We start from the raw sequence: 57105 nt of genomic DNA, 5'->3' as shown, positions 1-57105 counted from the left end.
GAAGATCGTACTGGAAGGAACCCGCCAGGCCCGCCACGGCCGACAGTACACCGATCCCCATCGCCGCCAGCATCGTGCTCCAGAATCCCCGCGTGAGCTGCTGCGCCGCCGCCACCGGTACGACCATCAGCGCGCTGACGAGCAGCAGCCCGATCGCGCGCATCGAGATCACCACCGTGACCGCGGCGGTCGCGGCGATCAGCACGCTGAGGAACCGGACGGGCAGCCCTGCCGCCCGCGCGACCTCCTCGTCCTGGCAGAGCAGGAACAGCTCGCGGCCGAACAGCGCGATGATCGCCAGCACGACGGCGGCGAGCCCCGCGACGACGTACAGGTCGTTCACGGTCACGCTGCTGATCGAGCCGAACAGGTAGGACTGCAGGCCCGCCGAGCCGCCGCCGTCGACGCTCGTCAGGATGACCCCGCCCGCCAGCCCGCCGTAGAACAGCAGGGCGAGCACGACGTCCGCGCCGCTGCGGCTGCGCGCCCGCAGGACCTCGATCGCGACGGCGCCGAGCACCGACACCACCAGCGCGCCGAGGACGGGGGAGGTGCTGGTGAGCAGCCCCAGCCCGATGCCGGTCAGCGCGATGTGGCCGATGCCGTCGCCGAGCAGGGACAGCCTGCGCTGGACGACGAACGTCCCCACCGCGGGGGCGGTCAGCCCGATGAGCACCGCCATCACCAGGGCGACGCGCATGAAGTCGTACTGCAGCATCTCGCTCACGCCGGCCTTTCGAGGGACTGCCGGGTCGCGCGGACGACGCGGCCGTGCCCGAGTTCGACCGTGCGGGTGACGAGCGGCTCCATCGGCCCGAGCTCGTGCGCGACGAGGACGACCGTGCGCCCGGCGCGGGCCAGCCCGTGCAGCGCCGACGCGAGCGCCGCCTGGCTGCCCGCGTCCACGCCGGCGGTCGGCTCGTCCATCACGAACGCGTCGGGCTCGCCGGCGAGGGCGCGGGCGATGAGCACCCGCTGCTGCTGGCCGCCCGACAGCAGGTGCGCCGAGTCGCGGGCCCGCCCGGTGAGCCCGACCGTGTCCAGGGCGCGTTCGACGGCGGCGCGGTCGGCCGCCCGGTCGGCGAGCGGCGCGGGCCGCCAGCGCGACCGCCGGGCCACCCGGCCGGACGCCACGACCTCGCGGACCGTCGCCGGCACGCCGCCGCCCATCGGCAGCCGCTGCGGCACGTACCCGATCCGCCTCCAGTCGCGGAACCGCGCGGGCGGCTCGCCGAAGATCTCCGTCCGGCCGGCGGCCAGCGGGACGAGCCCGAGCAGCGCCTTGACGAGCGTGGACTTGCCCGCCCCGTTCGGGCCGAGGACGGCGAGCACGTCGCCGGCCTCCACCCGCAGGTCGACGTCCGCGAGCACCGCGCGGCCGTCCCGCCGGACGAGGCCGCCGGTCATCGCGAACGGCGGGGCAGTCTTCCCGGTCATGGGAGGTCCCCGTTCATGAGCACTCCAGCGCGGGCCGCAGGGTCCGCAGGTTCTGTCGCATGATCGTCAAGTAGTCGCCGGACGCCCCGTCCGCGACGCCCTCGGCCGGATCGAGGACGGCCGTGCGCACGCCCGCCTCCCGCGCCAGGCTGCCCGCCACCCTGGAACTGGCGAGGGTCTCGGTGAAGACCGTCGTCGCGCCGGTGGAGGAGACGAGCCGCGCCAGCCCCGCCAGCCGTTTGGGGGACGGCTCGCCGGACGGGTCCACGCCGGCGACCGGGATCTGCCGGAGCCGGTAGCGGTCCGCGAGGTAGCCGAACGCGGCGTGCGCGGTCACGATCTCCCGGCGCGCGCAGGAGCGCAGGCCGTCCTGGAACTCGCGGTCGAGGCCGGTCAGCGCCTGTGCGGTGGCCCGGGCGCGCTCCCGGTAGCCGGACGCGCGGCCGGGGTCGGCGGCGGCCAGCCGCTCGCCCAGCGCGGTGGCCACGGTCGCCATCCGGCTCGGGTCGAGCCAGATGTGCGGGTCGTAGGACGCCTCGCGGTGCCGTATCCCGTCGTGGGCCTCTTCCTCGTCGGTCTCGCCGGGCGGGGGAAGCCTCGGCACGATGCTCGCGGCGTCGAGCGACCCGCCCTTCGCGTGCCTGCGGACCGCGTCGTCCACGGCGGGCTGGACGCCCTTGACGTAGACGGCGTAGTCGGCGTCCTGGACGTTCGCGACCTGCCGCGCCGTCAGCTCCAGGTCGTGCGGCTCGGTCCCGGGCCTGGTGAGCGTCCGGACGAACACGTCGCCGCCGCCGACCTTCCCGGCGAGCCAGGCCATCGGGTAGAAGGACGCGACCACCGAGGTCCTGCCGGGCGGGACGTCCGCGCCCGCGTCGGCGCAGGCCGTCAGGCCGGCCGCGAGCCCGGCCAGGGCGAGCGCCGCCGGCGCGGTTCGCAGGGCTGCGCGGAGAGGGGGCACGTCGCGATTATGGACGAAGATGAAAACGGTTGTCAAAACCGACCGATGCCGCGTCCCAGGGCGAATCCCACCAGGACCGCCAGCGCGGCGAGGCGCAGGATCCTTCCCGAGCCGTCCAGCGAGGGCCAGTTCAGGTAGGCGAACCAGCCGAGCGCGGCGGCGAGCACCAGCAGCCCGGCCGCGGCCGCCCAGCCGGTCCCGGCCATGCCGATCACCAGCAGCACGAACACGGCGACCAGCAGGACCCACCGCGGCATCCGGTGCAGGAACACCACCGGCGCCGCGCTGCGCCGCTCGACGGCCGCCCGCAGCCCCCTCGCGCGCTCACCTCTCGTCTCCACACGCCCAACGTACTGCCAGGATGGACGGATGATCGCGATAACCCGGTACCGGGTGCCGGACGAGGAGTCCGGCGGCTTCGCCGAGGGCATGACCGCGGTGCTGGCGGCGCTGGCCGCGAGCACCGGCTTCCGCTCCGGCCGCCTCGCCCGGACCGTCGACGACCCCGGCCTGTGGGCCCTGGTCACCGAGTGGGACGGCGCCGGGCACTACCGCCGCGCGCTCGGCGCCTACGAGGTGCGGCTCCGGTTCATGCCGCTCGCCGCCCTCGCCGTGGACGAGCCCGGCGCCTACGAGGTGGTCGCCTCCGCCTGAGCGGCCGCCCGGGCCGCGGGCCTGGTCAGAATGTGGGCAATCGGCGGTCAAGAAGCGGCCCATCCCGGTTTCGGCGCCTCCGTCAAGGTCATCCTTGCCGCACATGATCATGCCGTGGCCTGCGGGGGAGCTGTGATGCGCCATGCCGTCCTGTTCAGCGTGTCGTCCGGCGCGGCGGCCGTCGCCGCCGCCATCACCGTCGCCGGGACGGCCCCCGCGCGGCCCGCGGCCCATCAGGCCGCCTCGCTCTCCCTGACGGGGCCTGCCGGGAGCGCGGGGAGCCCGCACGGCCGCGTGGTCGAGTACCGAGGGCTGCGCGTCCCCGTCCCGGCCGGCTGGGAGGTGTACCGGCTCGACCGGCATCCGTCCCGGTGCGTCCGCTACGACCGGCACGCGGTCTACCTCGGCCGTCCCGGCCCGCAGCCGGACTGCCCGGCCCGCGCCGTCGGCCGCACCGAGGCCCTCCACATCCAGCCCGCGGGGGGCGGGCGGACCGCGCGGACCGTCGTGCACGCCGACAAGCTCGCCTCGCTGACCGTGCCGCGGACCGCCGACCACGAGACGCGGCTCACCCTTCCCGAGGCCGGGGTCACGATCACCGGCGTGTACGGCAGGGATCCGGGGCTGCTCCAGCGGATCCTGCGGGGCATCCGGCTGTCCGGCCGGCGGTCCGCCGCTCCGTCCGAGCCGGACGTCCGCCGGGTGGCGACCGCCGTTCCCTCCGCGGCGGTCGGGGCGACGGCGCCGGCCGCGGGACCGGCGCCCAGCGGGGGCCCGGTGCCGACCGGCGGCCCGGCGCCCGCCGAGAGCCCGCCGGCCGCCCAGAGCCCGGCGGCCGCCCAGGGGACGGCGCTGGAGCGCTCCTGGGCGCGCGGAAAAGGGTTCGACACCTGCACGGCCCCGTCCCTGGCGACCATGAGGGCCTGGCGGCCTTCGTTCAAGGTCACCAACATCTACATCGGCGGAGCGTCGCGCGGATGCGCCCAGCCGAACCTCACCGCGTCGTGGGTGAGGCAGGTACGCGCCATGGGCTACCGCCTCACCGCCACCTACGTGGGCCTCCAGGCCCCGTGCGGCAGCCGTCCGCAGCGCTTCACCGCCAAGAGCGCCTCCTGGCAGGGCACCCGGGCCGCCGTGGACGCGGCCCGCAGGGCCAGGGCGCTCGGCATCCCGGCCGGCAAGCCGCTCTACTACGACATGGAGGCCTACGACCACAGGAAGAGCGCATGCAGGGCCGCCGTCCTCCGGTTCGTCGACAAATGGGTCAACCGGCTGAAGACCGAGGGCTACGAGCCGTGCCTCTACAGCAGTGTCAAGTCCGGCATCCGCGACGTGGGACGGTCCTCGATCAGCAAGCCCTCCTGCGTCTGGTTCGCCAACTGGGACCGCCGGGCCAAGGTGTACGGCGACCCGTTCCTGCCGGACGCCTGGTGGTCGCCGCACCGCCGCGTCAAGCAGTACCGCGGCGGGCACCGGGAGACCCACGGCGGGGTGACCCTGAACATCGACTGCGACATCGCCGACGGGCGCGTTTACTAGTTCCGGCCCAGGGGCCCCGGTGCCCTAAGCTGGGGGCACTCTCCGGCGGCGGCGGTGACCGCGCCGGAGCACATCACCGGGGATCACACTCGCCCGCCGCCCGCCGTCGCCGCGGGACCGGGGCACTCACTGTTCCCGCCGACCGCCAGCCGGATGGAGAATCTCTCATGGCACGCCGTTCCGATGTGCTGGACACGATCGTCAACCTCGCCAAGCGGCGGGGCCTGGTCTACCCGTCGAGCGAGATCTACGGCGGTCTCCGCGCCTCCTGGGACTACGGCCCCCTCGGCGTCGAGCTGAAGAACAACGTCAAGCGCCAGTGGTGGAAGTCGATGGTGCAGGGCCGCGACGACGTCGTCGGCCTCGACTCGTGCGTCATCCTGGCGCGCGAGGTCTGGGAGGCCAGCGGCCACGTCCAGGCGTTCGTCGACCCGCTCACCGAGTGCCAGTCCTGCCACAAGCGCTTCCGGGTCGACCACCTGGAGGAGGCCTACGAGGAGAAGCACGGCCGCCCGCCCGCGAACGGCCTCGCCGACATCTCGTGCCCGAACTGCGGCGTGAAGGGCTCGTTCACCGAGCCGAAGATGTTCAACGGCCTCCTCAAGACCTACCTCGGCCCCGTCGAGGACGAGTCGGGCCTGGCCTACCTGCGTCCCGAGACCGCGCAGGGCATCTTCATCAACTACCTGAACGTCCAGCAGTCCGCGCGCCGCAAGGTGCCGTTCGGCATCGGCCAGGTCGGCAAGTCGTTCCGCAACGAGATCACGCCCGGCAACTTCATCTTCCGGACCCGCGAGTTCGAGCAGATGGAGATGGAGTTCTTCGTCAAGCCGGGCAGCGACGAGGACTGGCACCAGTACTGGATCGACGAGCGCATGCAGTGGTACGTCGACCTCGGCATCAGCAAGGAGAACCTGCGGCTGTTCGAGCACCCGCAGGAGAAGCTGTCGCACTACTCCAAGCGCACCGTCGACGTGGAGTACCGCTTCGACTTCGTCGGCAGCGAGTGGGGCGAGCTGGAGGGCATCGCCAACCGCACCGACTACGACCTGACGACGCACTCCAAGGCGTCCGGCGCCGACCTGTCGTTCTTCGACCAGGAGTCCGGCGAGCGGTTCACCCCGTACGTGATCGAGCCCGCGGCGGGCGTCGACCGCTGCACGCTCACCTTCATGATGGACGCCTACACCGAGGACGAGGCGCCGAACGCCAAGGGCAAGATGGAGAAGCGCGCCGTCATGCGGCTCGACCGGCGGCTCGCCCCGGTCAAGGTCGCGGTGCTGCCGCTCTCGCGCAACGCCGACCTGTCCCCGAAGGCCCGCGACCTCGCCGCGCAGCTGCGCCGAAACTGGAACGTCGACTTCGACGACGCCGGGGCCATCGGCCGCCGCTACCGCCGCCAGGACGAGATCGGCACCCCGTTCTGCGTCACCGTCGACTTCGACACCCTGGAGGACGACGCGGTGACCGTCCGGGAGCGCGACTCGATGAGCCAGGAGCGCATCGCGCTCAGCCAGGTCGAGTCGTTCCTCGCCGCGCAGCTCGTCGGCTGCTGACCCGGCTCCGGGCGACGCCCCGGTGACGGCGTGACGGGCCGCCCCCGCATCGGGGGCGGCCCGTCCCTTTCCGGGAGCACGTCGTGGGAGGCCTTGGCGCCTCCTTGGGAGCTCCGTGCCGGCCTCCGGTCAGCTGGTGACGTAGAGGGACTGGTTGAAGGTGCCGGATCCGGCGACGGTCTCGCCGCGCAGCGCGTACGTGGCGGTGACGCCGGCGGTGGACGGGCAGAGGAAGCTGCTGCCCGACTGCTTGCTGACCGTGGCGTTCTGCACGCCGACCTGCGCTTCGCCGCTGCTGGTGACCGGCCGCGAGGCGTTGTTGCCGTTGTAGCCGTTGGCGGTGAGGTTGCCGCCGAACACGCAGGTGATGCCGCCGAGGAGGTTGATCACGGCCTTCACCCTGAAGTTGGCGATCGTGACGGTGGCGTCCCGGCCGCCGGTGTGGCCGGCGTCGAAGGTGACGTTGCCGCCCGTCCACGGCAGGTTCTGCGAGGTGATCGTCGCGCTGGTGCTGCCGCTGCAGGCGCCGCCGCCGGCGCCGGTGAAGGTGGCGGCGCTGACGTTCAGCGCGCTGCCGTCGGAGTTGATGGAGCCGGTCATCGTCGACTGGCTGCAGGAGCCGCTGCCGAGCGAGCTGCTGACCGTGGCGGTGCCGAGCAGTGAGGCCTGCACTCTGCCGGAGTAGGCGGCGGCCGTGGCCGAGCCCTTGCGGATGGTCGTGCCCGCGGCGTACGCGGGGGCGACCCCCGCGGCGAGGACGGCCAGTGCGGCGGTCCCGACGATCGCGGTCTGTCTGATTCGTGCCACCGGAGACTCCTCTGTCCGGTTCGGGGTGGGCATACGCGAAAGTAATTCGCATAATGGGCGCGGGCAATGGCGGGCGGCCGACTGCGGCCTGGCCGGATCGGGACACCCGCCGGTGTCCGCTGGTAAGCCCGTACGGCCGGGGGCGGGCAAGGTCTTTGTCACGCACGCCCGCCTTGACGGGCACGCATTCGCGGGAATCCCCTGCTGAGCCCGGACGGCGGCGCCGGCCCCGCGAACGTGGGCTAGGTTGGCGGGAACGGGCGGGGCGAGCGACCCGCGGGCGATCCCGGGGGAGGAGGTCGGAATGGGCGACGCGCACCATCCGGCCCTCCGGCGGCCCGTCGCGCGGCTGCTCGTCGTCGTGCTCGGCCTCCTCGGCTTCGTCGCCGGACCGGTCGGCGCGGGCATGCCCGCCGGCGGTGGCGTGCAGGGCAGCGCGCCCGCCACCGGCACGATCTCCGGCGTCCGGATCGGGGCGGCGCTCCAGGGGCCCGCCCGCACCCGGGCCGCCACCAAGACGCGCACCGCCGGACGCACGCAGACCGCCATCGCGGCCACCGCGCTCCACGCGGCGGGCGCGGCGGCGCCGTACGCCCAGCCCGAGCACGCGACGCCCCCCGCGTCCGGCGCCGAGGTCCGGCCGCCGTCCGGACGCCACGTCCGGGCCGCCTCCGCGCACGTCGCGCCCGACGTCGCTCCGCGGGGCGCCCCGCGCGGGCGCGCCCCGCCCGCCTCCACAGGGATCTGAGCTCTCTGTCCCCGGTGCCGCACGCCGACGTGCCGCGCCGAAGCCCCCGCGTGGAGGTTTCCCTTGACTCGCGCCAACGTGGTGCGGGCGGTACTGGCGTTCGCCGTGCTCGCCACATCGTTCTACTTCGCCTGGTCCAAACCCGCCCGCCTCGGCCTCGACCTCCGCGGCGGCACCCAGATCGTCCTTCAGACGCAGGACTCCCCGGCCGTGAAGGCCGACCGGGAGTCCACCGACCGCGCCCGCGAGGTGCTGCAGCGGCGCGTCGACGCGCTCGGGGTCGCCGAGTCGTCCATCACCCGGTCCGGGGACCGGCGGCTGATCGTCGAGCTGCCGGACGTCCAGGACCCGACCCGCGCCGCCGCGGCCATCGGCAAGACCGCGCAGCTCACCGCCCACCCGGTGCTGGCCGCCGGCGGCACGCCGGCGCAGGGGCGGCAACTGATCCCCGACGAGAGCGGGCAGCAGATCCTGATCGGCCCCGCGGCGCTCACCGGCGCCGGGATCGGCTCGGCGGGCGCCTCCTACGACCCGCAGAACCTCGGCGGCTGGGCGGTCGACGTCCGGTTCAAGGGCGGCGGCGGCGACACCTGGGAGCGGCTGACCGCCAAGGCCGCCTGCGCGGCCGGCGACGAGCGCCGCGTCGCCATCGTGCTGGACGGCAAGGTGATCTCCTCGCCGCAGGTCACCGAGAGCGTCGCCTGCGGCGTCGGCATCACCGGCGGCTCCACCCAGATCACCGGGGACTTCAGCCCCACCGAGGCCAAGGACCTCGCGGCGCTCATCCAGGGCGGCTCGCTGCCCGTCCCCGTCAAGATCATCGAGCAGCGGGTGGTCGGTCCGACGCTCGGCGACGAGGCGATCGACGCCAGCGCCCGCGCCGCCGTCATCGGCATCGTCCTCACCGGTCTGTTCATCGTGGCCGTCTACCGGCTGGCGGGCCTGCTCGCCACGGTCGCGCTCGCCGGGTACGCGCTGATCTCCTACGGCGCCCTCGTCGCGATCGGCGCCACCCTGACGCTGCCGGGGCTCGCCGGGTTCGTCCTGGCCATCGGCATGGCGATCGACGCCAACGTGCTGGCCTTCGAACGCGCGAGAGAGGAGCGCGCCGCGGCGCCGGGCCGCAGCGCGCGGACGGCGCTGGCCGTCGGATACGGCAAGGCGTGGTCGGCGATCGCAGACTCGGCCGCCACCACCGTGCTGGCCGCCGGCCTGCTGTTCTTCCTGGCCTCCGGGCCGGTGCGGGGCTTCGGCGTCACGCTGATCATCGGCGTGCTGGGCTCCCTCGTCTCGGCGATGCTGCTGAGCCGGGTCCTCACCGACGCGGCCGCCGCGCGCATGCCCCGGCTCAGCAAGGGCAGGGCGGGCGGCATCGGCGGCTCCGGCCGCATCCGGCGGTGGCTGGAGGAGAGCGGCCCCGACCTGATGGGGCGCAGCCGCCTGTGGCTGGGCGTCTCCGCGCTCGCCGTCGTCCTCGCCGTCACGGGGATCTTCGCCCGCGGCCTGAACTTCGGCGTGGAGTTCACCGGCGGCCGCCTGGTCGAGTACTCCACCTCCCGGCACGTCGACATCGACACCGCCCGCGCCGCCGTCGCCGATGCCGGGTTCCCGCGCGCCGTCGTCCAGACCTCGGGAGAGGACGACATCTCGGTCCGGACGGCCGACCTGAGCAACGCGGAGGAGAAGCGCATCGAGGACGCCCTCGCGAAGGAGGGCGGCGGCGCCGCCAAGCAGCGCGACGAGCTGATCGGCCCCAGCCTCGGCGACGAGCTGCGGACCAAGGCCCTCATCGCCCTCGGCGTGGCCCTGCTGGCCCAGCTCGCCTACCTGACGATCCGGTTCCGCTGGACGTTCGCGGCGGGTTCGGTGATCGCCATGTTCCACGACATCGCGATCGTCACCGGGATCTTCGCCTGGCTGGGCAAGCCGATCGACGGCGTCTTCCTCGCCGCGCTGCTCACGATCATCGGCTACTCGGTGAACGACTCGGTCGTGGTGTTCGACCGCGTCCGCGAGATGTGGGCGGCGAACCCCGGGGGCCGCTTCGCCGACATCGCGAACCGGGGCACCCTGCAGACCGTCCCGCGGACGATCAACACCGGCGTGGGCGCCCTGTTCATCCTGGCGGCGCTGGCCGTCCTCGGCGGCGACTCCCTGACGGACTTCGCCATCGCGCTCCTCATCGGGATCGTCGTCGGCACCTACTCCAGCGTCTTCACCGCGACGCCGCTGGCCGTCGTCCTGGAGCGCCGCACCAAGACACCGCCACCCCAGCACAGGCAGAAATCCAGACCCGCCCGCCGCACCCCCGGCTACTCAGGCGCAGTCGTCTGACCCCCGGCCGCCGTCGCGCACCGAGCGGCGGCGGCAGGGGCGTCGCTTCTCCGGCATGGAGGATCGCTTGGGCGTCCATCCCTCCCCGTGATCAGGCAGTGGACGTCTGGATCGCTGGGTCGGGGGTCGGGGGTCGGGGGTCGGGGGCGTCGCCGGGATGCGATCAAGGAATCCCGTGGCCGGGGCAGGTCCGGCCACGGGTCCGGGGGTCAGGCGAGGGGCGGCTGGTCCGTGGGGTTCTCCGCCCTGATCACCTGCATGACGGCGTTGATCAGCGCCAGGTGGGTGAACGCCTGGGGGAAGTTGCCGAGGTGCCGGCCGGTGTGGGGGTCGATCTCCTCGGCGTACAGCTGCAGCGGGCTCGCGTAGGACAGCAGCTTCTCGCACAGGGCGCGGGCCCGCTCCAGCTCGCCGACCATCACCAGGGTGCTGACCAGCCAGAAGGAGCAGATGGTGAAGGTGCCCTCGTCCGACTCGAACCCGTCGTCGGTCTCCGCCGCCCGGTAGCGCAGGACGAGGTCGTCCTCCGAGAGCTCGTCGGCGATGGCGAGGACGGTCTCCCGGACGCGCTTGTCGTCGGCGGGCAGGAAGCCGAGCAGCGGGATCAGCAGCGCCGAGGCGTCCAGGGCCGTCGCGCCGTAGTGGGCGGTGAAGACGCCGCGCTCGTCCAGCGCGTTGGCGAGCACGTCGGCGTGGATCTCGTCCGCCGCGGCCTGCCAGCGGCGCGCCCGCTCCTGGTCGCCGCGGATGCGGGCGAGCCGCGCCCCGCGGTCGGCCGCGACCCAGCAGAACACCTTGGAGGAGGTGAAGTGCTGCGGCTCGCCGCGCACCTCCCACATGCCGCAGTCGGGCGTCCGCCAGTTGGCGAGGGCGTCCTCGACCTGCTTGACGACGATCTTCCACAGCCGGTCGTCGAGCCGGTCCCGCTTGCGCACGAACAGGTAGATGGAGCCGATGATCGCGCCCCACACGTCGTGCTGCGCCTGCATGTACGCCTCGTTGCCGATGCGCACCGGGCGGGCGTTGTCGTAGCCCGTGAGGTGGTCGAGCGTGGACTCGGGCAGCTCCTCGCGCCCGTCCAGCCCGTACATGATCTGCAGCTTGCCCTCGGCGGCCTCGGCGACGTCGGTGATGAAGTAGAAGAAGTCGTTGGCCTCCCAGTCGTAGCCGAGCGTGTAGAACGCCCAGAGGGCCATCGTGGAGTCGCGGATCCAGGTGTAGCGGTAGTCCCAGTTCCGGTCGCCGCCCGGCGCCTCCGGCAGCGACGTCGTCGCCGCGGCCGCGACCGCGCCCGACGGGGCGAACGTCAGGCCCTTCAGGGTCAGCGCGCTGCGCTGCAGGTGGCTGCGCCACGGGTGGTCGGGGAAGCGGCCCCGGTCCAGCCAGTGCTGCCAGTGGTGGACGGTCCAGACGAGCCGGTCCTGCGCCTCCTCCCACGACGAGGGCGCCGCGTGCTCGCTCCAGGACAGCGCCACGAACCGGGACTCGCCCTGCTTCAGCAGCGTCCGGGACGTGGCGAGCGACCCCTCGAACCCGACGTTCATGTCGGTGGTGAGCCGCAGGCCGACGCCGTTTCCGCGGGCGGCGGCCTCGTGGTACCCGGAGCCGGTGTGCTCCCAGCGCGCCGGCGTCTGCCCGTAGTCGAACACGGGCATGCAGTCGAGCCGGACCTGCACCTGCCCGTTCACGCACCGGACCATCCGCAGCAGGACGTGGTCGGCGTCGTAGTCGGTGGGCGCCCTGCGGTGCGTGTAGGAACGTTCCGTCTCGTGGTGCCAGGGGCCCATGAGCAGCGCGTCCGTCACCACGAGCCAGCCGCCGTGCACCCACCAGGTGGTCTCCATCACCATGGTCCCCGGGATGTAGCGCTGCGCGGCGGGCACCTCCACGCCCGCCGGGCCGACCCGGAAGTATCCGGCGTCGCGGTCCAGGATGGAGCCGAAAACGCTGGGCGAGTCCATCCTGGGCAGGCACATCCACTCGATGTTGCCGCTGGGCGCCACCAGGGCCGTCGTCTCGCAGTCGGACAGGAACCCGAAATCGGCGATGGGGGCGAACGGATCTCCCGCCCGGCCGCCGGCGACCTTCGGCCTCACAACGTCACCTCCTTGATTCATCATTCCCTCTCCCGCGCGATGGGCATGTCTTGGGTACGGGCCGCCTCCCCGGGGATGGGACGCCCGGGGAGTGCGGTTTATTGCGGTGTGTCGCTGGTCTCCCTATTGGAATAGACCACTATCCGCAGTCTGAGCTGGGATAACTCCCCTCGGCGCACCGGGCGCCGAGCAAGTCCCGAGTTCGCGGGTACAGTCCCGGCAAACAGGGCAGCGGACCCGCCGCCGCCTGGGGTGATGCGATGCCGCGCGCCCCGCGGAGGCGGATCCGGAACTGCCACTGGGTGGAACCGGAGCGAGAAGGAGCTCCCCGTGCGGAAGTTCGTGTACGACTTCACTGAGGGAAACAAGGACCTCAAGGATCTCCTGGGGGGCAAGGGCGCCAACCTGGCCGAGATGACCAATCTCGGGCTGCCCGTGCCGCCGGGGTTCACGATCACCGCGGAGGCATGCCGGCACTACCTCGAGCACGGGAGCCTGCCCGACGGCCTGGCGGACGAGGTGAACCGGCACCTGGCCGACCTGGAGTCCACGATGGGCAAGAAGCTCGGCCAGAGCGACGACCCTCTCCTGGTCAGCGTGCGGTCCGGCGCCAAGTTCAGCATGCCGGGCATGATGGAGACCGTCCTCAACGTCGGGTTGAACGACGAGTCCGTGCACGGCCTCGCCACGCAGGCGGGCGACGAGCGGTTCGCGTGGGACTCCTACCGCCGGTTGATCCAGATGTTCGGCAGGACCGTCATGGACATCGACGGCGACCTGTTCGAGGACGCCGTCGAGGACGTCAAACGGGCCCGGGGCAGCGACGACGACGGGGACCTGACCGCCGGGGACCTCAGGGAGCTCGTCGACCGGTTCAAGGTCATCGTACGGGAGAAGGCGGGCCGCGAGTTCCCGACCGACCCGCGCGAGCAGATGGACCTGGCCGTCGAGGCGGTGTTCAGCTCCTGGAACGCGCCCCGCGCCATCCTCTACCGGCGGCAGGAGCGCATCCCCGTCGACCTCGGCACGGCCGTCAACATCTGCTCGATGGTCTTCGGCAACATGGGCCTGGACTCGGGGACGGGCGTGGCCTTCACCCGCGACCCCGCGACCGGGCAGCAGGGCGTCTACGGCGACTACCTGCAGAACGCCCAGGGCGAGGACGTCGTCGCCGGCATCCGCAACACCGTCGCGCTGACGGAGCTGGAGCGCATCGACAAGGCGTCCTACGACCGGCTTCTCGAAATCATGGAGACGCTGGAGAACCACTACCGCGACATGTGCGACATCGAGTTCACGATCGAGCGCGGGAAGCTCTGGATGCTGCAGACCCGGGTCGGCAAGCGGACCGCCGGCGCGGCGTTCCGGATCGCCTGCCAGCTGCTCGACCAGGGGCTCATCGACCTGGACGAGGCCGCCCGCCGCGTCACCGGCGACCAGCTGGCCCAGCTCATGTTCCCCCGCTTCACCGACCGGGTGGACGGCGTCCGGAAGATCACCAAGGGCATGAACGCCTCGCCGGGCGCGGCCGTCGGCAAGGCCGTGTTCACCTCCGAGCGCGCCGTGGAGCTGGCCGGGCGGGGCGAGCAGGTGATCCTGGTCCGCCGCGAGACCAACCCCGACGACCTCGCCGGCATGGTCGCGGCCAGGGGCGTCCTGACCTCCCGCGGCGGCAAGACCTCGCACGCCGCGGTCGTCGCCCGCGGCATGGGCAGGACGTGCGTCTGCGGCGCCGAAGAGCTCGACGTCGACGTCAAGGGCGGCAGCTTCACCGCGCCCGGCGGGATCACGGTCAGGGAGGGCGACGTCATCTCGATCGACGGGTCCTCCGGCGAGGTCTACCTCGGCGAGGTGCCCGTCGAGGACTCGCCCGTCGTCCGCTACTTCGAGGGGCAGCTCTCGACCGAGGAGGGTGGCGACCTGGTCAAGGCCGTGCACCGCGTCATGGAGCACGCCGACGCGCGGGCCGCGCTGAAGGTCCGCGCGAACTCCGACAACCCGCAGGACTCCGCCCGGGCCCGCCGGTTCGGCGCCGCCGGGATCGGACTGTGCCGCACCGAGCACATGTTCCTCGGCGACCGGCGGCAGCTCGTCGAGAAGCTCATCCTCGCCGAGGACGACGACGGGCGGCAGGCCGCGCTGGACGCCCTGGAGCCGCTCCAGAAGAGCGACTTCGAGGGCATCTTCGAGGCGATGGACGGGCTGCCCGTCACCATCCGGCTCATCGACCCGCCGCTGCACGAGTTCCTCCCCGACATCACCGAGCTGTCGGTCAGGGTCGCGCTCGCGGGCGACGAAGCGGACGCCAAGGACCGGAGACTGCTCGAAGCAGTCAACCGACTGCACGAGCAGAACCCTATGCTGGGCCTGCGCGGCGTGCGGCTCGGTTTGGTGATTCCCGGTCTTTTCGGCATGCAGGTGCGCGCGATCGCCGAGGCCGCGGCGGCGCGCAGGAGGGCGGGCGGCGACCCGCGCCCGGAGATCATGATCCCGCTGGTCGGCGCGGTCCAGGAGCTGGAGGCCGTCCGGGACGAGGCGCGCGGCATCCTCGCCGCGGTCCGGGAGTCGAGCGGGGTGGACGTGCCGGCGCTGATCGGCACGATGATCGAGCTGCCCCGGGCGGCGCTGACGGCCGGGCAGATCGCCGAGGCCGCCGAGTTCTTCTCCTTCGGCACCAACGACCTCACCCAGACGACCTGGGGCTTCTCCCGCGACGACGTCGAGGCGGCGTTCTTCTCCCGCTACCTGGATCTCGGAATCTTCGGGGTGTCGCCGTTCGAGACCCTCGACCGCGAGGGCGTCGGCAGGCTCGTGCGCATCGCCGCCGAGGAGGGCCGCCGGGCGCGCCCCGGCCTCAAGCTCGGCATCTGCGGCGAGCACGGCGGCGACCCCGACTCGGTGCACTTCTGCCACGAGGTGGGCCTCGACTACGTGTCCTGCTCGCCGTTCCGCATCCCCGTGGCGCGGCTGGAGGCGGGCCGCGCGGCCATCGAGGCCGCGGACGCCTCGGGCGGCAGCGACAGCCGCTGACGCCCCGCCCGGCGGCCGGCCCCCGCACGCCCCGGGCCGGCCGGCGGGACCGATGTGGGACGGATGACACGCCGACCTGGCGAACCTGGCGCGCATGCCGGAACATCTCACTAACGTGTCCGATGCGATGACGTTGGAAGCGGAGTTGCCGGAGTTCACGCCGGAAGACGATGAGGCGGACGGGCCCGAGGACCGGGCGGACCGGCCGCGGCGGCGCCGTGGGCGCGGCCGGTGGCGCCGGTCGCCCTGGTTCACGATCCCGGCCGCGGTGGTGATCGGGCTGCTGGCGATCACGGTGCTGACGCCGCTCGCCGTCGGGGCGCGGATCTGGCACCAGGCCCGCCAGGACGAGCGGCCCCGCTCCGACGCGATCATCGTGCTGGGCGCCGCGCAGTACAACGGGGTGCCGTCCCCGACGCTGAAATGGCGGCTCCAGCACGCCCTGGAGCTGTACCGCGGCGGGGTCGCGCCGGCCATCGTGACGGTGGGCGGCAAGGCGCCCGGCGACAACTACACCGAGGCCGGGGCCGGCCGCGGCTGGCTGATCACCAAGGGCGGCGTGCCCGCCTCCCGGGTCTTCGAGGTGCCCGTCGGGCGCGACACGCTGGAGAGCATGAAGGCCGTCGGCAAGGAGTTCGACCGGCACCACTGGTCGTCGGGCGTGATCGTCACCGACCCGTGGCACGGGCTGCGCTCCAAGAAGATGGCCGAGGACAGCGGCATCAGGGCCGCCGCGTCGCCGACCCGCAGCGGCCCGAGCGTGCAGACCCGCGACACCCAGTTCCACTACATCGTCCGCGAGACCGGCGGGTACCTGTCGTACGTGCTGCTGGGCAAGAGCGTCCAGGTGCCGGACGAGACCATCAAGCGGATCCACATCGACCCGTCCGAGACGCCCTCGTCGTCTCAGCCCCCGTCCTCGTCTCAGCCCCCGTCGTCGCCGTCGCCGGGGCGCTGAGGCCCTCCGCGGCCCTCTACCCTGGATAGGGACATGACGATCAACGTGACCACGGGCTACGACGGCCGTGACAAGGAACGCTGGGCGCCCGAGCCCCCCAAGCGGCGCGACCGCACGGCGTTCGAACGCGACCGGGCCCGGGTCCTGCACAGCGCCGCGCTCCGCAGGCTGGCCGCCAAGACGCAGGTGGCCTCGCCCGGCGCCGACGCCGCGGCCGACACCGTGCAGAGCCTGCGCACGCGCCTCACCCACTCGCTGGAGTGCGCGCAGGTCGGCCGCGAGCTGGGCAAGTCGCTCGGCTGCGACCCCGACCTCGTGGAGACGGCCTGCCTGTCGCACGACATCGGGCATCCGCCGTTCGGGCACAACGGCGAGTACGCGCTCGACATCGTCGCGCGCGACTGCGGCGGGTTCGAGGGCAACGCGCAGAGCCTGCGCGTCCTGACCAGGCTGGAGCCCAAGTCCTTCGGCGCGGACGGGTCGCCCCTGCACGGCCGCAGCGTCGGCCTCAACCTGACCCGCGCCGCGCTGGACGCCGCGATGAAGTACCCGTGGTCGCAGGCCGAGGCCGTGAACGGCAAGTTCGGCGTCTACGACGACGACGCGGACGTGGCGCGCTGGGTGCGCGACGGCGCCGAGCCGGGCCGCACCTGCTTCGAGGCCCAGGTCATGGACTGGAGCGACGACGTCGCCTACTCCGTCCACGACCTGGAGGACGCGCTGGTCGCCGGGCACGTCGACTTCGGCCGTCTCGCCGACCCCGCCGAGCGCCGCCTCGTCGCCGCCACGGCGGCCAAGCTGTACTGCCCCGACGCAGGCCAGGCGGAGCTGGAGGAGCGCTTCTCCGCGCTGCTCGCCGAGCCCTACTGGCCCGACCGCTACGACGGGACCCCGCGCAGCCTCGCCGCCCTCAAGAACCTGACCAGCACGCTGATCGGGCGGTTCTGCCTGGCCGCCGAGGCCGCCACGCGGGAGGCCTACGGCGACCGCCCGCTCACCCGCTACGCGGCGGAGCTGATCGTCCCGCGGCCGCAGTGGCTGGAGAACGCCCTGCTCAAGGGCATCACGGCGCACTACGTGTGGATCAGCCACGAGGAGGTCAGGGCCCGCCAGCGGACGCTGATCACCGAACTCGCGGAGATGATGCTCGCGGGCGCGCCGGACACGCTCGACCCGGGCTTCCGCGACGCGTTCGTGGACGCCTCCGACGACGCGGCCCGGCTGCGCGCCGTGATCGACCAGATCGCGTCCCTGACCGACCTGTCGGCGATGGCCCGCCACCGCATGCTGGGCGGACGCGGGCACTGACCCTCCGGTGGGGGAGGCGCGGGGCGGGACACGCCTCGACGCGCCAGACGATGGACCCTTGTCTCGTGGCATAGGCCGCTGTAGGGATAGCTACAGGTCCACTACAGGAGGTCACCATGCCCGAGGAGACGTTCGTCATCGCCGGCGCCGGCCTGGCCGGGGCCAAGGCCGCCGAGACGCTCCGGGAGGAGGGCTTCGCGGGCAGAGTGCTGCTGGTCGGGGAGGAGATCGAGCGGCCGTACGAGCGGCCTCCGCTGTCCAAGGGGTTCCTGCTGGACAAGGAGCCCCGGGAGAAGGCGCACGTCCACGAGGCCGACTGGTACGACAAGCACGACGTGGAGTTGCGGGCCGGCACGTCCGTCGCGTCCATCGACCGGGGCGCGCACCAGGTCCGGCTGTCCACCGAGGAGCCGGTCTCCTACGACAGGCTGCTGCTGGCGACGGGCGCCTCCCCGCGCCGGCTGGACGTGCCGGGCTCCAAGCTCCAGGGCATCCACTACCTGCGGACGATGGCCGACTCGGCCGCGTTGAAGCAGGCGCTGGCGCCCGGCGGCCGCCGGGTCGTGGTGGCCGGGGCGGGGTGGATCGGGCTGGAGGCGGCGGCCGCCGCCCGCGGGCACGGCAACGAGGTGACGGTCATCGAACCGGAGCCGGTGCCGCTGCACGCCGCGATGGGGCCCGAGCTCGGCGGGATGTTCGCCGACCTGCACCGCGAGCACGGGGTCGTCCTGCGGATGGACGAGGGCGTGGCCGGGTTCTGGGGCGCCGGGCAGGTGTCGGCGGTCGTGACCTCCGGCGGCGCCGAGGTGCCCGCGGACGTCGTGATCGTCGGCATCGGGGTGCGGCCCAGGAGCGGGCTCGCCGAGGAGGCCGGGCTGGAGGTGTCCGACGGGATCCTCGTCGACCAGTCGCTGCGCACGTCCGACCCCGACATCTTCGCGGCCGGGGACGTGGCCAACGCCTACAATCCGCTGCTCGGCCGCCGGATCCGCGTCGAGCACTGGGCGAACGCCCTGGACGGAGGGCCCGCCGCGGCCCGCGCGATGCTCGGCCAGGACGTCGTCTACGACCGGATCCCCTACTTCTTCAGCGACCAGTACGACCTCGGGATGGAGATGTCGGGCGTCGCGGCGCCGGGGGAGTACGACGAGGTCGTGTACCGCGGGGACGTCCCCGGGCGGGAGTTCGTCGCGTTCTGGCTGTCGGGCGGCCGGGTCGTCGCCGGCATGAACGTCAACGTGTGGGACGTCACCGGGGACGTCCAGGCGCTGATCCGCTCCGGGCGCCCGGTGGACGCCGCCCGCCTCGCCGATCCGGGGGTGCCGCTCGCCGACCTGGTGTGAGGCGGCCGGGACGGGCCCTGTCGCGTAAGCCACGTACAGTCTGCTGAGTGGTGACCGAGAAGATCGCGACGCCGGCCCGGGCGCGCACCGCGGTGACGCTGGCGTTCGCCGCCCACGGCCTGCTCGGCGCCGCCTGGGTCGCCCGCATCCCGCAGATCAAGGAGCATCTCGGGCTGAGCGAGGGCGCGATGGGCGTGGCGCTGCTCGGCGCGCCCGTCGGCGTCGTCGCGGCCGTCCGGTTCGCGGGGCGGATCATCGACCGGTGGGGCAGCCGCGTGACGACGATCGCCGCCGGGTCCACCGGCGCGGTGGCGCTGGTCCCCCTCGGCCTCGCCTGGAACCTCGGCGGGCTGATCTTCTCGCTGCTGCTGATGGGCGCCTCGCTCGGCCTGATGGACGTGGCGATGAACGCGCAGGGCGTCGCCGTGGAGCGCGGCTACGGCCGCCCGCTGATGTCCGGGCTGCACGGCTCCTACAGCATCGGGACGCTGCTGGCGGCGCTGGCCGGCGCGGCGGCCGCGCACGCGGGCGTTGCCGTCCCGCTGCATCTGGCGGTCGCGGCGGCGGTGCTGATCGCCCTGCTGGCCCTCGGCTGCCGCGGCCTGCTGGACCGTTCCGCCGACGAGTTCCCCGAGCCGGACGAGGACGCCCCCGCCCCCGCGCGCTCCCCGCGCCGGCCGCTGATCATGCTCGGCGTCATCGGGCTGTGCTCGTTCGTCGGGGAGGGCGCCATGGCCGACTGGAGCGCGATCTACCTGCGGGAGAACCTCGGCACCGGGCCCGGGGTGGCGGGGCTCGGTTACGCCGGGTGCGCGGTGGCGATGACCGTGGGGCGGCTCACCGGCGACCAGGTCGTCGCGCGCTTCGGGCCCGTCCCGGTGCTGCGGGGCGGCTCGCTTGTGGCCGCCCTCGGGCTCGGCCTCGGGCTCGCGGCGGGCGACCCCATGGCGGCGGTGGCAGGGTTCACGCTGTTCGGCCTCGGCGTCGCGGTCGTGGCGCCCGTCACCTTCAGCGCGGCGGGCAACGTGCCCGGCGTCCCGCCCGCGGCCGGGATCTCCCGGGTCACCGGCGTCGGCTACCTCGGTCTGCTCGGCGGCCCGCCCGTCATCGGGTTCATCGCGCAGGGCGTGGGCCTGACGTGGGCGCTGGCCGTCCCGGTCGCGCTGGTCGGGCTGATCGTCCTGCTCGCCCCGGCGGCGGTGACGGCCGAGCGGTGAGGGAGGGCGGTCGCGGCCGTGCCCGTTGATCTTTGCGGGGTAACGACCTTCGTATATGTCCTACTCAGGTAAGGTCTGGGCGAGTGAGCACCATGCAGCGGTCGAGACCGGCCGAAACGGTCACGTCCGCCACGGCGCTGTGGACATTCCTTCGGGAGCTGCTCAGTTTCGGTTTCGTAGGGTGCGTCGGCACGCTGATCATGTTCTTCGGCGCCAACCTGATGCGCGCGTGGCTCGGCGGCAGCCCGGTCACGAGCGTCGTCGTTCCGACCGTGGTGTCCACCCTGTCCTCCTACCTGCTCAACCGGTTCTGGACGTTCCGGCACCGCGACAGCGACGGCTCCGGCCGGGAGGTCGCGATCTTCTTCGCGCTGAACGGCGTCGGGCTGCTGATCCAGGTGCTGTGCACCGGCTTCACCTACTACACCCTTGGCCTGCACGGCGGGATCGCCTACAACCTGGGGCTCCTCGCGGGCGTCGGCCTCGGATCGGTGTTCCGCTACTGGTCGTACAAGAAGTGGGTGTTCACCCCCGCGACGGCATGAGACGGGGCCGCGTCCGGCGCCGTGTACCGGCGGGTCGCGTTCCGCGCGCCGCGGCGCGGCGCGCGGAACCCGGCTCTCACCTGCCCGCCGGGACGATCTTTTCGGTCTGGACCAGGGCCTCGGCGAGGATGCCGGCGAGGTCCTGGCCGGTGCCCTGCGAGAAGATCACGTGGTCGATGCCCCGCTCGGCGAGCCGCCCGACGGTGTCGACGGCGGCGCCGACCGAGGGCGTCCCGGTGAAGAAGGTCAGCGACGTCTTCTCGATCTCGGTGTGGTCGCGGCCCTCGCGCTCGCAGTGCTCCCGCAGGACCTCCAGCTTGCGGGGCAGCTCGTCGCCGTCGAAGAGGTTGCAGGCGTCGGCGTACTTCGCCACGAACCGCAGCGTCTTCTTCTCGCCGCCCCCGCCGACGAGGATCGGCGGGTGGGGGCGCCGCAGCGCGGGCGGTGAGTTGAGCGGGCGCTCCAGCGTGTAGTGCTCCCCCTCGAACGGCGACTCGTCGCCCTCCCACATCCGGCGGGCGATCCGCAGCGTCTCCTCCAGCCGCTCGAACCGCTCCGCGGTCGGCGGGAACCGGATGCCGAGGCCGCGCGACTCCTCGTCGTTCCAGGCCGCGCCGATGCCGAGCCACGCGCGCCCGCCCGACAGGACGTCCAGCGTGGTCACCGTCTTGACCAGGACGCCGGGGTGCCGGTAGGTGACCCCGGTGACCATCGTCCCGAGGGTGATCCGCTCGGTCAGCGCCGCCGCGTACGCGAGCGCCGAGTAGCCCTCCAGCATGGGTTCCTCCGGCGGGCCCACGGCGCCGATCTGGAAGAAGTGGTCCATCACCCAAAGCGAGTGCAGCCCGCCCTGGTCGGCCTCGCGGGCGACGCGTCCGAAGGACGGGCCGATCTGCTCAGGCCCTCCGGGGAAGGTGAAGCTCGGAACCTGGAGTCCAATGCGCATGGCATTCCCTTCGCGTGGTTCGTGTCGTGCGTCTCCTTCCACTCTGTGCCCTGGAGTGCGCTCCAGGTCAAGCGGGCGTACCGGCCGGACGTTGACCTGGAGTGCACTCCAGGTGCGATCCTGGGGTGCGTGAGCTCCTACTCTCCCGCCGAGACCGCCGAGAAGAGCGGTTTCAGCATCGACACGCTGCGCTACTACGAGAAGATCGGGCTGCTGTCCGAGATCGCGCGGAACGCGTCGGGACGGCGCGTGTTCTCCGACGACGACCTGCAATGGCTCGGGATGCTGCGCTGCCTGCGCGGCACCGGGATGCCGATAGCCGAGATGCTGCGCTACTCCGAGCTGGCCCGCGGCGGCGGCGAGACCGTCCAGGAGCGGCTCGACCTGCTGCAGGAGCACGACCGCCGCGTCGAGGAGCAGATCGCCACGCTGCGCGCGCAGCAGAGGCAGATCAAGGTGAAGATCGGTTTTTACCGGGAGGCGTCGATGATCTGCGAGGCCGCCCCCGCCCCGGCCTGAGCGAGGACCCGCTCCGCGCGCGCCCACGTCCCGGCAGGCTCGAAGGCGTCCGACCACCAGGTGTCGGCACGGATCGTCCCGCGCCGCCGGAACCTCCGCATGATGGCGACGTGCGGCGGCCAGGCGACGAATCCGCGCAGCGCGTCCTCGCCGGTCCAGACCGAGACGGAGCCGCACCTGCGCCGGCGGAGGTCCGTCCACAGCCACAGGCCGACGGCGCCCTCCAGGTCCGGCCACGACCGGCGCAGCACCATGCCCGCGTGGAAGGCCCTCGGCAGGTCGGGCGGGTGCGCGCAGGTGAAGTGGGTGACGCTGACGAGGACCGGGCCCGTCGCCCGGACCGGCCCCGCGCTCCACCGGGTCCTCAGGAGCGCCATGAGGGGGCCCGGCCGAGGAGGGTGAGCAGGCGGTCCCGCGGCTCCGCGCCGTCCGAGGAGGGGACGGACGGGGCGAACGAGTCGCCGGGGCCCCGGCCCTCCGCGGGAACGATGGCGGCGATCTTGAGGGACGCCTCCACGAGTTCCCCGGCGGGCTCCCAGGCCGCGCCGATCGAGGCGGCGACGTCCCAGGCGTGCACGACCAGGTCGACGAAGTGGAAGCTGATCGCCAGCGCGGCGGGGAAGGCGCCGCCGTCGCGGATTTCGGGAAGGGCCAGTTCGGCGTCCAGGGCCACCTCCGTGAAGGCCTTCGTCACGAGGTCGGCGGAGGCCCGCGCCGCGCCGAGGGGGTCGCCGCCGAGGTCGCCGCCGCGCCAGGCGGACAGCCGCGCGCCCTCGCCCCGGGCGGCGGCCGCGAAGCCCTCGTCCTGGCTCACCTGGTGGCGCAGCAGGCCGTGCAGCGTCCAGTCGGGGCACGGCGTCGGCAGGTGCAGCGCGTCCGGCTTCACCTGCGCGACGACGGACAGGTAGAGATCGGCCGCCTTCCGGTCGAGTGGGCGGAAATCGGTTGTGAGCAATTCGTTCAGCAGGTCCATACGGCCACGGTAGGGACTCGCAGAGGCCCAGGTACAGGTCCAAAATTGCGCAGAATGACTGAGCCGATCTAGGGTCGGCACCGTGGACCTCCATGTGAGCCTGGTCGGGCGCCGCGACCTGGCCGGGCAGATCTACGGCCAGTTGCGCGCCGCGGTCCTGGACGGCCGGCTGCGTGCGGGGGAGGCGCTGCCACCGACGCGTGAGCTGGCGCGACGCCTGGCGATCTCCCGCAACACGGTCGGCGTCGCCTACGACCGGCTCGCCGCCGAGGGGTTCCTGACGAGCCGGGTGGGCGCGGGGACGTTCGTCCGGGAGACGGGGTCCGCCGCGCGCGGCGCGTCCGCGGCCTCGCCGCTGCGGCCGCGCGGCGTGTGGGAGGGGGTGTCGGTGTGGCCGGCGCCGATGCCGGGAATCCGGTGGGACTTCCGCGCCGGGCTGCCCGACGTGCGGCTGTTCCCCTATGAGGCATGGCGGCGGATCATGTCGGGAGTGCTGCGGCCCTCGGGGCTGGCCGATCCCGCCTCGGCGGCCGACCCGGCCGGGCTGCCCGCGCTGCGCGAGGCCGTCGCCCGGCATGTGGGCGTCTCGCGGTCGGTGCGGGCGAGCGGGGCCGACGTCGTCGTCACCTCCGGCGTCCAGCAGGCCCTCGACCTGATCGTCCGGGTCCTCCTCGAACCGGGCGACGTGGTGGCCGTGGAGGACCCCGGGTACCCGCCCGTGCGGATGCTCCTCGCCGCGGCCGGGATGCGGGTGCGCGGCGTGCCGGTCGACGCCGAGGGGCTCCGCGTGGACGCGCTGCCCGGCGAGGCGCGGGCCGTCTACGTCACCCCCTCGCACCAGTTCCCGCTGGGCATGCCGATGTCGCTGCCGCGCCGCAGGGCGCTGCTCGACTGGGCGCGGCGGCGCGACGTGGTGATCGTCGAGGACGACTACGACACCGAGTACCGGTACGGCGGGCGGCCCGTCGAGCCGCTGCAGAGCCTCGACGAGGACGGCCGCGTCCTGTACACGGGCACCTTCTCAAAGATCATGCGGCCGGTGCTGCGGCTGGGGTTCCTGGTGGCGCCGCCGTCGCTGCACCACGCCTTCCGGATGGCGCGCTACGTCTCGTCCTGGCACGCCGAGCTGCCCGCGCAGGCGGCGCTCGCCCGGTTCATCGACGAGGGCCTGCTCGCCCGGCACATCCGCAGGTCGCGCCGCGAGTACCGGGCGCGGCACGAGCGCGTCGCCGAACGGGTCGCCGGGCTGCCGGGGGACCGGCTCGACCTCGTCCCGTCCGAGGCGGGGCTGCATCTGAGCGCGCTGTTGCGGGACGGCGCCGACGACGCCGCCGTCGCCGCGCGGGCGCTCGGCGCGGGCGTCGGGCTGTTCGCGCTGTCGGAGTTCGCCGTGACCGGGCGGCCCGTCGCGGGCCTGGTCTTCGGGTACGGCGCCGTGACGCCGCCCGAGATCGACGAGGGGATGCGCCGGCTCGCGGGAGTCCTGCGCGGCCGGCGCGGTCGATCGTGACTAGCGGTGGACGGGGGTGATGCGCCGGCCGTCCGCGCCGAAGAACAGGACCCGGTCCAGGTCGACCGCCAGCGCGACGCGGTCGCCCCGGTCGGGCCGCCCGCCGGGCGCGATGCGGAAGACGAGGTCGGACCGCCGGTGGTGGCCCGCGTGCTCCTCGATCGGCGCCTCCTCGGCCGGCCTCCCGAACAGTGCCCGCACCCGGTCGCGCAGCCCGGGCCGCTCCGCCGCGGGGACCCGCGGCCGCTCGGGACGCCCGACCTCGGTCGCGTCCACCGTGGGGATGCCAGCCTCGGCGTAGGCGAGCCACTCGTGCCCGTGGAACTCCAGCGCGCGGACCTGGCCGGACAGGACGGTCCCGGACGGGGCGGGCGAGCCCGGGGCGATCGGCATCATCGTGTCGGGCCGGATCCCGACGATCACGGGCCGGCCCTGATGGCTGATCAGCGCGGCCGCCCGCGGGTCGTTCCAGGGCAGGGTGAGCCGCTGCGGCCCGAGGTCGAGCATCAGCCCCTGGCCCTCGACGGCCCACAGGGTGGCCTGCAGCAGGTTGATCGGAGGTGAGCTGAGGAACGCGGCCACGAACACCGTCGCCGGGTCCTCGTAGATCTGCTCGGGGGTGCCGACGTCCTCCAGGACGCCGTCGCGCAGCACGCCCATCCGGTCGGCCATGGTCATGGCCTCGACCTGGTCGTGCGTGACGTAGACGGTGGTGGTGCGGCTGGAGCGGACCAGCGCGGCGATCTCGACGCGCAGCTCCGTGCGCAGTCCCGCGTCCAGGCTCGACAGCGGTTCGTCCATCAGGAACAGCGACGGCTCGCGGATCAGCGCCCGCCCGATCGCGGCCCGCTGCCGCTGGCCCCCCGAAAGCGTGCGCGGCAGCCGGTCGATCATCGTGTTGATGCCGAGCGCGCGCGCCAGTTCGACGACCTTCGCGGACGCCTCGGCGCGGTCGTCCCCCGACACCTCCAGCGGGAACATCATGTTGCCCTTGACCGTGCGGTGCGGGTAGAGCGCGCCCTCCTGGAACACCATCGCCACGTTCCGGTCGCGCGGCGGCAGGTCGTTGGCCACGGTGCCGTCCAGCCACAGGTCCCCGCCGGTGATCTCCTCCAGCCCGGCGATCATGCGCAGGATGGTCGACTTGCCGCAGCCGGACGGTCCGAGCAGGACGAACAGCTCCCCGTCGGTGATGCGCAGGCGGACGTTGCGGACGGCCACCTGGCCGCCGGGATACACCTTGTCGACGCCGTCCAGCACAACATCCGTCATCGGGTCCGCCTGGGGATGGGCAAATCTACGGTGGGCCATCTCATCGCGGTGCGGTCCGCGTTGTCCAGAGTAAAACCAGGGTTACTCGCCGTTAACCCGGCCGAGTCCGGCCATCGGATCGTATATTCCGGCACTGCGGGATGTTCCCGGGTTCGAGCTGCTCGGAGGCCGTGCCGGGGGACCGGCGGACCGCCGCCCTGGAGATCGGCGCTCCGCCGTGTCACCTTTGATCACGAAGCCCGTCCGGGGTTCGAAGGAGGAGCTCCCATGCCCGACTCCCCACCCGCCGTCACCCGCCGCGCCTTCCTGCACCGCACCGGCGCGGGCGCCGTCCTGCTCGCGGGCGGCGTGCTCGCCGGCGGCACCGCCGCCGCCGCGCCCGCCGGCCGTTCCGCCCTCGCCCGCCCCGGTCGCGGGCCCGCGACCGCCGACCTCGACCCGCAGGCCCTGCTGAAGAAGATGCTGTCGTTCGACACCCAGAACTTCGGGGAGGGCGGCGTCACCCGGCCCTACGCCGAGATGCTCAAGGCCGTCTGGGACTCCGCGGGGGTCCCCGCGCAGATCATCCCCACGCCGAAGAAGGACAACGTCCACCTCATCGCCCGGATCGAGGGCACCACCGCGGCGCCCCCGCTGCTGCTGCTCGGACATTCCGATGTCGTTCCGGTGGAACGTGACAAATGGTCAGTCGACCCGTTCGCCGGAATCGTTCGGGACGGTGAGATCTACGGCCGCGGAGCCCTGGACATGAAGGGGGCCAGCGCAGCTCCTACCCGTGGCTGCACCAGGCCCTCCTCCGCACCACGCACGCCTTCGTGATCGAGGACGCGGGGTACAAGGAGAACGTCATCCCGTCCAAGGCCACGCTGCGCCTCAACTGCCGGGGCGTCCCCGGCGGCCAGCGGCCGCGCGACTTCCTGGCCGCGATCCGCAGGCGCCTCGCCGACCGCGACGTGACCGTCACGCTCGCGGGCAACCCCGGGGAGTCGGAGGAGGACGCCCTCAGGCGGCTGGACGAGACCTGGGCCAAGCCGCCCTCCAGCCTGGACTCGCCGCTGTTCGAGGCCATCGGCGGCGCCGCCGAGACCTACCCGGACGCGGTCTTCGCGCCCGCCCTGTTCGAGGCGGGGACGAGCCTGTCGCCGTGGACCTCGAAGGGCGTCCCCGGTTACGGCGTCTACCCCTACGTCGTCGACAACGACCAGCTGGTCGCGATGCACGGCAACGACGAGCGCATCACCGTCGAGGCCCTCAGGCAGGGCACGGAGTTCATGTGCCGGCTCTTCGGCCGCTTCCGGGCGGGCTGACCTGGCGCGCCCCCGCCCCCTGCGGTCCCGAGGGGGACGGGGGCGCACCCATGCCCGTCGCGGTGCGATGCGCTCGATGTCACGGGCCCGCCGTAGACTCCTCAGTCGTGGCAGGCCGGATTCGCAATGAGGACATCGCGCTCGTGCGGGAGCGCTCGTCCATCGCCGACGTGATCGGCGAGTACCTGCAGCTGCGCAACGCGGGCGGCGGCAATCTCAAGGGCCTGTGCCCGTTCCATGACGAGAAGTCCCCGTCGTTCAACGTGACCCCCTCGCGCGGGCTGTACTTCTGCTTCGGCTGCGAGGCGGGCGGCGACGTCATCAAGTTCGTCCAGGAGATCGAGCACCTCAGCTTCTCCGAGTCGGTGGAGCGGCTCGCCGCCCAGGCCGGGATCCAGTTGCGCTACGAGGAGGGCGGCGGGCGCGGCCCCCGCCAGGACGGCGGGCAGCGCGCCCGGCTGGTCGAGGCGCACCGGGCGGCCGCCGAGTACTACGCCGAGCAGCTGAAGTCCGCCGCCGGCGCGCCCGGCCGCACGTTCCTGTCCGAGCGCGGCTTCGAGGCCGCCGACGCCGAGCACTTCGGCGTCGGGTTCGCGCCCCGCGAGTGGGAGGGCCTCGTCCGGCACCTGCGCGGGCGCGGCTTCGCCGACCGCGACATCGTCGCCGGCGGCCTGGCCAAGGAGGGGCGGCGCGGCCCGATGGACCGGTTCCGCGGCCGGCTGATGTGGCCGATCCGCGACCTGTCCGGCGACGTCATCGGGTTCGGCGCGCGGCGCCTCTTCGAGGACGACGACGGCCCCAAGTACCTGAACACCCCCGAGTCGCCGCTCTTCCACAAGGGCTCGGTGCTGTACGGCGCCGACCTCGCCAAGAAGGAGATCGCACGGCGGCGGCAGGCCGTGGTGGTCGAGGGCTACACCGACGTGATGGCCTGCCACCTGGCGGGCGTCCCCACGGCCATCGCCACCAGCGGTACGGCGTTCGGCGACGAGCACATCAAGGTGCTGCGCCGCCTGCTGATGGACCAGGACGAGTTCCGCGGCGAGGTGATCTTCACCTTCGACGGCGACGCGGCCGGGCGCAAGGCGGCGCTGCGCGCCTTCGACGACGAGCAGAAGTTCGTCTCCCAGACGTTCGTGGCCGTCCAGCCGGACGGTCTCGACCCGTGCGACCTGCGCATCCGGCACGGCGACGCGGCGGTGCGCGACCTCGTGGCGTCCCGGCTGCCCCTGTTCGAGTTCGCGGTGCGCAGCGCGATCGAGCAGCACGACCTCGACACGGTCGAGGGGCGGCTCGGCGCGCTGGACGCGGCCGCCCCGGTCGTCGCCGCCATCAAGGACCGCTCCCGCCGCCACATGTACGCGGTCAACCTGGACCGCTGGCTCGGCATCATGGACGAGCAGTTCGTGCTGCGCCGCGTGCGCGAGCTGGCCAACCGGGCGCAGGGCCGCGCGCAGGCGGGGAACGGCCGCGGCCAGAACGGGCACGGGCGCGCGCAGAACGGCAACGGCCGGGCGAACGGCCCCGGCGCGGAGAACGGCCGGAACGGCGACGCGGAGTCCCGGGCTCCGCGGCGCCCCGCGTTCGACCCCGCCGATCCGGAGATCCAGCGCGAGCGCGAGCTGCTGAAACTGGCGGTCCAGCGCCCGGCGCTGCTCGGCCCGGCCTTCGACGAGGTGCCGGTCGAGGCGTTCATCGCGCCCCCGCACACGGCGGTGCGGGCGGTGATCGCCGAGGCGGGCGGCGTCACGGCGGCGGGGAACGCCGCGGAGTGGGTCGCACTTCTCCTGGAGCGGGCGCCGAACGACCAGGTCAGGGATCTGATCACCAAGCTCGGGGTGGAGCCGCTCCGATCCGCCCAGGAATCGGATGACCGCTATGCCGCGGATTTGCTGGCCAGAATCCAGGAGCGCCAGCTCACGCGCATGATCGCCAGCGTGAAGTCTAAACTCGGGCGGCTGAATCCGGTCGAGGCGGCCGAGGAGTACAACCGGCTCTTCGGTGATCTTGTCGCGCTTGAGCAGCAGAGACGGGTGTTGCGGGAGCGAGGGCTTGGGTCGCAATAGGCGGCCGCCCCGCGAAAATGGGTCCTGTGATCTAGGCCCCGTTTGACGCAGACTGTCTGCGTGGGCCCTTCGGTGCTGCCAAGCGAGGCGCCATCGGTTGATCAGGTGGCGGACCTCGTCGCACGCGGCAGAGAGCGCGGCGGTGTGACCGTCGAGGACGTCGCTGCCGCGCTCGATCGCTCGGACTTGCCGGACGACTCGCTGGAGCGGGTCGTCCGGATGCTCGCAGAGCAGGGGGTGGAGGTCCTCGAGTCTCAGCAGGAGACCGAGGACGTCCCGCGAGCGGATGAGGGAGACCTCGGCAAGCGGGCGCCGACGAGCGACCTGGTTCGGATCTACCTGAGAGAGATCGGTCGCGTACCGCTGCTCACGGCAGAAGATGAGGTAGAACTCGCGAAATCGATCGAGGCGGGACTTTTCGCCGAGGAGAAGATGGCGCGCACCGCCGTCCTCGCCCGCGGCGAGCTGCTCGACCTCGAACTGCTCTCCCGCGAGGGGGCGCGGGCGAAGCAACGGCTGATCGAGGCCAATCTCCGGTTGGTGGTCTCGATCGCCAAACGCTACGTCGGCAGGGGAATGCTGTTCCTCGACCTGATCCAGGAGGGAAATCTCGGACTGATCCGCGCGGTCGAGAAATTCGACTACACCAAGGGGTTCAAGTTCTCGACCTACGCCACCTGGTGGATCCGGCAGGCGATCACCCGGGCGATCGCCGACCAGGCCCGGACGATCCGCATTCCGGTGCACATGGTGGAGACGATCAACAAGCTGGTCCGCGTGCAGCGCCAGATGCACCAGGACTTCGGCAGGGAGCCGAGCCCCGAGGAGATCGGCCTGGAGATGGGCCTGTCGCCCGTCCGGGTCGTGGAGATCCAGCGCATCGCGCAGGAGCCGGTCTCGCTGCAGTCGCCGATCGGCGAGGAGGACTCCGACCTCGGCGACTTCATCGAGGACGCCGACGCCGTCGTGCCGATGGAGGCCGCGGCGTTCATCCTGCTGCAGGACCAGCTGGAGGACATCCTCGCCACGCTGTCGGAACGGGAGCAGCGCATCATCCAGCTGCGCTTCGGCCTGGCCGACGGCCACCCGCGCACCCTGGAGGAGGTGGGGCGCGAGTTCGGCGTGACGAGGGAGCGGATCCGCCAGATCGAGTCCAAGACGCTGGCGAAGCTGCGCCACCCGTCCCGGGCCCAGATGCTCCGGGAGTATCTGGACTGAGGCGTGGGTCCGGACGACGGGGCCGCCCTCCCGGCCGTCCGCCGGGAGGGCGGCCGCGGGCGCGTTCGGTGGCGCCGCCGCGTGCGCCGGCCGGCGGCGTCCGGCGGTGCGGAAAGATACGCGTTACCGCTGTTACGTCGCATTTCGTCCGGACCGTGTCCTACCGTGGTGACCATGCTGATCGTGACGACTGATGGCGTGGCGGGGTACGAGATCAGGAGCGTGCTCGGAGAGGTCCTCGGGCTGGCCCTGCGAGCCGATCAGGGTGCGGTCCACGCCCCCGGGCAGGGCGGGAGCAGCGCGACGTTCCGGGTGACGGGGGAGCAGCCGGGTGCGGGCCTGGCCGCGGCGCGCCGCGAGGCGGTGGACCGGCTCGGCGAGGAGGCCCGCCGCAAGGGCGCGAACACGGTGGTGGGCATGAGGTTCGACACCGCCGTGACCGGCGGCGGCATCGAGGTGTGCGCGTACGGGACGGCCGTCTGGGCGGAGCCTGCGGCCCAGCAGCGCGAGCAGGCGCCCCAGCACCAGCAGCGGCCGCAGCACCCGGGGCACCTGCCCCCCTACGGCGACCCGCAGACCGGCGGCCCGCCGATGGCCGCGCGCAACCTCACGATGGGCCTGCACGACCGCCCGCGCTGAGGCGGCCGCGCTGAGGCCGCACGGCGTGGGATGACTCACTGTCTCCTGCCCCACTTGACGTGCTGAGGTTAGCTTTCGCTAATTTAGGTAAGCCTAACCATTTGCACGCTCCTGGAGACCCTGATGCGTCCTGTGTCCGTCCTCGCGCTCGCCGGCGCCGCCGCGGTGTCGATGTCCCTTCTGACGGCGTGCGGCGGTGACGGGGACGAGGCGGGCGCGGCGGGCGCCATCCCCGTGACGGCCACCGACGACGCCTGCGAGGTCGCCAGGACCGACCTCCCCGCGGGCAAGACCACTTTCAAGGTCGCCAACAAGGGATCCAAGGTCAACGAGTTCGAGGTGCTCAAGCCGGACGGCAAGATCCTCGCCGAGCGGGAGAACATCGGCCCCGGCACCAGCGTCGACTTCGTGGTGAACCTGCCCGCCGGCAAGTACAGGCTGCTGTGCAGCGCCGGGCAGACCGGCAAGGGCCCGTCCCAGGAGGTCACGGTCACCGGTGGCGCCGCCGCCGGCGGCGCGGACCCGCGCCTGAGCAAGGCCGCGGCCGACTACAAGGCCTTCGTCATCGTCCAGACCGACGACACGATCGCCAAGACGAAGAAGTTCGTGGACGCCGTGAAGGCCGGCGACGTCGAGAAGGCCAAGGAGCTGTACGCGCCGTCCCGCGTCGGCTGGGAGACGATCGAGCCCGTCGCGGAGAAGTTCGGCGACCTCGACCCCAAGGTCGACGCGCGCGAGGCCGACCTCAAGCCGGAGGAGAAGAAGGACTGGTCCGGCTGGCACCTGCTGGAGAAGGCCCTCTGGAAGGACGGCTCCGTCAAGGGCAAGGAGAAGTACGGCGACCAGCTGCTGGCGGACCTCGGCACCCTGAAGTCGCGGCTGCCCGGCCTCACCCTGGACCCCGTCAACGACATGGCGGGCGGCGCCAAGGAACTGCTGGACGAGGTCGCCACCGGCAAGGTCACCGGCGAGGAGGAGGCGTTCAGCCACACCGACCTCGTCGACTTCAAGGCCAACGTGGACGGCGCCGGCAAGATCTACGAGCTGCTCAAGCCGGTCGTCCAGGAGCGGGACGCGCAGCTCGCGAAGGACCTCGACGACAACTTCGCGGGCGTCGAGGCGCTGCTGAAGAAGCACGAGAAGGGCGACGGCTACGTCTCCTACGACAAGGTCGGCGAGGACGAGCGCAAGGAGCTGGCCGACGCGGTGAACGCGCTGGGCGAGCCCCTGTCCAGGCTCGCCGCCGCCGTCGCGAAGTGATCCGGACGGAAGGGACCGCAGCGGCATGACGGGCGAAGGGACGCAGGAGCGGTCGGGGATGTCCCGGCGGCGGATGCTGGGGTTCTCCGGCGCGAGCCTGCTCGTCGGGGCCGCCGCCGGGGCCGGCCTCGACCGGGTCGCCTCCGCCGAGGAGGACGACGGCGCGGGCGACGCGATCGCCTTCCACGGCGCGCACCAGGCGGGCATCGCCACCCCGGTGCAGGACCGGCTGCACTTCGCGGCGTTCGACGTGACGACGGGCGACCGCGACCGGCTCGTGCGGATGCTGAGGGAGTGGACGGCCGCGGCCGCCGCCATGACCGCGGGCCGGCCCGTCGGCGACGGCGCGGTCGGCGGCCCCGCGGTCGCGCCGCCCGACGACACCGGCGAGGCGCTCGGGCTGCCGCCGTCCCGGCTCACGCTGACGATCGGCTTCGGCCCCTCGCTGTTCGAGAAGGACGGCGAGGACCGGTTCGGCATCAAGGCGCGCCGCCCCGCCGCCCTGGTCGACCTGCCGCACTTCCCCGGCGACAACCTCGACCCGGCCCGCAGTGGCGGCGACATCGCCGTGCAGGCCTGCGCGGACGACCCGCAGGTGGCGGTGCACGCCATCCGGAACCTGGCGCGCATCGGGTTCGGCGTGGTCGCGGTCCGCTGGTCCCAGCTCGGCTTCGGCAAGACGTCCTCGACGACGCCGGACGCGCAGACCCCGCGCAACCTGTTCGGGTTCAAGGACGGCACCGAGAACATCGCCGGAACCGAGGGGGACCTGCTCGACCGCCACGTGTGGGCGGCCGGGGGCGACGGGGCCGACTGGATGGCGGGCGGCTCCTACCTCGTCGCCCGCCGCATCCGGATGCACATCGAGACCTGGGACCGCACGTCGCTGCGCGAGCAGGAGGACATCTTCGGGCGGAGCAAGGGCGAGGGGGCGCCGGTGGGGTCGAGGAAGGAGCGCGACAAGCCCGTCCTGCCCCGGATGAAGCCCGATGCGCACGTGCGGCTCGCCCACCCCGACTCCAACCAGGGGACGCGCATCCTCCGGCGCGGCTACTCGTTCACCGACGGGTCGGACGGCCTCGGCCGGCTCGACGCCGGCCTGTTCTTCATCGCCTTCCAGCGCGACCCGCGCACGGGCTTCGTCCGCGTCCAGAACTCGCTGGCCACCGACGCGCTGAACGAGTACATCCAGCATGTCGGGTCCGGCGTCTACGCGTGCCCGCCGGGCGTCCGCAAGGGCGGCTACTGGGGCGACACCCTCTTCGGCCGGGAGAGCTAGAACGCGATTCCGTGCGGGCGCAGCCGTTGCGCCGACCAGCGTTCCGGACGAATCGGGCAGAACCGCTCCGTGAGACGTTGCCGCCGCATGCCGCGCCGTCTCAGAGCCGGGCATGCGCCGCGCTGAGGCGCTCCTGGTCCGGGCGTCGCGTCCGGTCGCCGGAGACCTCGTCGGCCCAGTCGAGCAGGCGGTGCAGAAGGCCGTCGGTGATCGCGGTGGCGACGCCCGGGTCGCCGAGGACGACCTCCCCGCCGGTGCCGTCGACGGTGATGAGCGTCCCCTCGGGAACGACGCGTTCGCCGACCCGCACGCACCCCGCCGCGACATCGACCGTGCGGCCGGCCGCGGCCACGACCGCGGCCTTGCCCATGGCCCGCGCGACGACGGCCGCGTGGCTGGTGGGCCCGCCTAGGCCGGTGACCACCCCCGGGGCGGCCGCCAGGCCGTGCATGTCGAGCGGCGACGTGACGGGACGAGGTCCTCGTGGAGTTGGAACCACGGCATGGTACGAGGTGGTGCTGTCCGCCAGCTGCTCCGGTTCGCCGGACCGGGCCCGATCGAGCGCGGCGGTGAGCCGGACCCGGTCCGCCTCGGTCAGCGGCCGCTTCCCGATCGTCGCCCCGCCGCGTCAGCAGGCCGTCGAGGTCAGCGAGATGCCGCTCCGCCTTCCCGGCCATGACATCCCGTCCGGTAGGGCGCATCGGATCGTTCCAGTACGTGGCGATCGACCGACTTGAACGGCTTCGGGTGATTGATATGCCAACCAGTGGATATGAGGGGCATGTGTCGAGTCGGCGCGGGCCTTCCGCGTGCGACGAGTGCGTACAGCGGACGAGGACGTGATGGACGAAGACAGCCAGCCGGCGGAGACGAGGCGGCCAGGCCGGGGCGAGGTGGTCCGCCCCGCCTCGGTCGAGCGCGCGCGCCCCGCATCGGCCGTGTCCGCACGGGACCTGACCGGGCGTCCGGTCGGCATGCGGCGCCCCATGGAGCCGCAGCGCGCGGGCGACGGCGGTCTGGCCCACGTCGTGGAGGTCCTGCTGGACAAGGGGCTGGTGATCAATGCCGACATCATGGTCTCGGTCGCCGGCGTGGAGCTGCTCGGGATCCGGCTGCGCGCGGCGCTGGCCTCCTTCGAGACCGCGGCACGCTACGGCCTGGAGTTCCCCTCGGGGACGAACCTGGAGACGGCCGCCTGGAAGGAGACCGAGGACCCCAAGGAGACCTGTCCCGAGTGCGGCAAGCGGTCTCCCACCAAGCAGTTGCTGGAGGAGTACTGCCCGTGGTGCGGCTGGCGCAGCGCCAAGGCGCTGACCGAGGCCGCGCCCGCGGACCGCGAGGCCGAGGCGCCGCCGGAAGGCGATGCCGGCTGAGATGCGAACCGGACCCCCGATGACCCCGCCCTCCGCGCCGCTGCGCCCCACCCGCGACCCGCAGGTCACCCTGGACGACCTGCTGGAGGTCGTGCTGAACAAGGGCGCGGTGCTGCACCTGGACCTCATCATCGCGGTCGCCGACATCCCGCTGATCGGGGTCAACCTGCGGGCGGCCATCGCCGGCATGGAGACCATGCTGGAGTACGGGCTGCTGCGGCAGTGGGACGCCGACACCCGCGCCTGGGCCGAGCGCGCCACCGCCGCGACGCCCGAGCTGGAGGAGGGCGAGCGGGTGGTGGTCCGGTCGTTCGGCGGCCACTACGACGAACGCGGCCCGTCGCACACCTGGCGGCCCGGCACCCTCTTCCTCACCGACCGGCGCATCCTGGTCTACCGGCGCGAGCCGCCCGAGGCGCTCTGGGAGGCCCGGGTGGAGGACGTGGCCGCGACCCGGTTGCAGAGCGAGCGGACGGTCGGGGGCGAGGAGCGGCTGCGGGTGCGCGTGGAACTGGCCGGCGGGGGCGGCGCCCTGCTGTCGGCCGCGAACCCCGAGGACTTCGACGAGAGCCTGCGCCGGCTCGCCCCGCACATCCGCTCCCGCGAGCCCCGGCCCCTCGCCTCGGACGGCGACGCCCCCGAGTGCGAAGGCCATGTGTGGTACCACGAACCGCGCCGGGACGGAGCCGTGTGGCGCGGCGGCAGGGCCCGCCTGGAGAACGGCCGCCTGACCTGGAAGGCGCCGACCGACGCGCGTCCGGCCGTCGTGCTGGACACCGGCCGGATCCGCGACGTGCGGCTCGAATCCGGGTCCACGCCGTCGACCGGCCTGCGCCGCCTGGTCGTGGACGCGCCGGGGGAGCGGATCGTCCTGGCCGCCGAGGAGGCGTCGCGCTGGATGCGGGCCCTGGCCCCGGGCCCGCCGGCCGTCGGCGCCCGCCCTGACCGGAAGGAGGCCCATGGCCATCACCGTTGACGAGAACAGCCTGAAGAACGGCGTGCTCACGCTCGTCGTCACCCTGGTCGAGGTGATCCAGGAGGCGCTGGAGCGGCAGGCCGTGCGCCGGATGGAGGGCGGCGACCTCAGTACCGAGGAGCTGAACCGGCTGGGCGACGCCCTGCTGGAACTGGACGAGGCCATGAAGGAGATCAAGGCCGAGCACGGCATCACCGCCTCGGTGGCGGACCTGCACCGCGGCCTGGACGAAGTCGTCGACGAGGTCGTGGACCGGCTGGCCAACCCCCGGCGCTGGGCCGAGGAGATCGAAGGCGCGGGGGAGCGGCGGTGACCCGCGAAGCCCTGTACGTGTACGCGCTGCTCGCCGATCCCCCTCCCGGCGTCGAGCCGCGGGGGGAGGGGATCGACGGCGCGCCGCTGCGGCTGGTCCGCGCCGAGGACTGCGGGCTGGCCGCCCTCGTCCACGAGGCCCCGGCGCACCCCTACCAGGGACCGGACGACGAGGTCCGCCGCTGGATCCGCGCCCACGACGAGGCGGTCGAGAGCATGCGGCGCGCGGTCGGCGGCGTGCTGCCCATGACCTTCAACGTGCTGGTCGCCCCCGGCCCGGACGGCGACGCCGCGAGCCGTCTGCGCGCCTGGCTGCGGCAGAGCCGGGACGACCTGCGCGCCCGCCTCGACCGGCTGCACGGGCACGCCGAGTACCGCGTGGAGATCGCGCTGGAGTCCGCGGCCGTGCCCACCGGTGACCCGTCCGTGCGGGAGATCGAGGAGCGCATGCGCGACAGCCCGCCCGGCATGCGGCGGCTGCTGGGCAGGCAGCTGGAGGCCAGACGCAGGGCCGCGGCCGAGTCCCTCGCCGACGAGCTGCACGCCGACGCCCGCCGGCGGCTCGGCGCCATCGCCGAGGACCTGGCCGACCGCCGGGCCGCGGTGCGCCGTCCCGAGGAGACCGAGGTGCTCTCCCTGGCCGTGCTGGTGCACGACGACGAGGTCGAGAACTTGGGGCTCGTCCTCTCGGAACTGCAGGAAGGCCATCCTGCCGTCCGCGTGCGCTTCCTCGGCCCGTGGCCTCCCTACTCCTTCACCGGAGACGAGCTCCCGACGCCGGACGCCGCCGAGAACGCGCGATCTCGCTGAAGCCCGTCTCCGGCCAGTCGGGGAAGGGCCGGGGCGTAGGGCTGGACGACCAGTTCACGGACCTGGACCCCCTCGGGCCGGCGGCTAGCTCTGCTGGGCGCGCTCCGTGCGGATCCGCGCGACGACGTCGCCGGCGGCCGTCCTGATGGACTCCAGCTCCTGCAGGTAGGCCCAGTAGTCGGGGTGGGCGCCGGTGAGCCGCCGCGGCGCCCTCTCCAGCCGCTCGACGAGGGAGTCGAGCACGCGGGCGTGCTGGGGCGGGGCCCCGCCCGGCTGCGCCATGGCGAGCCGCTGGGCGTCGCGCACCGCGAACCGGACGCTCTCCACGGGCTTGGCCGGGTCCTCGGCGACCGCCTGCAGCTCCGCCACCCGCCCGGTGACCTGCCCGGCGCGGCGGTCGGCCGCGTTCAGCTCGGTGCGCGCGGCGGTGAGCGCCTGCTGCGCCCGCTTCCACTCGGCGCGGCCCGCGTGCGCGGACGCCTCGTTCAGCCGCTCGCGGGCCCGGGTGACGGCCGCCTCGATCGACTCGGGGGCGCCCTTGAGATCCTGCCAGCACGCCTGCGAGTAGCCGCGCACGAGGACCCGCATCGCCTCCTGGACGGGCTTCGTGCGGTTCGCGACGGCGTCGGCCCGCGTCCGGACGGAGGACAGCGAGTCGCGGACCTTCTGCGCCTGCCGGGGGAGTTCCGCGGCGGCCTCCCGTGCCCGCCCGGCGATGTCGCGGACCTCGTCGGCCTTGCGGATGGCGCCGTCGAGGCCGAGCCCGCCGAGCCCCTGGGAGCCGAGCTGCGCGAGGACCTGCTTGGCGCGGTCCAGCTCCTCCTCCGGGTCGGTGGCGTCCATTCCGGCGGCCTTGGCCGCGGTCACGGCGGCGTCGGCGGCGGCCACGGCGTCGCGGGCGGCGGTGAGGCGGGGCGGGAGCTGGTCGAGGGCGGACTCCAGCCGGGCCATCTGCGGGGCGAGGCGCTCGGCGAAGCCGTTCAGATCCCCGGCGATCTTCTGCAGCCGCTCGGTGGAGGCGACGAACGCGCGCCGCGCGGCGTCGTACTCGGCCGGTGACCGGTCCTGGTCATCGAGGTCGTGGGCGTCCAGAACGGAGATGTAGGCCACCGAGGCGGCGTCGGCGGCCTCGGCGAGCCGGGTGAACTCGCGGCGGGCGGGCTCGGCGGCACTGGCGTCCAGGTCCTCGAACACGGTGACGCGGCCGCCGATGTACTTCTGCGCCTGGTCCATGTCGTAGAAGGCGGCCGCGGCCGCCTCTCTCGCCTCGACGGCCCCGGCCGCCGCCTGTGCCCCGCGGCCGCCCCGGCGGCGCTGGTCGCCCGGTCCCCGCAACGCAGCCTCCCTTCGTCCGCCCCCCAGTCTGGCGCAAGCCGCCCGGGTTTCGTCCATGTGCGGAGGCTGCCGGGTGCGTGACGACGGCCGGGTGGCGACCGAATCACAAAGATTGTCGTCATCCCTTCATAAAGGAGGGAACGGATAGCATCGCTGCAACGTCGATAAGGCTGGGCGCCCGATCGGCGTCCGATCCGGCATGCGATCTTGGAGGTCCCCCGTGCCCGTCAGCCTGAGCAAAGGCGGCAACGTCTCGCTCACCAAGCAGGCCCCCGGCCTGTCCGCGGTGACCGTCGGTCTCGGCTGGGACCTGCGCACGACCACCGGGACCGATTTCGACCTGGACGCCTCCGCCATGGTCCTGGACGCCTCAGGCAAGATCATTACCGACCAGCACTTCGTCTTCTTCAACAATCTGCGCACGCCGGACGGTGCGGTCGAGCACACCGGCGACAACACCACCGGCGCGGGCGAGGGCGACGACGAGCAGCTCAAGGTCAACTTCGGCGCGATGCCCGCCACGGCCGAACGGGTCGCGTTCGCCGTGTCGATCTACGACGCCGACAACCGCGGACAGAACTTCGGGCAGGTCCGCAACGCCTACATCCGGGTGCTGAACCAGGCCGACGGCGCGGAGATGGCGCGCTACGACCTGACCGAGGACGCGTCCATGGAGACCGCCATGGTCTTCGGTGAGCTGTACCGCAACGGGACGGAATGGAAGTTCAGGGCGGTGGGCCAGGGGTACGCGTCGGGCCTGGCCGGCATCGCTGCCGACTTCGGCGTCAACATCTGAACAGTCTGAACAGTCCGGACAGGAAGGGAGTAGCCCGCACATGGGGGTTTCACTCGCCAAGGGCGGCAACGTCTCGCTGACGAAGGCCGCGCCCAACCTCACCGCGGTCATCGTCGGCCTCGGCTGGGACGTGCGCGCCACCACCGGCGCCGACTTCGACCTGGACGCCTCCGCGCTGATGCTGGCGAGCACCGGCAAGGTCATGTCGGACCAGCACTTCGTCTTCTTCAACAACCTGCGCAGCCCGGACGGCTCGGTGGAGCACACCGGCGACAACCTGACCGGTGAGGGCGAGGGCGACGACGAGTCGATCAACGTCGACCTCACCGCGGTGCCGCCCGAGTGCGAGCGCGTCGTGTTCCCGGTCTCGATCTACGACGCCGACAACCGGCAGCAGAGCTTCGGGCAGGTCCGCAACGCCTTCATCCGGATCGTCAACCGGAACGACGGCAACGAGCTCGCGCGCTTCGACCTCACCGAGGACGCCTCCACCGAGACCGCCATGGTCTTCGGTGAGCTTTACCGGCACAGCGGCGAATGGAAGTTCAGGGCCGTCGGACAGGGGTACGCCTCCGGTCTGGCGGGCATCGCGATGGACTTCGGCGTCAACGTCGGCTGAGCGCCGGCGCCCCCGCACCCCGGCCGCTCCGCCCGGCCGCCCTCTAGCAGAAATACGCGCATGATTCTTCGCACCTTCGGGTGGTCCTTCGGCGTCACGGTCGTCGGCCTGCTCATCGCCCTGCTCTACGACGGGCCGACCGGGCTCGCCCTGGTCGCCGTGCTGGCCGTCCTCGAGGTCTCGCTGTCGTTCGACAACGCCGTGGTGAACGCCAAGGTGCTCGACAGGATGAGCGCCTTCTGGCAGAAGATCTTCCTCACCGTCGGCATCGCGATCGCGGTGTTCGGCATGCGGCTGGTCTTCCCCCTGCTGATCGTGGGGATCACGGCCAAGCTGAACCCGGTCGAGGCGTTCGACCTCGCTCTCAACGACTCGCACCGCTACCACCAGCTGATGAACGACGCCTACCCGATGATCGCGGCGTTCGGCGGCATGTTCCTGATCATGCTGTTCCTGGACTTCGTGTTCGAGGAGCGCGCCGACAAGTGGCTGCCGTGGCTGGAGCGCCCGCTCGCCCGCATCGGCAAGCTGGACCAGCTGTCGGTCGTGGTGGCGGGCGGCTCGCTGGCGCTGGTGGCGTGGCTGTCGGCCGACGACCCGGGCAACGTCATGATCGCGGGCGTGCTCGGGATGGTGACCTACATCCTGGTCAACGGGCTCGGCGAGCTGTTCTCCGAGGCGAGCGGGGACGACGAAGAGGACGAAGGAGACGGCGCGGAGGCCGCGGAGGGCGGCGGGCGGTCCGGGCCGAGCTCCCTGGCCCTCGCGACCGGCAAGGCGGGGTTCTTCCTGTTCCTGTACCTGGAGGTGCTGGACGCCTCGTTCAGCTTCGACGGCGTCATCGGCGCCTTCGCGATCAGCACCGACCCGATCGTCATCGCGCTGGGCCTCGGCATCGGCGCCATGTACATCCGGTCGCTGACGGTGTTCCTGGTCCGCAAGGGCACCCTGCACGAGTACGTCTACCTGGAGCACGGCGCGCACTGGGCGATCGGCGCCCTCGCGGTCTGCATGCTGGTGAGCATCGGTCACCACGTCCCCGAGTGGATCACCGGCGGGCTCGGCGCCGGGCTGATCATCGCCGCGTTCGCCAGCTCGGTGGTCCGCAACCGCAACGAGGACGGGGACTCTCCCGACTCGGCGGCGGGCGGCGGGCGGCCGCTGCACTCCAGCCAGGTCTGACCGGCGTAACCGCGACCCCGCGACACACATCGATCACTGGAGGAGCCGACGATGTCCATATCGCTGCAGAAGGGGCAGAAGGTCTCGCTGGCCAAGCCGGGCGGCGGCACCCTGACCAGAGTCAAGATGGGTCTCGGCTGGGACGCCGTCGCCAAGAAGGGGCTGTTCGGCAAGGGCAAGCCGCAGTCCATCGACCTGGACGCCTCGTGCCTGCTGTTCGACGCGTCCGGCAACCTCGCCGACCAGGTGTGGTTCCGGCAGCTGCGCAGCAAGGACGGCTCCGTCCAGCACACCGGCGACAACCTGACCGGCGAGGGCGAGGGCGACGACGAGGTCATCAACGTCGACCTGCAGAGCGTCCCCGCGGGCGTCGCCCAGCTGGTGTTCACGGTGAACTCCTTCACCGGCCAGGACTTCTCCCAGATCGCCAACGCGTTCTGCCGGCTGGTGGACGAGAGCACCGGCCAGGAGATCGCGCGCTACGAGCTGACCGGAGCCGGGCAGCACAACGCGCAGATCATGGCCAAGGTGTCGCGGGACGGGCAGGGCTGGTCGATGACGGCGATCGGGGCGACCGCGACCGGCCGCACGTTCCAGCACCTGCTGCCGGCCGTGGCGACGCACCTGTGATCCGGCGCGGCCCGTCCGTCCGGGGGCGACCCCACGCGGCCCCCGTCGAAAGCACCGTCTGACGAGGGGTAAATGCGGCACTTCGACCATATCGACGCCGCGCGTCGCAAGCACCTGTTCTACCGGCATCCGCGCCCGTTCGGCCGGCACGACGACCCGGACGTGCTGGCGGTCGCGCTCGGCGCGACGCTGTACTGCCCGGCCACGCGCCCGGCCCTCGCCGCCGACATCGAGAGCGCGGCGAGGCGGGGCGTGATGAGCATGGTCGTGTGCCTGGAGGACGCGATCGCCGACGACGAGGTCGAGCCCGGGGAGGCCAACCTCGTGGCGCACCTGCGGACGCTGCACGCCGGCTCCCGGACGCGCGGCGCGGAGGTCCCGCTGCTGTTCGTCCGCGTCCGCGACCCGCGGCAGATCGGTGACCTGGTGGGCCGGCTCGGCGACGCGGCGGAGCTCCTCACCGGGTTCGTGCTGCCGAAGTTCACCGCGTCCGGCGGTGGAGCGTTCCTGGACGCGCTGGAGGACGCGGCCGACCGCTCCGGGCTCCGGCTGCTGGCGATGCCGGTGATCGAGAGCCCGGAGGCCGTGTACGCCGAGACGCGCGCGGAGATGCTGCACGACGTGGCGCGACTCCTCGCCAAGCACCGGTCGCGGATCCTCGCCGTCCGGCTGGGGGCGACCGACATGTCCGCCGCGTACGGGCTGCGGCGCCCGCCCGACCTGACGATCTACGACATCCGGCCCGTCGCGGGCGTGATCTGCGACGTGGTCAACATCCTCGGCCGCGCCGACGGCACCGGCCACGTGGTGACCGGGCCCGTGTGGGAGTACTTCTCGCAGGGGGAGCGGATGTTCAAGCCGCAGCTGCGGCAGTCGCCGTTCGAGCGGCAGAGCGCCGCGCCGCTGCGGCAGCGTCTCATCACCTCCGACCTGGACGGGCTGATCCGCGAGGTGCACCTGGACAAGGCGAACGGGCTCACCGGCAAGACCGTCATCCATCCGAGCCATGTGGCTGCCGTCCACGCGCTGTCGGTGGTGACGCACGAGGAGTACAGCGACGCCGCCGACATCCTGGGCGTCAACGGGGGCGGTGCGATGGCCAGCTCGTACGCCAACAAGATGAACGAGGCCAAGCCCCACCGCGCGTGGGCGCAGCGGCTGATGCTGCGCGCCCAGGTGTTCGGGGTGGCGGCGGAAGGTGTCACGTTCGTCGAGCTCCTGGAATCGGCGGACAGCCGGTGACGGGTTCCTGGGTGGGGTCGCGGCTGGGCGTTCGCCTCGTCGACGGCGCGAGGCCGGCCGGCGCAGGGCTCTCGTCGCTCGTCGGGCTCGCCGTGCGCCGCAACCCGAAGCGCGCGCATCTGCTGGTGTCCGGGGTGCTGGGCAAGCACGTGCCGACCGACCCGCGCCTGGTCTACGGGGCGGGTCTGCTGCTGGGCGAGCTTGTGCGCGCGCGCCTGCGGGGCGACGCGCCGTCCCGTCCCGGTTCGCTTCTCGTGGACGGGCTGCGGGGCGAGCCGAACGCTGCCCCCGCACTACGCGACTTCATGCGTGTTCCCCAGAACCCCGTCGACGCGATCGTGCTGGGTTACGCCGAGACCGCGACGGCCTTGGGGCATTCGGTGGCTGACGCTCTGGGCGGTGCCTACTACCTGCACTCCACGCGGCGTCCCGTTCAGGGGTTCGTCACCTACGGCGGATTCGAGGAAGAGCACAGCCATGCCACGAGCCATCTGCTGCTGCCCGCCGATACCGCGCCCCTCGATCGCGACGTACCAGTGGTCCTGGTGGACGACGAACTCTCCACCGGCCGGACGGTGCTGAACACCATCCAAGCCCTGCATGCCGTACGTCCCAGGAGCCACTACGTGCTGGCTGCCCTGGTCGACCTGCGCGACCCTGCCGACCGGGTCCGAATGGACGAGCTCGCCGTCCGGCTGGGTACCCGCATAGACGCGGTGGCAGTGGCCGGGGGGCGGGTCGAGCTTCCGGAGGGCGTCCTTGAGGCGGGAAGGGCGCTCGTCGCCGGGATCTCGTCCCCGCCCTTCACCCCCAAGGGGGAACCGGCGTTCGGGGTCTCCCGGGTCGAGCTGGAATGGCCGGCTGCTGTGCCGGACGGCGGACGCCACGGATTCCTGCCCGCGCACCGGACGCGGCTGGAGAAGGAACTGGCCCGGATGGGCGACGTCCTCGCGGCTGGCCTCGGGGAAGACGCCTCCCATGCCCTCGTGCTCGGGTTCGAGGAGTTGATGTACGCGCCGTTGCGCCTCGCGGAGGCGCTCGCCGACGCCCGGCCGGACGTGGACGTCCGCTACTCCACGACGACGCGTTCCCCCGTGCTGGCCGTGGACGACCCCGGTTACGCCATCAGAACCCGCCTGGCGTTCCCGTCCCATGACGATCCCGCGGATGGGCCGGGGGAGCGGTACGCCTACAACGTCGCCCCTGGGGCCGGTCAACGCCGCTTCGACAGGATCGTGTTGGTGGTGGACGACGTCGGTGACACCGTGGCGCTCGCTGACGGCCTCTTGGAAAGGCTCCGCGCGCTAGCCCCCGTTACAGTCGCCGCCGTCCCGTCCTACAGGAGGGCATCGTGAAGCCGCTGTACGGGCCTGCCTTCGGCAGCTACGCGGCGGAGGACGTCGCCTGGCTCCTCAAGGATCTGTCCCACGCGCGGCTCGAAGCGCCCACGGAGGAACGCGAGGCGGCGATCCAGTCGGGACGGGCGCACTACGCCGAGTCGCTCCCCGTCGAGTACCAGCCGGGTCCGGAGTACCGGCGGTTGTTCCACGACGCGCTGGAGGCGTCCGCCGAGCGGCTCGCCTACGCGACCGGGCTGGTCACCGAGATGATCCTCGCCGAGCGCGGCCCGGACGCCGTCCTGGTGTCGCTGGCGCGAGCCGGAACGCCCGTCGGCGTCCTGATGCGCCGCTGGGCACGGTACGCGCACGGCCTCGACGTCCCCCACTACGCGGTCAGCATCGTCCGCGGCCGGGGCATCGACACGGTCGCGCTGCGGTATCTCGCCGAGCACCATGACCCGGCGTCGGTGATGTTCGTGGACGGCTGGACGGGCAAGGGCGCCATCACCAAGGAACTGAACGCCGCCCTGGCAGAGCACCCGTTCCCGTCCGATCTCGCAGTACTGGCGGACCCGGGGCGGTGCACGTCCCTGTACGGCACCCGGGACGACTTCCTGATCCCGTCCGCCTGCCTCAACTCGACCGTGTCGGGCCTGGTGAGCCGGACGGTCCTGAACGACTCCCTCATCGGGCCCGGCGACTTCCACGGCGCGAAGTTCTACGCCGAAATGGCCCCGGACGACGTGTCGGACGTCTTCCTCGACGCGGTCTGCGCGCGTTTCGGGCACGTGGCCGAACGCGTGGCGAAGGATCTTCCGGAGCTCCGCGCAGCCGACCGGGCGCCCGACTGGACGGGATGGGAGGCCGTCCGGCGCAGCGCCGAGGCGGAGGGCGTCGACGACCTGAACCTCGTGAAACCGGGGATCGGAGAGACGACCCGCGTGCTGCTGCGGCGCGTCCCGTGGAAGGTGCTCGTGCGGGCCGACGCCGGACCGGAAGTGAGCCACATCAGGCTGCTCGCCCGCGAACGCGGCGTGCCCGTCCACGTGGTCGAGCCCGGCCGGTTCCCCTACGCGTGCATGGGGTTCATCCATCCCCGGTTCGGCAAGGGGGCCGTGCAGTGACCGTCCTGGTGTGCTCAGACCTCGACCGCACGCTCATCTACTCCACCGCGGCCTTCGCCCTGGAAGGCCCGGACGAGACCATGCCGCGCCTACTGTGCGTGGAGTTCTACCAAGGCGCGCCCCTCTCGTACATGACCGAAGCGTCCGCGCGCGCACTGGAGGCACTCGCGACGGCCTCCACGTTCGTCCCGACGACGACGCGCACCCCGGAGCAGTACCGGCGCGTCCACCTCCTGGAAAAGCCGCCCCCGTACGCCATCTGCGCGAACGGCGGCCACATCCTCGTGGACGGCGAGGAGGACCCGGCCTGGGAGGCGGCCGTCCGTGGCCGGATCGCCGACGGATGCGCCCCGCTCACCGACGTCCAGCAGTACCTCGCCCGCAACGGCGGCGACTTCGTCCTCAAGCGGCGCACCGCCTCCGACCTGTTCGCCTACACCGTCGTGGACCGCGCCGCACTGCCGTCCGGCTGGGTCGAGGACCTCACCGGGTGGTGCGCCGAACGCGGCTGGCGGACGTCCCTCCAGGGCCGCAAGGTCTACTGCCTGCCCGCCGGCCTGACCAAGGCCGCCGCCGCCCGGGAGGTCGCCCGCCGCACCGGCGCGTCCACCATGATCGCCGCCGGTGACGCGCTCCTGGACGCCGAGCTGCTGGAGGCCGCCGACCTGTCCGTCCGCCCCGCCCACGGGGAACTGCACGACACCGGCTGGACGGCCCCGGCCACCGCCGTCACCGCCGCCCGCGGCATCGCCGCCGGCGAGGAGATCGCGCACTGGCTCCTGGCCCGGGTGGCGGTACCGCGAGTTCTCACCGAGGGGGCCGGCGGCCGGTAGCGGGTGCCGTACCGCGCGCCGTCCGAGGAAGGCACGAGGAATCCGCCCCTGGATCGGTGTGGGAAACTGGGCGCTCACCCGGCGGAATGCGAGAACGGGAGCGTTTTGTGGCAGGTGTCCTGCGGGTCTCGCGGCCCAACGCGCGGTTCCAGCAGTGGGAGGCGCTGCTGCGGAACCGGAACAAGCGGCAGCGGGCCGGGGAGTTCCTGGTGCAGGGCGTCCGTGCGATCAGCCTGGCGGTGGAGCGCGGCTGGCCGGTCCGGGCGCTGGTCTACGACGCGGAGCGGCCGCTGTCGCGGTGGGCGGCCGAGATGCTGGAGCGAGCCGGGGGCGAGCGGGTGGCGATGGCGCCCGAGCTGCTGCGGGAGCTGAGCGGCAAGGAGCAGGAGGTCCCCGAGCTGGTCGCGGTGGTGGCGCTGCCGGACGACGACCTGGCGCGGATCCCCGTGGGCCCCTCCTTCCTGGGCGTGGTCTTCGACCGGCCGACCGGGCCGGGCAACATCGGCACGATGGTGCGTTCGCTGGACGCGTTCGGCGGTGCGGGGCTGATCGTCACCGGGCATGCCGCCGACCCCTACGATCCCAAGGCGGTGCGTGCCTCCACCGGGTCGCTGCTGGCGGTGCCGGTGGTCCGCGTCCGCTCCCACGGCGAGGTGCTGGACTGGGTGCGGCGGGAACGGGCGGCCGGACGTCCCCTCACCGTGGTGGGCACCGACGAGGACGGCACCGCCGACATCGCCGAGGTGGACCTGACCGGACCCGCGCTGCTGGTGATCGGCAACGAGACCGCCGGGCTGAGCGCCGGCTGGCGGCAGGGCTGCGACACGATGGCGCGGATCCCGATCGGCGGCGCGGCCAGCTCGCTCAACGCCGCCAGCGCCGCCACGGTCGCGCTGTACGAGGCCGTCCGCCAACGCGGCCCCCGGCCCTAGGCGCCCCAATGGCCTACCGTTACGCGGTCGTCCGGCAGAACCACGAGGATCTGGCCAGCGGCGGAGTGCTGCATTCGGCTCCCGGCTTTCCCGCCTTCCCGGTGCGGCTGGCCAGCGAGATGTTCCAGCGCGCCCTGGCTCTGCTCCGGGAGGACGAGGCGACGGTCTGGGACCCGTGCTGCGGCAGTGGCTACCTCCTGACCGTGCTGGGCCTGCTGCACCACCGCCAGATCACCGCCGTCCTGGGCACCGACGTCGACACCGAGGCCCTGCGTCTGGCCGCACAGAACCTGAGCCTGCTGGACGAGGCCGGCCTGACCGCCCGCGCCGCCGATCTGGACGCGCGGGCCGAACGCTGGGACAAACCCTCCTACGCCGCACCGGCCCGGGCGGCCCGGCGGCTCGCACGCGAGCTGCGGACCGGGCGGGGCGGCGTGGGGCACGCCGTACGGCCGGCCGACGTGTTCGACCCCGAGCAGCTCCGCCGGGCGCTGGACGGCGCCCGCCCCGGCCTGGTGATCACCGATGTCCCCTACGGGGAGCAGACCGACTGGCGCGGTCCCGGCGGAGCGTCCGGGGTCGCGGGCATGCTGCGGGCCCTGGGCGCGGTGCTGCCCGAGGAGGCCGTGATCGCTGTCGCCGTTCGCGGCCGCAGGCTGCGCCTGGACGACGGTCTCCGCGCGGACTCCTCGTTCCGGATCGGCACCAGAGCGGTCGCCCTGTTCCACGCCAGGGCAGTCCGAGCGGGCTGACCCCGGCGCGCGACGCTCAACGGCCGCCACCCGGGCGGTCGGTCGCCGCGTCCGCACGGTGTATTTTTCACCGCGTCCCGGCCGCCCCCGTAGAGAACCGTCACCGCCCCAGGGGTCGCCGTGGCCGCGATCTGAGGCGACAATCGAGGTGCACCCTTCTCGCGCGCAGGGGAGGCCACCTGGACCACATGAGCTCCCGTCTCACCGGCGACGAGACCGCGCTGTGGAAGGCCGCGGCCCGGGTCCTCGACGCGAACTGGACGGGCAACGCCACCGCCGCCTCGCCCGGCCTCTACCCGCACCAGTGGAGCTGGGACTCGGCCTTCATCAGCATGGGCCTGGCCCGCCACCGCCGCGGCCGCGCCGAGGCCGAGCTGATCTCCCTGTTCCGCGGCCAGTGGGCGGACGGGATGCTGCCCCACATCGTGTTCAACACGCGCCTCGACCGGCGGGCCTTCTTCCCCGGCCCCGAACTCTGGCGCAGCGACCGGCAGCCCGACGCCCCGCGCGGCGTGCACACCTCCGCCCTCACCCAGCCGCCGCTGCACGCCCTCAGCGCCCTGCGCCTGCACGAATGCGCCGCAGACGGGGAGAGCAGCCGGGCGTTCCTGGCACGCCTGTATCCGATGCTGACCGCCCAGCACCACTACCTGGCCCGCTGCCGCGACCTGGACTCCAGCGGCCTCATCGCCATCTGCCATCCGTGGGAGTCGGGCCTGGACAACAGCCCCGCCTGGGACCGCCCGCTCGGCGCCCTCCCGCTCCCCCCGTCCTCCTACGCGCCCGGCCTGCGCCCCCACAACCTGCCGACCGGCGAGGACTACGACCGCTACGTGCGACTCGTCGCGCTCATGCGGGAGGCCGCCTACCGGCCCGGCTACCTCCGCGACGCGCACCCGTTCGCGGTCGAGGACCCCCTCGTCAACGCCGTCTACCTCGCCTCCTCGCACGCTCTCGCCGCCATCGCCGAGATCATCGGCGCCGACCCCGTCCCGCACCGCGAACGCGCCCAGCGCGTCCACGAGGCCGTCCTCGACCGGCTCTGGGACGCCGAGACCGGCTGCTTCCGGGCCCGCGACCTGCGCGACGACCGCCTGCTGCCCGTCATCACCGCCGGCTCGTTCGGCCCGCTGCTGGACCCCGAGCTGCCGGCCCCGATCGTCCGCAACCTCGTCGACCTGCTGCTGTCGGCGCGCTTCGCCGGCGCCGCCGGCTACCCCGTCCCGACCTGCGACATCCAGGCGCCCGCGTTCGACCGCGCCGGCTACTGGCGCGGTCCCACCTGGATCAGCACGAACTGGCTCGTCTGGTACGGCGCCCTCACCCACGACCTGCCCGTCGTCGCCGACCTGCTCTACGGCTCCACCATGCGGCTCGTCCGCCAGTCCGGCTTCCGCGAGTTCTTCGACCCGTTCGACGGCACCGGCCGCGGCAGCCACGACTACGCCTGGTCGGCGGCCCTCGTCCTCGATCTCCTCGGGGCCCGCCGCGCCCCCCAGGCGGCCTGATCGCCTACCGTGGGGGGATGCGCCTGAACCGGGGTCCCCTGCCCGCCGCGGTCCGCGCCGAACTCGCGCTGGAACGCGGCGAACGCGTCCTCGCGGCGGCCCCGACCCGCGGCGGCTCCCACGTCACCGCCACGCTCTTCGCCCTGCACGTGCCGACCCCCTCGGGCGGCTTCACCCGCATCCCCTGGGAGCGCGTCGACCACGCCACCTGGAAGGACGGCTGGCTGCACGTCAAGGAGACCTCCGGCGGCGCCGAGCACCACGTCCGGCTCACGGGCCCCGGCTCGGTGCCCGAGACCGTCCGGGAGCGCGTCACCGCCACCATCGCCGTCACCCACCACGCCACCCTCCCCGGAGGCGGGAAGGTGCGCATCGCCGGCCGGCGCCCCGCAGCCGGCGGCGATGTGCGCTGGACGTTCGTCTTCGACGCCGGGCTCGACCCGTCCGACCCGGGCCTGCGGGCCCAGGCCGAACAGGTCCTCGAAGACCTGCGCCGTCAGACCGGTCTCTAGCCGGGGTAGACGGGCGGCTGCTCCTCCTCCTTGCGGCCCCCCGTCACCTGCTCGGGCACCCGGTCCTTCAGGTGCCCCGCCTTGTCGCGCGCGGCCCCGGCGAACGTCTCGCCCTTCGACCGGATCTTCCCGGCGGCCTCCTGCACGTTCGGGTTCTCCGACACCTGCTTGGAGAGCTGCCTGATCTGCTCGTACCGCTCGCGCCCGGCCTTCGTCCCGAAGACGTAGCCGACCGCGGCACCTGCCATGAACATCGTGCGAGCCTTCATGTCCAACTCCTACTGACGGCGGAATCGTGACACCCCCTATACCCGCCCTAGCCGCCTCAATCCCCGCGCGTGCGCGAACAGCCCCGGACATGCGCTAATCTAGACGCGCCGCCAGGGGCCGACACACCCCGGCGCACGCACGATCCCGCGTAGCTCAATCGGCAGAGCAGCCGGCTGTTAACCGGCAGGTTATTGGTTCGAGTCCAATCGCGGGAGCGGTGTCATAGACACAAAGTCCCAAGTCAGGGCCTGTCTCGCGATGTCGAGACAGGCCCTGACTGCGTGGTGCCTGACCTACTGCCTGACTAGTGCTCCAGCCGCCTCAGTGGGTGTGTCCAGTTAACGGTGTAACTCGATCTTGCTGAGGTCAGTTGCGGGCGGCGGTGAGGCGGCCTTCGAAGGCGATGTCGAAGGCGTTGAGGGCGGCCTTCCAGCGGGCGATCCAGCGTTTGCGGCCGGTGCCGGTGGGGTCGAGGCTCATCACTGCGAGGTAGACGCACTTGAGGGCGGCCTGCTCGTTGGGGAAGTGTCCGCGGGCCTTGACCGCGCGGCGGATGCGGGCGTTGACCGACTCGATGGCGTTGGTGGAGCACACGACCTTGCGGATCTCGGGGGCGAACTGCAGGAACGGCACGAACTCGGCCCAGGCGTTCTCCCACAACCTGACGATCGCCGGGTACTTGGTGCCCCAGGTCTCGGCGAACTCCAGCCACCGCTCGGTCGCGGCCGACTCGGTCGGGGCGGTGTAGACGGGCTTGAGCGCCTTGGCGATTTTGTCCCAGTCCTGGCGGGCCGCGTACCGGAACGAGTTGCGCAGCAGATGGACGATGCACGTCTGCACCAGGGCTTGCGGCCAGACGTTGCCGACCGCGTCGGGCAGGCCGGTCAGCCCGTCGCAGACCACCATGCAGGCGTCGCTGACGCCCCGGTTGCGCAGTTCGGTGAGGACCTGCAGCCAGTATTTGGCGCCCTCGCCGCCGTCGCCGGCCCACAGTCCCAGGATGTCGCGGGTGCCGTCGGCGGTGACGGCCAGCGCCACGTAGATGGGGCGGTTGGCGACGTGCCCGTCGCGGATCTTGACGTGGATGGCGTCCAGGAAGATCACCGGGTAGACGGGGTCGAGCGGCCGGTTCTGCCACTCGGTCATCGAGTCCAGGACCTTGTCGGTGATGGTCGAGATGGTCTGCTTGGACACCGAGGCGTCGTACACCTCGGCCAGGTGCGCCGAGATCTCCCCGTGTGTGAGGCCCTTGGCCGACAGGGACAGCACCATCTCGTCCACGCCGGTCAGGCGCCGCTGCCGTTTGCGGACGATCTTCGGCTCGAAGGTGGCGTCCCGGTCCCGCGGGACGTCGATCTCGATGGGCCCGACCTCGGTGGTCACGGTCTTGGACCGGTGCCCGTTACGGACGTTCCCGCCGCCTTCGTCGGCCCGTTCGTGACGGTCACGTCCCAGGTGGTCGGTGAGCTCGCCCTCGAGTGCGGACTCCAGCACCCGCTTGGTCAGCTCGGCCAGCAGACCACCCTCGCCGGTCAACTCCAGGCCCTGCTCGCGGGCCTGGGCGACCAGCCGGCCGACCAGTTCCTGCTCGACCACGGCCACCGGACCGCGCTTGTCGTCGGGCTCGGCCACCACGGCCTCCATCTTCACTTCGGTCGTCATCAGGTGTCACTCCTTGATCAGGAGTTACACCGAAAACCGTACAGTCCCGCCTCAGTGATCGGTGAGGTCGCGTTGGCGCTGTCGTGGCATCTTCGAGTGGCGGGCTTGGTGTCGGTGTCACGAGTACGACCGTGAGGAGGGTGAGCGAGCGGGGGCCGCGGTGGGTGTAGGAGGGCGTTGAGCCCCGCGGATCTTCTTGACGGTGAGAGGAACCAGGTCGTCGGGTTTGTTTCGGTCCACACCGTAGGAGCGCGGCGTCCCTGCCGGCCGGGCCTCGTGAGATGAGGGCGTCAGTCTTATCATCGTCGGTGACGCCGGGGTCTAGAGGTGAGTTCAGGGTCAGCTGCGCGCAATTGACCACGCGGCCAAGGTGACGGGCCCTACCAGGCGGTGTGTTTGCCAACGTCGCATTGGGCCTGACCAGCCACGTCCATGGGCGCTTGCATGCATTCTCCGCGCTCCGGCGGGATGTGGTCGTACCACATCATCTCGGGCAGGCGGATTGGGTGGTTCGCCGGCACCAGTAGGTCACGTCCACTGGAGTGGTGTAAGAGTTGATCTTCGCGTGATCCTGTTTCTGCAGGTTAAGCGGTGAGTTCTCGCTGGTCGGTCTCGGGGTCGGGTGTGTTGCCCTCGACTGCTCGAAGGCGGGCTTTGGCCAGGAACTCCAGGCCCATGTAGCGGCGGGCTTCGGTCCATTCGTCGGTCTGTTCCATCAGGACGGCGCCGACGAGGCGGACGATCGCGGCCCGGTCGGGGAAGATCCCGACCACGTCGGTGCGCCGCCGGATCTCCTTGTTGAGGCGTTCTTGGGGGTTGTTGGACCAGATCTGCCGCCAGAGCTGGCGCGGGAAGCCGGTGAAGGCCAGCAGGTCGTTGCGGGCGGCGTCCAGGTGTTCGGCTGCGTCGGGGTGCTTGGCCTCCAGCGAGGCGACCACGCGGGCGTGCTGGGCGTGGACCTCTTCGGCGGCGGGCTGGTCGAAGATGGTGCGCACCAGCGTCGCCACCCACGGCTGCGCCGACTTGGGGACGCGGGTGAGCAGGTTGCGCAGGTAGTGCGTGCGGCACCGCTGCCAGGCGGCCCCGGGCAGGGTCGCCCCGATCGCCTCGACCAGGCCGGCGTGGGCGTCGGAGATGACCAGTTGGACGCCGGTCAGGCCGCGGGCGACCAGGCCGCGCAGGAACGCCAGCCACCCGGCTCCGTCCTCGGCCGAGGTGACCTCGATCCCGAGGATCTCGCGGTGCCCGTCGGCGTTGACGCCGGTGGCCACCAGCACGTGCACGTTCACGATCCGGCCGCCCTCACGCACCTTCTGGGTCAGGGCGTCCACCCACACGAACGCATACGGGCCGCCCTCCAAAGGCCGGTTGCGGAACGCCGCGACCTGAGCGTCCAGCACCTTCGACATCTCCGAGACCTGGCTTTTGGAGATGCCCTTGATGCCCATCTGCTCGACCAGCTTGTCCACCCGCCGCGTCGAGACGCCCAGCAGATAGGACGTGGCCACCACCGAAACGAGGGCCTGCTCGGCCCGGCGCCGCCGCTACAGCAGCCACTCGGGGAAGTAGGACCCGCTGCGCAGCTTGGGGATCGCCAGCTCCACGGTGCCGGCGCGGGTGTCCCAGTCCCGCACCCGGTAGCCGTTGCGGCGGTTGACCCGCTCCTCCGAGCGGGTCCCGTAGTCGGCCCCGCACACCGCATCGGCCTCTGCCGACATGAGCGCCTCGGCCATCGTCTTGACCATCGACCGCAACACATCGGGCTCACACGCCCCGATCTGCTCGGCCAGCCAGCCCGCAGGGTCCACACTGTTGTCCACGGCCATCGCGTTCTTCTCCTTCGGTCTTGGTCGATTCGAAGGATCACGCGATGGCCGTCTCACGTCACGACGCCACGCCCGCTGACCAGGTCAAACTCATACACCACCTCCGTGGACGCAACCCACCAGTAGAAGCCCACGGCGGTCGGGGCACTGATCGGCTATAGGCCCAGCATCCACTCAGCTGTGCACATCAGACGACCCCTCGTACCCATGTTTCTACAGGCCGCCGACCACTTCTCTCTGGAGCGGGCATGCTCGGGAGGGGGGTCGGGACGGGCCGAAATGGTGTGGGTTCTGTTAAATCGCCTTCTTGAACGACGACCACGGCGTGCACCTATTGCCGTCGGCGAGCGCTTCAACACCGCTTCCCCGAGAGGTCTGCAATCTTCAACATGCCGCCAGCTGGCGCGGTCCTCGACGGGAGATCGTCCACTCCTCCGCCGAGGGGCGGTTATCGCGCTGGAGGGCATACTCGCGATTCCTGCTCCTGAAGCATCTGCCTGGGGTGCTGGGAGGTCCACCGCTCACACCCGCCGCCCGGCGTACCGCCAGCGCCCTGCAAATCCAGGCTCGGCACCACCAGTTCCTAACTCGTGATCAGGACCTCTCGGTAACTGTCCCACACGTTGCTGTTTGTCAAGAGTTGACTTAGCTTGACCTAAAAGCGAAGATCCTTGTGTTGATCATCGTCCCACTTGGAAGGAACATGTGGTGTTCGCTCGCAACATTTTGGCAATGGCTGCCGCAACCTTCGCTGTCACGTCAATCGGAACTCAAACGCCGACGGCAGCTGCTCCTTCACCTCCCTCCAATCCTGGCGCGCGCCTTACTCCGGCGACGGCCGACCAGATCCGGCAGGCCGAAGCGCTTAAGCCTCTGCAACGTCTGGCCAGCGCGGCCGTCAGTGCCGGTGAGCACGACTTCGCCAGCCAGTACGCGGGGGCACGACTGCAACCCGACACTGGCAAGGTAGAGATATTCCTCACCGATACCGCCAAGGGTTCTCGCTTCCTGGCCGCCCTCAGTAAACGGGACCCGGGAGCCGAGACGGACCGCCTTGTCGTCAAGCCCGCTAAGTACAGTGAACGGTACCTCACCGCAAAATCCAACTTGATAATGGCTCGGGCTCGCGCAGGTAAACTGCCCTTCACGGTGTATGCAACCGTCCTTGCCCCCGACGGGAGCGGACTCACCGTCGAGGTGCCCAACCCCAAGCAGGCTCGGCGGGCCCTTGCGGGCACCGCTGCCTCCGCAGACACCGAGATGTTCGATAATGCAGTCACCGTCGTCAAGGGCGAGCGCATAACGTCGCTTTCCGGACGTGTGGACTTCCCAAGGCTGACCGGTGCTGGCCTCAACATCGAGAACCCGGCGGGCTATGCCTGCACCAGTGGACTCCCCTTCAGGGATAAGACCATCAACGCTTACTACATCCTCACCGCGTTTCACTGTTACGACCTCTTCGAATCGATAGGCACGCCGAGCTACCCCGGGCTTGGCCAAGTCACCGCAATCAGCAAACCTGCGGACGCGTCGATGGTCAATATCGTCGCCCCCACCCCTGTCGGGCCGCCCTCGAATCCTGGTGCCTTCGTGGCTGAAAACGGACTCCCCGATGAAGGCAGCATCGGGGGGAAGACGATCACAGCCGCCGGCGACACGGTCGCGGGCGCCCTCGTGTGCCATAACGGCTTCATCTCCTACCAGAACGGTGACGGAGTGCCCTGCGACTGGGAAGTAAAAGGCAAGACGCAGTACAACCTCACCGCGCACGGCATCACCTACACCGTGAACGGCATGCGCTCCGAGCCTAAATCACCGGTTGCCGTCGCCTATCACGGCGACAGTGGCGCGGCAGTCTATACTCTTAACGGCGCCTACACAGTGAAAGGGGTCGGCATGGTGTCGGCCGGCGGCGGCTGTGGCGAGACCAGTTCATGTACGAGCATGTCGTTCACGAACGTGAGTGCCGTCACCGCCGCGTTCCGCAACCTCACGCCTATGACCTCTCCGTGACTGTCTGACCTCAACCGCCAAGAGGCCGCGCTGGAGCAAGGAACCCTTCAGCGCGGCCCACTCAAGGAGATGGAATTCTGCAACAGCAACGGAGGGGCCTGGCTGGCCTTTTGTGGATCATTTTGAGAGCTCGCTCCACGTCTCACCGAGATCATCGCCAACACTCGGTAGCCGGCTCTCTCGCTCCACAATCGTTTCCATTCTGTTCCCGGGCAAGGATCACCCTGAGGATAAAGCGTGAGGTGCGCGGGCTGCGCTGGCCCTACTGTGCGGACCAGCAGGGATAGAGGCATGAGCACCCCATCCTGTCCGGCCACTACCCGTCCGGCTCGATCGGTGACAACCACACGAAGCGTGGAAAGCCTAACCCTCGTCACACTTTTCGACGACACTAGCGCTTCTGCCGCTGGTCGACCATCACCGCTCTGCTGAACTGATGTGAATCTCAACGAAAGATCGAAAAGCTCCGACCCCGCAGACCTCGGCGCTATACGGCCACAGACGAACGAACCGGCTGCGGATGGCCGGGCAGCCGCTTCCCCTGTCATACCCAAACCGTTGAACTTCCACAGCGCCACCGCGCAAAATCCGCCAGCAACGGCCACAGCCAGGACGACCGCAACGAACGAGACGCGGACACCATGCCACCGGCGAAGGCGCTTCCAACCAGCCTCGTGATTTGATCGCATGTGCGCATTCTCCCTCAACATTCCGCAGCCGTCTCGCTCCCCGCCTGATCTGATCACGGGCAACGAGCACGAAACAGATTTCTGGCACCACTGACCTGGTGCGCAACCTGGGCTCTCGCTTCGGAGAACGGCACCAGCACGCGTTAGCCTCGGGCTTTCACCGGGCGGCGGGTCGAGAGTGACCGTTTAGACAAGAAAAGTGCCCCCGAGCTGGGAGGATAGGGCTTGTCGAGAGTCCTGTCCGCACCAGTCCAGAAGGCACTTTTCACGTGAAGACTACAGGTCGCCCTGCCAAGCTCGCGGTGTCTTGTGACGGCGCGGGGATCGTCGGTCATGCTGGTGGGGTGCTGCTGGCCCAGACGCTCCGGGTCACCGGCCTCGACCAGGCGCTTTCGGTTGGGTTGGAGCGGTGGCGCAAGCCGCGGGCGACCCACGATCCGGGCAAGGTCGTCGCGGACCTGGCGGTGATGCTGGCGCTGGGCGGGGACTGCCTGTCCGATATCGCGGTGCTGCGGGCCGAGCCGGAGTTGTTCGGGCCGGTGCCCTCTGATCCGACGGTGTCGCGGCTGGTCACCAGCCTGGCCCAGGCCGGCCCGCAGGCGTTGCGGGCGATCCGCAAGGCCCGGGCGGCGGCCCGCGCGCGGGCCTGGGAACTGGCCGGCGAGCACGCCCCTGGGACGGGCGGTGACCTGATCGCGGTGGATCTGGACGCCACGATCGTGCTCGCGCACTCCGACAAGCAGGACGCGGCGCCGACGTGGAAGCGCACCTTCGGGTTCCATCCGATGACCGCGTTCATCGACCACGGCCCCGGCGGGACCGGGGAGGCCGCCGCGCTGGTGCTGCG

52 protein-coding genes, 1 tRNA gene and 1 pseudogene (1 of these 54 only partly in view) are annotated in these 57105 nt (G+C 72.0%); 39 read left to right on the top strand and 15 right to left on the bottom strand.

The window, feature by feature from the left end; all coding sequences use genetic code 11:
- The 4 genes in view from CHC11_RS16695 to CHC11_RS16680 are tightly spaced (at most 32 nt apart) and all read right to left on the bottom strand, a layout consistent with a single transcriptional unit that may run on beyond the window.
- On the bottom strand, positions 1-727 hold the 5' portion of the coding sequence (locus CHC11_RS16695; RefSeq protein ID WP_089312673.1) for a metal ABC transporter permease. Its footprint begins 176 nt before the window's first position; 727 of the gene's 903 nt are visible here — the first part of the coding sequence; it begins with the start codon at positions 725-727; the stop codon falls past the left edge of the window.
- On the bottom strand, positions 724-1437 hold the full coding sequence (locus tag CHC11_RS16690; protein ID WP_089312672.1) for a metal ABC transporter ATP-binding protein: 714 nt from the start codon (positions 1435-1437) through the stop codon (positions 724-726). The genes CHC11_RS16695 and CHC11_RS16690 overlap by 4 nt, the downstream gene beginning before the upstream one ends.
- Before the next feature lie 13 nt (positions 1438-1450).
- Positions 1451-2398, bottom strand: a complete 948-nt coding sequence (locus CHC11_RS16685) for a metal ABC transporter substrate-binding protein (protein ID WP_089312671.1) — start codon at positions 2396-2398, stop codon at positions 1451-1453.
- A gap of 32 nt (positions 2399-2430) precedes the next feature.
- Positions 2431-2739 (bottom strand): DUF6703 family protein, encoded by a 309-nt coding sequence (locus CHC11_RS16680; protein WP_089312670.1) that lies wholly within the window; start codon positions 2737-2739, stop codon positions 2431-2433.
- A gap of 28 nt (positions 2740-2767) precedes the next feature.
- On the opposite strand from CHC11_RS16680, the gene CHC11_RS16675 reads away from it, so the two are divergent.
- The 3 genes from CHC11_RS16675 (at position 2768) to CHC11_RS16665 (ending at position 6147) form a co-directional block, all read left to right on the top strand.
- Positions 2768-3052, top strand: coding sequence for an antibiotic biosynthesis monooxygenase family protein (locus CHC11_RS16675; RefSeq protein ID WP_089312669.1), 285 nt, complete (start codon positions 2768-2770; stop codon positions 3050-3052).
- Between the two features lie 135 nt (positions 3053-3187).
- Positions 3188-4591: a DUF1906 domain-containing protein gene (locus CHC11_RS16670; RefSeq protein WP_089312668.1), complete on the top strand. Its 1404-nt coding sequence runs from the start codon at positions 3188-3190 to the stop codon at positions 4589-4591.
- A 167-nt stretch (positions 4592-4758) separates the two neighbouring features.
- The gene (locus CHC11_RS16665) at positions 4759-6147 is read left to right on the top strand and encodes a glycine--tRNA ligase (RefSeq protein ID WP_089312667.1); all 1389 of its coding nucleotides are present in this window, start codon (positions 4759-4761) and stop codon (positions 6145-6147) included.
- 129 nt (positions 6148-6276) lie between these two features.
- Here CHC11_RS16665 and CHC11_RS16660 read toward each other — a convergent pair whose 3' ends face one another.
- Entirely contained in the window at positions 6277-6954 is a 678-nt protein-coding gene (locus tag CHC11_RS16660) for a hypothetical protein (RefSeq protein WP_089312666.1), read from the bottom strand.
- 304 nt (positions 6955-7258) lie between these two features.
- Here CHC11_RS16660 and CHC11_RS16655 point away from each other — a divergent pair, with 304 nt between their 5' ends.
- Together CHC11_RS16655 and secD are read left to right on the top strand one after the other, a co-directional pair.
- A complete protein-coding gene (locus tag CHC11_RS16655; protein ID WP_089312665.1) occupies positions 7259-7702 on the top strand; it encodes a hypothetical protein in 444 nt (147 codons plus the stop codon).
- Positions 7703-7765: 63 nt separating this feature from the next.
- On the top strand, positions 7766-10036 hold the full coding sequence (gene secD / locus CHC11_RS16650) for a protein translocase subunit SecD (RefSeq protein ID WP_089312664.1): 2271 nt from the start codon (positions 7766-7768) through the stop codon (positions 10034-10036).
- Between the two features lie 209 nt (positions 10037-10245).
- On the opposite strand, the gene CHC11_RS16645 is transcribed toward secD, so the two are convergent.
- Positions 10246-12132: a glycoside hydrolase family 15 protein gene (locus CHC11_RS16645; RefSeq protein ID WP_245919314.1), complete on the bottom strand. Its 1887-nt coding sequence runs from the start codon at positions 12130-12132 to the stop codon at positions 10246-10248.
- A 330-nt stretch (positions 12133-12462) separates the two neighbouring features.
- Here CHC11_RS16645 and ppdK point away from each other — a divergent pair, with 330 nt between their 5' ends.
- The 6 genes from ppdK to CHC11_RS16615 all read left to right on the top strand — a co-directional run bounded on the left by ppdK (position 12463) and on the right by CHC11_RS16615 (position 20533).
- The gene (gene ppdK / locus CHC11_RS16640) at positions 12463-15162 is read left to right on the top strand and encodes a pyruvate, phosphate dikinase (protein ID WP_089312663.1); all 2700 of its coding nucleotides are present in this window, start codon (positions 12463-12465) and stop codon (positions 15160-15162) included.
- A 127-nt stretch (positions 15163-15289) separates the two neighbouring features.
- Entirely contained in the window at positions 15290-16120 is an 831-nt protein-coding gene (locus tag CHC11_RS16635; RefSeq protein ID WP_089312662.1) for a YdcF family protein, read from the top strand.
- 33 nt (positions 16121-16153) lie between these two features.
- Complete coding sequence (locus tag CHC11_RS16630) at positions 16154-17428, top strand: deoxyguanosinetriphosphate triphosphohydrolase (protein WP_089312661.1); 1275 nt, start codon at positions 16154-16156, stop codon at positions 17426-17428.
- Between the two features lie 116 nt (positions 17429-17544).
- A complete protein-coding gene (locus CHC11_RS16625) occupies positions 17545-18771 on the top strand; it encodes an NAD(P)/FAD-dependent oxidoreductase (protein WP_089312660.1) in 1227 nt (408 codons plus the stop codon).
- A 47-nt stretch (positions 18772-18818) separates the two neighbouring features.
- Positions 18819-19988 carry an MFS transporter gene (locus CHC11_RS16620; protein ID WP_089312659.1) on the top strand — a complete coding sequence of 390 codons (1170 nt, stop codon included), beginning with the start codon at positions 18819-18821 and terminating at the stop codon, positions 19986-19988.
- Positions 19989-20080: 92 nt separating this feature from the next.
- Positions 20081-20533 (top strand): GtrA family protein, encoded by a 453-nt coding sequence (locus CHC11_RS16615; RefSeq protein WP_245919397.1) that lies wholly within the window; start codon positions 20081-20083, stop codon positions 20531-20533.
- Between the two features lie 76 nt (positions 20534-20609).
- On the opposite strand, the gene CHC11_RS16610 is transcribed toward CHC11_RS16615, so the two are convergent.
- Positions 20610-21479, bottom strand: a complete 870-nt coding sequence (locus CHC11_RS16610; protein WP_089312657.1) for an LLM class F420-dependent oxidoreductase — start codon at positions 21477-21479, stop codon at positions 20610-20612.
- 129 nt (positions 21480-21608) lie between these two features.
- On the opposite strand from CHC11_RS16610, the gene CHC11_RS16605 reads away from it, so the two are divergent.
- A complete protein-coding gene (locus tag CHC11_RS16605; protein WP_089312656.1) occupies positions 21609-21998 on the top strand; it encodes a MerR family transcriptional regulator in 390 nt (129 codons plus the stop codon).
- Here the strand turns inward: CHC11_RS16605 and CHC11_RS16600 are convergent.
- Positions 21950-22375: a hypothetical protein gene (locus CHC11_RS16600; protein WP_179278872.1), complete on the bottom strand. Its 426-nt coding sequence runs from the start codon at positions 22373-22375 to the stop codon at positions 21950-21952. The genes CHC11_RS16605 and CHC11_RS16600 overlap by 49 nt on opposite strands.
- Positions 22363-22971: a TIGR03086 family metal-binding protein gene (locus tag CHC11_RS16595; RefSeq protein ID WP_089312655.1), complete on the bottom strand. Its 609-nt coding sequence runs from the start codon at positions 22969-22971 to the stop codon at positions 22363-22365. Before CHC11_RS16595 ends, CHC11_RS16600 begins: the two co-directional genes overlap by 13 nt.
- Positions 22972-23053: 82 nt before the next feature.
- Here CHC11_RS16595 and pdxR point away from each other — a divergent pair, with 82 nt between their 5' ends.
- Entirely contained in the window at positions 23054-24481 is a 1428-nt protein-coding gene (pdxR, locus tag CHC11_RS16590) for a MocR-like pyridoxine biosynthesis transcription factor PdxR (protein ID WP_089312654.1), read from the top strand.
- Here pdxR and CHC11_RS16585 read toward each other — a convergent pair whose 3' ends face one another.
- Entirely contained in the window at positions 24482-25753 is a 1272-nt protein-coding gene (locus CHC11_RS16585; protein WP_089312653.1) for an ABC transporter ATP-binding protein, read from the bottom strand.
- Positions 25754-26020: 267 nt separating this feature from the next.
- Between CHC11_RS16585 and CHC11_RS42085 the strand changes: the two genes are divergently transcribed.
- The 7 genes from CHC11_RS42085 to efeB all read left to right on the top strand — a co-directional run bounded on the left by CHC11_RS42085 (position 26021) and on the right by efeB (position 33522).
- Positions 26021-26572: a M20/M25/M40 family metallo-hydrolase gene (locus CHC11_RS42085; RefSeq protein WP_218826128.1), complete on the top strand. Its 552-nt coding sequence runs from the start codon at positions 26021-26023 to the stop codon at positions 26570-26572.
- Positions 26569-27060: a peptidase dimerization domain-containing protein gene (locus CHC11_RS42080; RefSeq protein WP_218826127.1), complete on the top strand. Its 492-nt coding sequence runs from the start codon at positions 26569-26571 to the stop codon at positions 27058-27060. The genes CHC11_RS42085 and CHC11_RS42080 overlap by 4 nt, the downstream gene beginning before the upstream one ends.
- 107 nt (positions 27061-27167) lie before the next feature.
- Complete coding sequence (gene dnaG / locus CHC11_RS16575; RefSeq protein ID WP_089312652.1) at positions 27168-29126, top strand: DNA primase; 1959 nt, start codon at positions 27168-27170, stop codon at positions 29124-29126.
- A 72-nt stretch (positions 29127-29198) separates the two neighbouring features.
- Positions 29199-30344, top strand: coding sequence for an RNA polymerase sigma factor RpoD (rpoD, locus tag CHC11_RS16570; RefSeq protein ID WP_089312651.1), 1146 nt, complete (start codon positions 29199-29201; stop codon positions 30342-30344).
- A gap of 174 nt (positions 30345-30518) precedes the next feature.
- Entirely contained in the window at positions 30519-30983 is a 465-nt protein-coding gene (locus tag CHC11_RS16565) for a YbjQ family protein (protein WP_089313003.1), read from the top strand.
- A 123-nt stretch (positions 30984-31106) separates the two neighbouring features.
- Positions 31107-32243, top strand: coding sequence for an iron uptake system protein EfeO (efeO, locus tag CHC11_RS16560; protein WP_089312650.1), 1137 nt, complete (start codon positions 31107-31109; stop codon positions 32241-32243).
- Positions 32244-32268: 25 nt separating this feature from the next.
- Complete coding sequence (gene efeB, locus CHC11_RS16555) at positions 32269-33522, top strand: iron uptake transporter deferrochelatase/peroxidase subunit (RefSeq protein WP_089312649.1); 1254 nt, start codon at positions 32269-32271, stop codon at positions 33520-33522.
- Positions 33523-33622: 100 nt separating this feature from the next.
- Here efeB and CHC11_RS16550 read toward each other — a convergent pair whose 3' ends face one another.
- Entirely contained in the window at positions 33623-34021 is a 399-nt protein-coding gene (locus CHC11_RS16550) for a PEP-utilizing enzyme (protein WP_281258332.1), read from the bottom strand.
- A gap of 343 nt (positions 34022-34364) precedes the next feature.
- Between CHC11_RS16550 and CHC11_RS43880 the strand changes: the two genes are divergently transcribed.
- From CHC11_RS43880 to CHC11_RS16530, 4 genes are read left to right on the top strand one after another with little or no spacing between them, the layout of a single operon-like run.
- On the top strand, positions 34365-34895 hold the full coding sequence (locus CHC11_RS43880; protein WP_281258331.1) for a gas vesicle protein: 531 nt from the start codon (positions 34365-34367) through the stop codon (positions 34893-34895).
- Between the two features lie 19 nt (positions 34896-34914).
- A complete protein-coding gene (locus CHC11_RS16540; RefSeq protein ID WP_218826126.1) occupies positions 34915-35871 on the top strand; it encodes a gas vesicle protein in 957 nt (318 codons plus the stop codon).
- Positions 35855-36184 (top strand): gas vesicle protein K, encoded by a 330-nt coding sequence (locus tag CHC11_RS16535; RefSeq protein WP_089312647.1) that lies wholly within the window; start codon positions 35855-35857, stop codon positions 36182-36184. Before CHC11_RS16540 ends, CHC11_RS16535 begins: the two co-directional genes overlap by 17 nt.
- Positions 36181-36993 carry a GvpL/GvpF family gas vesicle protein gene (locus CHC11_RS16530; protein ID WP_089312646.1) on the top strand — a complete coding sequence of 271 codons (813 nt, stop codon included), beginning with the start codon at positions 36181-36183 and terminating at the stop codon, positions 36991-36993. Before CHC11_RS16535 ends, CHC11_RS16530 begins: the two co-directional genes overlap by 4 nt.
- Before the next feature lie 84 nt (positions 36994-37077).
- Here CHC11_RS16530 and CHC11_RS16525 read toward each other — a convergent pair whose 3' ends face one another.
- Entirely contained in the window at positions 37078-38328 is a 1251-nt protein-coding gene (locus CHC11_RS16525; protein WP_089312645.1) for a molecular chaperone DnaJ, read from the bottom strand.
- Positions 38329-38548: 220 nt separating this feature from the next.
- Between CHC11_RS16525 and CHC11_RS16520 the strand changes: the two genes are divergently transcribed.
- The 12 genes from CHC11_RS16520 to CHC11_RS16470 all read left to right on the top strand — a co-directional run bounded on the left by CHC11_RS16520 (position 38549) and on the right by CHC11_RS16470 (position 49798).
- Positions 38549-39124 carry a TerD family protein gene (locus CHC11_RS16520; RefSeq protein WP_089312644.1) on the top strand — a complete coding sequence of 192 codons (576 nt, stop codon included), beginning with the start codon at positions 38549-38551 and terminating at the stop codon, positions 39122-39124.
- Between the two features lie 40 nt (positions 39125-39164).
- Positions 39165-39743 carry a TerD family protein gene (locus CHC11_RS16515; RefSeq protein WP_089312643.1) on the top strand — a complete coding sequence of 193 codons (579 nt, stop codon included), beginning with the start codon at positions 39165-39167 and terminating at the stop codon, positions 39741-39743.
- A gap of 60 nt (positions 39744-39803) precedes the next feature.
- Positions 39804-40925 (top strand): DUF475 domain-containing protein, encoded by a 1122-nt coding sequence (locus CHC11_RS16510; RefSeq protein ID WP_089312642.1) that lies wholly within the window; start codon positions 39804-39806, stop codon positions 40923-40925.
- Positions 40926-40976: 51 nt separating this feature from the next.
- The gene (locus CHC11_RS16505) at positions 40977-41555 is read left to right on the top strand and encodes a TerD family protein (protein ID WP_089312641.1); all 579 of its coding nucleotides are present in this window, start codon (positions 40977-40979) and stop codon (positions 41553-41555) included.
- Positions 41556-41627: 72 nt separating this feature from the next.
- Positions 41628-42797 carry an HpcH/HpaI aldolase/citrate lyase family protein gene (locus CHC11_RS16500; protein WP_089312640.1) on the top strand — a complete coding sequence of 390 codons (1170 nt, stop codon included), beginning with the start codon at positions 41628-41630 and terminating at the stop codon, positions 42795-42797.
- Positions 42794-44152 (top strand): phosphoribosyltransferase family protein, encoded by a 1359-nt coding sequence (locus CHC11_RS41350; protein WP_179278870.1) that lies wholly within the window; start codon positions 42794-42796, stop codon positions 44150-44152. The genes CHC11_RS16500 and CHC11_RS41350 overlap by 4 nt, the downstream gene beginning before the upstream one ends.
- Complete coding sequence (locus CHC11_RS41345) at positions 44149-45261, top strand: cysteine protease StiP family protein (protein WP_245919310.1); 1113 nt, start codon at positions 44149-44151, stop codon at positions 45259-45261. Before CHC11_RS41350 ends, CHC11_RS41345 begins: the two co-directional genes overlap by 4 nt.
- Positions 45258-46094, top strand: a complete 837-nt coding sequence (locus CHC11_RS16490) for an HAD family hydrolase (protein WP_089312639.1) — start codon at positions 45258-45260, stop codon at positions 46092-46094. The genes CHC11_RS41345 and CHC11_RS16490 overlap by 4 nt, the downstream gene beginning before the upstream one ends.
- Positions 46095-46201: 107 nt before the next feature.
- The gene (locus CHC11_RS16485) at positions 46202-47026 is read left to right on the top strand and encodes a TrmH family RNA methyltransferase (protein ID WP_089312638.1); all 825 of its coding nucleotides are present in this window, start codon (positions 46202-46204) and stop codon (positions 47024-47026) included.
- Between the two features lie 8 nt (positions 47027-47034).
- Positions 47035-47778, top strand: a complete 744-nt coding sequence (locus CHC11_RS16480) for an rRNA methyltransferase (RefSeq protein WP_089312637.1) — start codon at positions 47035-47037, stop codon at positions 47776-47778.
- Positions 47779-47966: 188 nt separating this feature from the next.
- Entirely contained in the window at positions 47967-49286 is a 1320-nt protein-coding gene (locus tag CHC11_RS16475) for an MGH1-like glycoside hydrolase domain-containing protein (protein WP_089312636.1), read from the top strand.
- Between the two features lie 17 nt (positions 49287-49303).
- The gene (locus tag CHC11_RS16470) at positions 49304-49798 is read left to right on the top strand and encodes a hypothetical protein (RefSeq protein WP_089312635.1); all 495 of its coding nucleotides are present in this window, start codon (positions 49304-49306) and stop codon (positions 49796-49798) included.
- Here the strand turns inward: CHC11_RS16470 and CHC11_RS16465 are convergent.
- Positions 49795-50067 carry a YtxH domain-containing protein gene (locus tag CHC11_RS16465; RefSeq protein ID WP_143227085.1) on the bottom strand — a complete coding sequence of 91 codons (273 nt, stop codon included), beginning with the start codon at positions 50065-50067 and terminating at the stop codon, positions 49795-49797. The two genes, CHC11_RS16470 and CHC11_RS16465, sit on opposite strands and share 4 nt — an antisense overlap.
- A 143-nt stretch (positions 50068-50210) precedes the next feature.
- Here CHC11_RS16465 and CHC11_RS16460 point away from each other — a divergent pair.
- A tRNA-Asn gene (locus CHC11_RS16460) sits at positions 50211-50283 on the top strand.
- A gap of 151 nt (positions 50284-50434) precedes the next feature.
- Here CHC11_RS16460 and CHC11_RS16455 read toward each other — a convergent pair.
- Positions 50435-51712 carry an IS256 family transposase gene (locus CHC11_RS16455; RefSeq protein WP_143227167.1) on the bottom strand — a complete coding sequence of 426 codons (1278 nt, stop codon included), beginning with the start codon at positions 51710-51712 and terminating at the stop codon, positions 50435-50437.
- A 602-nt stretch (positions 51713-52314) separates the two neighbouring features.
- Positions 52315-53556: pseudogene (locus CHC11_RS16450) on the bottom strand (IS256 family transposase).
- Between the two features lie 708 nt (positions 53557-54264).
- Here CHC11_RS16450 and CHC11_RS16445 point away from each other — a divergent pair.
- Both CHC11_RS16445 and CHC11_RS16440 read left to right on the top strand, forming a co-directional pair.
- On the top strand, positions 54265-55569 hold the full coding sequence (locus CHC11_RS16445; protein ID WP_143227084.1) for a hypothetical protein: 1305 nt from the start codon (positions 54265-54267) through the stop codon (positions 55567-55569).
- A 958-nt stretch (positions 55570-56527) separates the two neighbouring features.
- The coding region (locus CHC11_RS16440; RefSeq protein WP_179278869.1) for a transposase at positions 56528-57105 on the top strand (578 nt) is incomplete at its 3' end.

The organism is Actinomadura mexicana, assembly GCF_900188105.1.
GTDB lineage: Bacteria > Actinomycetota > Actinomycetes > Streptosporangiales > Streptosporangiaceae > Spirillospora > Spirillospora mexicana.
This window is presented reverse-complemented; position numbering and strand designations above follow the sequence as displayed.

Excerpts from the sequence above, each read along its gene's own strand:
- CHC11_RS16690 (WP_089312672.1), bottom strand. The coding sequence starts at position 1,437 with ATGACCGGGAAGACTGCCCCGCCGTTCGCGATGACCGGCGGCCTCGTC.
- CHC11_RS16675 (WP_089312669.1), top strand. The coding sequence starts at position 2,768 with ATGATCGCGATAACCCGGTACCGGGTGCCGGACGAGGAGTCCGGCGGC.
- CHC11_RS16670 (WP_089312668.1), top strand. The coding sequence starts at position 3,188 with ATGCGCCATGCCGTCCTGTTCAGCGTGTCGTCCGGCGCGGCGGCCGTC.
- CHC11_RS16665 (WP_089312667.1), top strand. The coding sequence starts at position 4,759 with ATGGCACGCCGTTCCGATGTGCTGGACACGATCGTCAACCTCGCCAAG.
- CHC11_RS16655 (WP_089312665.1), top strand. The coding sequence starts at position 7,259 with ATGGGCGACGCGCACCATCCGGCCCTCCGGCGGCCCGTCGCGCGGCTG.
- CHC11_RS16635 (WP_089312662.1), top strand. The coding sequence starts at position 15,290 with ATGACGTTGGAAGCGGAGTTGCCGGAGTTCACGCCGGAAGACGATGAG.
- CHC11_RS16630 (WP_089312661.1), top strand. The coding sequence starts at position 16,154 with ATGACGATCAACGTGACCACGGGCTACGACGGCCGTGACAAGGAACGC.
- CHC11_RS16625 (WP_089312660.1), top strand. The coding sequence starts at position 17,545 with ATGCCCGAGGAGACGTTCGTCATCGCCGGCGCCGGCCTGGCCGGGGCC.
- CHC11_RS16615 (WP_245919397.1), top strand. The coding sequence starts at position 20,081 with ATGCAGCGGTCGAGACCGGCCGAAACGGTCACGTCCGCCACGGCGCTG.
- CHC11_RS16610 (WP_089312657.1), bottom strand. The coding sequence starts at position 21,479 with ATGCGCATTGGACTCCAGGTTCCGAGCTTCACCTTCCCCGGAGGGCCT.
- CHC11_RS16600 (WP_179278872.1), bottom strand. The coding sequence starts at position 22,375 with ATGGCGCTCCTGAGGACCCGGTGGAGCGCGGGGCCGGTCCGGGCGACG.
- CHC11_RS16595 (WP_089312655.1), bottom strand. The coding sequence starts at position 22,971 with ATGGACCTGCTGAACGAATTGCTCACAACCGATTTCCGCCCACTCGAC.
- CHC11_RS16585 (WP_089312653.1), bottom strand. The coding sequence starts at position 25,753 with ATGACGGATGTTGTGCTGGACGGCGTCGACAAGGTGTATCCCGGCGGC.
- CHC11_RS42085 (WP_218826128.1), top strand. The coding sequence starts at position 26,021 with ATGCCCGACTCCCCACCCGCCGTCACCCGCCGCGCCTTCCTGCACCGC.
- CHC11_RS16565 (WP_089313003.1), top strand. The coding sequence starts at position 30,519 with ATGCTGATCGTGACGACTGATGGCGTGGCGGGGTACGAGATCAGGAGC.
- efeO (WP_089312650.1), top strand. The coding sequence starts at position 31,107 with ATGCGTCCTGTGTCCGTCCTCGCGCTCGCCGGCGCCGCCGCGGTGTCG.
- efeB (WP_089312649.1), top strand. The coding sequence starts at position 32,269 with ATGACGGGCGAAGGGACGCAGGAGCGGTCGGGGATGTCCCGGCGGCGG.
- CHC11_RS43880 (WP_281258331.1), top strand. The coding sequence starts at position 34,365 with ATGGACGAAGACAGCCAGCCGGCGGAGACGAGGCGGCCAGGCCGGGGC.
- CHC11_RS16540 (WP_218826126.1), top strand. The coding sequence starts at position 34,915 with ATGACCCCGCCCTCCGCGCCGCTGCGCCCCACCCGCGACCCGCAGGTC.
- CHC11_RS16535 (WP_089312647.1), top strand. The coding sequence starts at position 35,855 with ATGGCCATCACCGTTGACGAGAACAGCCTGAAGAACGGCGTGCTCACG.
- CHC11_RS16515 (WP_089312643.1), top strand. The coding sequence starts at position 39,165 with ATGGGGGTTTCACTCGCCAAGGGCGGCAACGTCTCGCTGACGAAGGCC.
- CHC11_RS16510 (WP_089312642.1), top strand. The coding sequence starts at position 39,804 with ATGATTCTTCGCACCTTCGGGTGGTCCTTCGGCGTCACGGTCGTCGGC.
- CHC11_RS16505 (WP_089312641.1), top strand. The coding sequence starts at position 40,977 with ATGTCCATATCGCTGCAGAAGGGGCAGAAGGTCTCGCTGGCCAAGCCG.
- CHC11_RS16500 (WP_089312640.1), top strand. The coding sequence starts at position 41,628 with ATGCGGCACTTCGACCATATCGACGCCGCGCGTCGCAAGCACCTGTTC.
- CHC11_RS16480 (WP_089312637.1), top strand. The coding sequence starts at position 47,035 with ATGGCCTACCGTTACGCGGTCGTCCGGCAGAACCACGAGGATCTGGCC.
- CHC11_RS16475 (WP_089312636.1), top strand. The coding sequence starts at position 47,967 with ATGAGCTCCCGTCTCACCGGCGACGAGACCGCGCTGTGGAAGGCCGCG.
- CHC11_RS16470 (WP_089312635.1), top strand. The coding sequence starts at position 49,304 with ATGCGCCTGAACCGGGGTCCCCTGCCCGCCGCGGTCCGCGCCGAACTC.
- CHC11_RS16465 (WP_143227085.1), bottom strand. The coding sequence starts at position 50,067 with ATGAAGGCTCGCACGATGTTCATGGCAGGTGCCGCGGTCGGCTACGTC.
- CHC11_RS16455 (WP_143227167.1), bottom strand. The coding sequence starts at position 51,712 with ATGGAGGCCGTGGTGGCCGAGCCCGACGACAAGCGCGGTCCGGTGGCC.